Source organism: Amycolatopsis sp. NPDC004747, from assembly GCF_053601335.1.
The window spans coordinates 1-56,724 of sequence record NZ_JBSGBQ010000030.1; the positions used below are offsets into that span (position 1 = coordinate 1).

Genomic DNA, 56,724 nt, shown 5'->3' on the forward strand with positions numbered 1-56,724 from the left:
TTCGACTTGCATGTGTTAAGCACGCCGCCAGCGTTCGTCCTGAGCCAGGATCAAACTCTCCAACAATGTCTTCGAATTCAATCGAGGCAAATGTAATGCTCTCAAAGGAAACCCCGACGAGGGGTTTCATATAAGCTCTACTGGCTTAGTTCACTAGCACACTGTTGAGTTCTCAAGCAACACACCCCGAACGACACCGTACCGTAGCGGCCCAGCGTCACCCGAAGCGGGTTATTCCTAGCAGTTTTTGGTGGAGCACCCACTCAATCGCTATCCGCGAGAGCTTGGTTCGTGTCTCCGTGTCGGCCGGGTTTCCCTGGCGACGAAGAGAACATTACACGCCCGGAAACGGCCCGAAACAGGGGGGTCGGTTAACAAGATCAGCGCAGGTCAGACCCCATGACGAAGCCCGTCTGAAGCCCAGTCTGCCCCCAACCGGCCCCGAGCGCCACCGAAAGAACATTGCTCCGACTACATTGCACCGTATTGCTCCGAGTCAAAGCTCCGCCTAGCGTCGGCCGCATGAACCTCGCGTACGACGACTCCGGCAGCGGCCGGCCCGTCCTGCTGGTCCACGGCCACCCCTTCGACCGCTCGATGTGGCGGCCCCAGGCCGCGCACCTCTCGCAGAGCGGCTATCGGGTCGTCACCCCCGACCTCCGCGGCTACGGGCAGTCGAAGACCCACGACACGACGACCGGCCTCGACGTCTTCGCGAACGACCTCGTCGAGCTGGCCGACCACCTGGAGCTGCCGAGCTTCGTCCTCGGCGGCCTCTCCATGGGCGGCCAGATCGTCATGCAGCTGGTGCAGGACCACCCCGGCCGCGTCCAAGCCCTCCTCCTCGCCGACACCTTCGCCGGGCTGGACACCCCGCAGGCGAAACAAGCCCGGTACGACACCGCGGACCGCATCACCGCAGAAGGCATGGCGCACTACGCCGAGGAGCTCCTCCCCAAGATGATCTCGAAGCAGACCCGCGCGACCAGGCCGGACGTCGAGACCCACGTCCGCACGATGATGCGCAACGCCCCGCAGGAGGGCGCCGCGGCCGCGCTCCGGGGACGCGCCGAGCGCCCGGACTACACGCACACCCTCCGCGAGGTGGGCGTTCCCACCCTGGTCGTCGTCGGCAGCGAAGACGAGTTCACCCCGATCGGCGACGCCGAGCTGATCCACCGGGGAATCACCGGTTCCACCCTGGTGGTGATCGACGGCGCGGGCCACCTGCCTAACCTGGAGCGCGAGACCGAGTTCAACGAGGCCCTCAGCACCTTCCTGACCAGCAGCGGAGCGACGCCATGACCCAGCAGACCGTGTTCGTGACCGGCGCGAGCGCCGGCTTCGGTGACGCCATCGCGCGCCGGTTCGCCGCCGAAGGCGCCCGCGTCATCGCCGTCGCCCGCAGCGCCGGCAAGCTCGAGAAGCTGGCCGGCGAGCTCGGCGACGCCGTCCTCCCGGTGACCCTCGACGTCAGCGACCCCGAAGCCGTGCGAGACACGATCGCCGCCCTCCCGGAGGAGTGGCAGCAGGTCGACGTCCTGGTCAACAACGCCGGCCTGGCCAAGGGCCTCGAGCCCGCGCACCAGGCGCACCTGGAGGACTGGGACGAGATGATCGCGACCAACGTCCGCGGCCTCGCGCACGTGACCCGCGCGCTGCTGCCGGGCATGGTCGAGCGCGGCCGCGGCCACGTGATCAACATCGGCTCGATCGCCGGCACCTACCCCTACCCCGGTGGCAACGTCTACGGCGCGACCAAGGCGTTCGTCCACCAGTTCAGCCTCAACCTGCGCAGCGACCTGCACGGCACCGGCGTGCGCGTCACCAACATCGAACCCGGCATGGTCGGCGGCACGGACTTCTCGAAGGTCCGCTTCGACGGCGACCAGGCCAAGGCCGACAAGGTCTACGAGGGCACCACGCCGCTGACCGCCGACGACGTCGCCGAGTCCGTCCTCTGGGCCGCGAACCAGCCGAAGCACGTGAACATCAACGTCATCGAGCTGATGCCGGTGGTGCAGAGCTTCTCGGCCCTGCAGATCTACCGCGAGGGCTGAAACAGGGAGAACAACGCCTGCCGATCGGCGTCCAACCCGGTCAGCAGGCGCTTCGCCCGCGGCCGCCCGCCGGTCGACGGGTAGGTCAGGACCAGCTCGCCGATGCCCGCGAGCTGGTCCAGCAGCTCCCGCACGGACAGGTTCATTCCCGCCCGGTCCGCCTCGCGCCGCATCAGGTGGGTCACCGTCGCGGCCAGGACCGAGACCAGGCCGTGCGCGGCGATCCGCTGCCGCGTCCACTCCCAGCGCGGGGTCGGGCCGGTGACGGCGGGCCCGGTCAGCCAGCGGAACGTCGATTCGAGGTGGGTGCGGGCCCGGTAGGCGGTGACGACGTCGCCGACCGGCCAGTCCCGGTCGGTCACCAGCACCTGCTTGCCGAAGAACTCCTCGTCCAGCCGGGCCAGTGCGGCGGCGTCGATCCGCCGTTCCACCCGGATCTCGCCGGGCCGGTTGCCGCTCAGCACGGCGGTGAGCACGCGCTCGATGCGCCGCCCGCGGGTCACCCGGCCGATCTCGGCGTGGACCTGGGCCCGGTCGCCGCGGTGGGTGCCGGCCGCCAGTGCCTCCGCGAGACCGTCGAGCTCGCGGGTCGCGGTGGCCAGCTCGTCGGCGAACGCGCGGGACTGCGCCGCGTGCAGCGTCGCCGAGTGGGTCAGGATCACCCGCCGCCGGACGCCGTCGACCACCGCGTGCGTGTCGAGCGCGGTGAGCCCGGCGAACCGTTCGGGGTCGACGCGCCGTCGTGCGGACGCGGGCTGGGTCAGCAGCTCCGGGTGGTCGGTCAGCGGCAGCGACCCGACGAACCCGCTGCGTGAGCCCAGGTCCAGCTGGGCGGCCTGGCCGGAGTGGAACACGAGCGTCGCGGGCCCCAGCCCCGCGGTGACCGAAGCGAACGTGGGCGCGGTGCCGTCGTCGCGCCGGTACAGCCGCGACGCCAGCGGGATGGCGCCGTCGCGGGTCACCCGCAGGCCCGCGCCGGCGAGCACGCCCTGGCAGGCCGACGGCAGCGTGCAGTCGGCCGGGGCGAAGGCGGCGAACTGCGGGACGTCGACGGCGAGCGCCGCGTGGTCGTCGAGCACCTCCAGCACGGCGGCGGCGACGGCCTCCTCGATACCCGCGATGCGTTCCGGCGTCAGCCGTTCCAGCGCCCGCCACAGGCCATCCACTGTGGACAGCCGGGGCCGGACGAGGTCCGCGGCCGCGCTCTCCGCCCACCACGACCCGATCGGTGTCTCCGGCGCGGTCGCGCGGTGCAGCACCGCGGCGGCGAGGATCGGTCCCAGTGGCGGCTTCGCGCGCACGACGTCGTCGACCCGCGCGACGAAGTCCAGCCGGGCCAGCGTCGCCCACACCGCGGCGACGTCGCCGTACTGCCGGTAGGACGCCGAGGCGGGCTCGCCGCCCGGGACGGCGCGGGCGATCTCGTCGGCCGTGCCGAGGTAACGCTGGGTGACCACCCGCGGCTTGCCGTCCACCCTGGCGGACTCCGCCAGGTAGTAGTACGTCCGTCCGCCGATCTTCTTGCCGACCACCGATGCCACCCTTTAGGTAATACACGGCGAGCAGCTGATCGACAACCACGTGAACCGGCTGACCTGCGACGACGATCACCCGTGCCGGGAAGCCGAGGCGGGTGCGGAACACACACTGGCTGGTCCCGCGAGGACGGTCCTAGCGTGGGCGGAATGGGAGCCGAACCCGACGCCACCACCCCGACCGCCTCCGCGATGCGCCGCGCGCTCGCCCGGGCGCGTGACGGGAAGACACTCGACGTAGCCGAAGCGAGCGTCCTGCTGCACGCCCGCGGTGACGACCTCACCAAGCTGTCCGAGTACGCCTCGCGCATCCGCGACGCGGGCCTGGCCGAAGCCGGGCGCGCCGGCGTCATCACCTACAGCCGCAAGGTGTTCATCCCGCTCACCCGGCTGTGCCGCGACCGGTGCGGCTACTGCACGTTCGTCACCGTGCCCGGCCGGCTCGAATCGCCGTTCCTGTCCCCGGACGAGGTCCTCGACATCGCCCGCAAGGGTGCCGAGATGGGCTGCAAGGAGGCCCTCTTCACGCTGGGCGACCGGCCCGAGGACCGCTGGAAGGCCGCCCGCGAGTGGCTGGACGCGCACGGCTACGACGACACGCTCTCCTACGTCCGGGCGATGGCGATCCGGGTCCTGGAGGAGACCGGCCTGCTCCCGCACCTCAACCCCGGCGTGCTGACCTGGCAGGACTTCCAGCGGCTCAAGCCGGTCGCGCCGTCGATGGGCATGATGCTGGAGACCACCGCGACCCGGCTGTGGAGCGAGAAGGGCGGCCCGCACTACGGCTCGCCGGACAAGGATCCGGCGGTCCGGCTCCGGGTGCTCGAGGACGCCGGGCGCAGCAGCGTCCCGTTCACCACCGGTGTCCTCATCGGCATCGGCGAGACGTTCGAAGAGCGCGCGGACGCGCTGTTCGAGATCCGCAAGGTCGCCAAGACCTACGGCGGCATCCAGGAAGTCATCGTGCAGAACTTCCGGGCCAAGCCGGACACGAAGATGCGCGCGACCCCGGACGCCGACCTCGAAGAGCTGGCCGCGAACATCGCCGTCGCGCGGCTGGTGCTCGGCCCGAAGATGCGCATCCAGGCGCCGCCGAACCTGATCGGCAACCAGTACGACCTGATGATCCGCGCCGGCATCGACGACTGGGGCGGCGTGTCGCCGCTGACCCCGGACCACGTCAACCCCGAACGCGCGTGGCCGCAGATCGACGAGCTCGCCCGCCGCACCGAGAAGGCCGGGTTCGAGCTCAAGGAGCGGCTGACGATCTACCCGGAGTACGTCAAGGCGGGTGAGCCGTGGCTGGACCCGCGGATCACGCGGCACGTCGCCGCGCTCGTCGACTACGACACCGGCATGGCGCGCGAGGGCGCGATGCCGGTCGGCATCCCGTGGCAGGAGCCGGACGGCGGCTGGCAGGAGTCCGGCCGCACCGACCTGCACACCGAGATCGACACCAGCGGCCGCACCGAGGACCGGCGCAGCGACTTCGACTCCGTGTACGGGGACTGGAAGGAGATCGGCGACCGGATCAAGACCGGGCCGCAGCGCTTCGACACGGACATCCTGGAAGCGCTGCGCAGCGCGGAAAAGGACCCCGCGGGCCTGTCCGACGACGCCGCGCTGGCGCTGCTGCACGCCGACGGCAAGGAGCTGGACGCGTTCACGCGGCTCGCCGACGACCTGCGTCGCGAGACGGTCGGTGACGACATCACGTTCGTCGTCACGCGGAACATCAACTTCACCAACGTCTGCTACACGGGTTGCCGCTTCTGCGCCTTCGCGCAGCGTCGGACCGACGCCGACGCGTACACGCTCTCCCTGGAGCAGGTCGGCGACCGCGTCGACGAGGCGTGGGCCGCGGGCGCGACCGAGATCTGCATGCAGGGCGGCATCCACCCGGACCTGCCGGGCACCGCGTACTTCGACCTCGCGGCCGAGGTCAAGCGCCGTCAGCCGGAGATCCACCTGCACTCCTACAGCCCGATGGAGGTCGTGAACGGCGCTTCGCGGACCAACCTCTCGCTGAAGGACTGGCTGATCAAGGCCAAGGAGGCCGGGGTGGACTCGCTGCCGGGCACGGCGGCGGAGATCCTCGACGACGACGTCCGCTGGGTGCTCACCAAGGGCAAGCTGCCGACGTCGGAGTGGATCAAGGTGGTCACCACCGCGCACGAGGTCGGCCTGCCGACGACGTCGACGATGATGTACGGCCACGTCGACACGCCCGCGCACTGGGTCGCGCACTTGAAGCTGCTGGCCCGCCTGCAGCGCGAAGGCCTGGAGAAGCACGGCCGGCGCGGGTTCAGCGAGTTCGTGCTGCTGCCGTTCATCCACCAGAGCGCGCCGATCTACCTGGCCGGCCTGGCCCGCCCGGGCACGACGCTGCGGGAGAACCGCGCGGTGCACGCCCTGTCCCGGCTGCTGCTGCACGGCATGATCGACAACATCCAGAGCTCCTGGGTGAAGCTCGGCGAAGAGGGCAGCCGCGCGGTGCTGCAGGGCGGCGTCAACGACATCGGCGGCACGCTGATGGAGGAGACGATCAGCCGGATGGCGGGCGCGTCGAACGGGTCGTACAAGACGATCAGCGACATGCGGGCGATGGTCGAGCCGCTGGGCCGCCCGCTGGTCCAGCGCACGACCGGGTACGGACGGCCGAGCGCCGAGCGGCTCGCCGCGGCGGAGGCGTCGGACGGCGTCGCGACCGCCGTGCGCAAGCCGCTCTTGCCGTTGCTGACTCCGTAAAGGCGGTTCGGGTTCCGGGTGGCGGAGCCCCGGGCCGGTAGCGGGCGCCTTGCGAGGCGCCCGCTACCCTTCCGCCGCATGGGGGTTTCTCGCTTCGCACCACTGCTCGTCGTAGCGCTTCTCGCGGGTTGCGGCACTCCGCCGCCACCACCCGCTCCGACACCCGCTCCGCCGCCGAGCCCGACCTACGGGCCGCCGCCGTCGAGCGGGCTGTCCCTTTCGGTCGGTCCGGTGGAAGCCGGCCTCGGCCACCGCGCGAGCGTCCTGACCCTGACCAACCGGGACACCGCGCCGCGCAAGGTCACCGGCTACCCCGAGCTGAAGATCCTGGCGGGCGACGGTTCGCCGCTCGAGATCGAGGTCCTGCACGAGACGTCCTACTTCGCACCCGATCCGGGCCCGCAGGACCTCACGCTCCAGCCGGGTGAGAAGGCGTTGTCGGTGCTCGCCTGGTCGGCGACCGTCACCAGCGGCGACAAGCACACCGGCGCCGCGATCGCCGTCGTCCCGATCCCCGGCGAAGCCGTGCAGAAGCAGCCGCTGGAGACCGACCTCGGCACCACCGACACCGTGAAGCTCAGCGCCTGGGCCAGCAGAATCGGTAGTTGACGACCGTGTGTCACCGCTCACAAACCCACGGTTGACCAGCGGGCTTCTGTGCTACCTCTGTTCCTTCACCCGCCGGAAGGGACCTCGACGATGAGCACCTCCGTAGCGCCACTGGAAATGGTCGACACCGACCGCTACCCGCTCACCGACTCCGGCAGCCCGGCCAGGCGGGCGGTCGTCGACCGCACCCGCGCGGAGCTGGCCGGCGACGGCTGCAGCGTGCTCCCCGACTTCATCCGCCCCGAGCTGCACGCCGTGCTGCGCGAAGAGTGCGCCGCGCTCGAACCGCACGCCTACACGAAGGTCGAGCAGGTCAACGCGTACAACACCGCGATCGGCGAGCCCCTGCCCGAAGACCACCCGGGGCGGACGATCATGGAACGCGGCAACGCCTTCGTCGCGCGCGACCGCATCCCGGCGTCGTCGATCATCAGCCGGCTCTACACGAGCCCGTCGTTCCAGCGGTTCGTCGCCGACTGCTTCGGGCTGCCGGAGCTGCACGAGCTCGCCGACCCGCTGTCCGGGCTGACGCTCAACGTGATCGCGCCCGGCCGCGCGCACCCGTGGCACTTCGACACGAACACCCACACCGTCAGCATGCTGACGCAGTCCGCCGAGGACGGCGGGACCTTCGAGTTCTGCCCGGGGATCCGGTCCGCCGCGGACGAGAACTTCGCCGCCGTGCGCTCGGTGCTGGCCGGCGACACCCGGCTGGTGCGGCGCCTGGACCTGCGGCCCGGTGATCTCCAGCTGTTCAAAGGACGCTTCGCGCTGCACCGGGTCAGTACCGTGGCGGGCGCGATCTCCCGGCACTCGGCGATCTTCGCCTACAGCGAGCGCCCGGGCGTCATCGGCAGCGCGGAACGGACCCGGCAGCTGTTCGGCCGCGTCCTGCCCGCCCACCTCGCGGAGCGGACCGCCCGCGGCGACCAACTGCTCGACTAGAGGAGCCTGGCCCGTGCCCTTCGACTCGACCGGCAAGATCTCGTTCGACCACATCTACACCGCACCCGACCCGCGCCCCTTCTTCGGCACGCTCAAGCGCGTCGGCTACCACATCCCGCAGCTGGCGAAGCCGTACTTCGCGAAGCTGGTCGCGGCGCACCCCGCCGAGCGGCCGACCGTGCTCGACGTCGGCTGTTCGTACGGCGTCAACGCGGCCCTGCAGCGCTGCGAAACGACGATGGACGACCTCTACGCCCACTACACCGACCCGGCCGTGCGCGCGCTGGACCACGCGGCGCTGATCGAGGCGGACCGCAGGCGCGTCCGCACCGGCACCCCGCGGTTCTACGGCCTCGACAGCTCGGCCCCCGCGCTCGAGTACGCGCTTTCCGCCGGCTTCCTCGACGAAGCGATCCACGCCGACCTCGAACGCGACGACCCGGACAGCACGCAGCAGAAGCTGCTGGACGACGTCGACCTCGTCGTCTCGACCGGCTGCGTCGGGTACGTCACCGAGAAGACCCTCAACCGGGTCGCGCGCGGCGGACGGCCGTGGATGGCGCACTTCGTGCTGCGGATGTTCTCCTACGAGCCGATCGCCGAGAGCCTGGCCGAGCTCGGGTACGAGACCACGGGTGTCGGCGGGGTGTTCCGGCAGCGGCAGTTCGCCTCCGGCGAAGAGCAGGCGCAGATCCTCGACACGCTGAGCGCGGCCGGGATCGACCCGACGGGCCTGGAGTCCGACGGGTGGCTCTACGCGCAGCTGTATGTTTCCCGTCCTGAAGGCTCGGCCCCACTCGCATTCCCAGACGGAGAAGGATGACCGTGAGCAGTCCGGAATGGTCCACCCGCACCTTCGGCAACGAGGACCGGCTCCCCCGCGTCCCCGTCCCCACGCTGGAGGACAGCCGCCGCCGCTTGCTCGAGTGGTGCGCCCCGCTGCTGACGCCGGAGGAACTGGCGGAGACCGAAGCGGCGCTCGCCGAGTTCGTGGCGGGCCCGGGGCCGGAACTGCAGGCCCGGCTCGAGGAGTACGACCGCTCGCCGGGGGTGCGCAGCTGGCTCGACACGTTCTGGCCGTACCGCTACCTCGGCCGCCGCGACCGGATCGCGCTCAACGCCAACTTCTTCTTCCTGTTCCAGGACTCCCCGCTCGGCCAGGTGGAGCGCGCGGCGGAGCTGACCGCGGCCGCCGTGGACTACAAGCTGAAGCTCGACGACGAGCTCGTGCCGCCGGTGCTCCTGCGCGGCACGCCGCAGTCGATGGTGCAGCACAAGTACCTCTTCTCGGCGACGCGGATCCCGGGCCCGCTGCTGGACACCGCGCGCACGCGGTTCCCGTCGCCCGAGCGGCACATCGTCGTGTTCTCGAAGGGCACGCCGTTCCGGCTGGACGTGCTCGCCGAAGACGGCCGGCCGCACTCGGCGGCGCAGCTGGCCGACGCGCTGCGCGCGATCCTCAAGGACGACCACGTCACCGAGGTCCCGGCCGGGTCCCTCACCACGAAGGCGCGCGCGGAGTGGGCGGCTTCGCGGGCCGCGCTCCTCGATGCGGGCAACGCGGCCGCGTTGGAGACGATCGAGACCGCGCTGTTCTGCCTGTGCCTGGACGACTTCACGCCGTCGGACGCCCTCGAAGCGGGCGACCGGCTGCTGTACGGCCACAACCGCTGGTACGACAAGGCCGTGTCGCTGGTCGTCTTCGAAGACGGCACCGCGGGGATCAACGTCGAGCACTGCGAACTCGACGGCACGACGATCCTCGGCTTCACCGACGCGCTGCTGAGCGGTTCACGCGAGGAGCGCGAACCGGCCGACGGGGTTCCCGGCCACGAGGTCGTCGAGTTCGCGCTCACCGACGCACTCCGCGAAGACGCGCGCGCCGCCCGGGACGCCTTCCAGGCGTACGCGGACGCGACGGCGACGCAGACCGTGTCGTTCGACTTCGGCGCCAACCGCGCGAAGGAGCTGGGGATGTCCCCGGACGCCTTCGCGCAGATGGCTTACCAGCTGGCCCACCGCCGGGCGAAGGGCCTGACCGGCGCGACGTACGAGTCGATCGCGACGCGGCAGTTCCAAAACGGCCGGACCGAGGCCATGCGGGTCGTCACGCCCGAGGTCGTGCGCTTCGCCGACGTCCTGACTTCCGACGCCTCCGCGGAGGAAAAGCGCGAAGCGTTCCGTGCGGCGGCGGCGAAGCACGTCGCCCGCGCGAAGGAGTGCCAGGCCGGGGACGCGCCGGAGCAGCACCTGTGGGAGCTGCAGCTGATCGGGAAACGCCGTGGCGACACCGAAACGCCGGCGCTGTTCACCTCGCCGGGCTGGCTGAAGCTGCGCGACGACTACCTGAGCACCAGCTCGGCGCCGTCGGTCAACATCCAGTACTTCGGCTTCGGCTCGACCAGCCCGCAGTGCATCGGCATCGCGTACGTGCTGCTGCCCGACCGGTGGAACATCTACCTGAGCACCCCGAAGCACGTCTCGGCGGAGATGTACCGCTTCGCCGACGAACTCGCCGTCGCGGTGCGGGAGCTGCAGGAGCTACTGGCCGAGTAGCCGGCGCAACCAGGTCCGCCGGGCGGCCCGGGCCGCCCGGCTGATCTTCGCCTCCGGCACGAGGGAGTCGAAGCCGTGGAACCCGCCGGGCCACACGTGCAGCTCGGCGTCTCCGCCCGCCTCCCAGATCCGGCGCGCGTAGGTGACGACCTCGTCGCGGAACGTCTCGACCGCCCCGACGTCCAGGAACGTGGGCGGCAGGCCGGAAAGGTCCTCGGCGCGGGCCGGGGCCGCGTAGGCCGGGACGTCGGCGGTGCCGCGGCGGTCGCCGAGGTAGGCCGTCCAGCCGATGAGGTTCGCCGTCCGGTCCCAGAGGCCGTGGCCGTCGAGGTCGACCGCCGACGGCGTGTCGCCGCGGTCGTCGAGCATCGGGCAGGCGAGCAGCAGGCCGGCCAGTGCGGGGCCGCCGCGGTCGCGGACCAGCAGCGCCAGCGCCGCGGCCAGCCCACCGCCCGCGCTGACCCCGCCGAGCACGAGCGGGCCGGGGCAGTTTCCGGCCGTCCACTCCAGACCGGCGTGGCAGTCCTCGAGCGCCGCCGGGTACGGGTGCTCGGGTGCGAGCCGGTAGCCCGGGGAGACGACCGTCAGGTTCGGCTCGCCCGACCAGGCCAGCGCGTTCCGCGCGTCCTGGCCGAGGTGGCTGCTCGCGATCAGGCCACCGCCGTGCACGTAGTACAGGACGCCCACGCTTTCGGCCGGGCGCAGGACGAGCAGCGGGACCTCGCCCGCCCGCTCCTCGGAAACCCGGTACGCCGGGTACGCGGCGGCCAGCCGTTCGAGAGTCCAGTTGTCCGCGGCGTTGAGCTCCCGGCGTCCCGGGATTTCGGCCAAGCGCGACAGCGACGGGCGAAGTGCGCGGATCGCCTCGATGACCGGGGCCAGCTCGGGGTCGAACCGCGGCGGGGTCATGCCGTCGGGTCCGAGACGACGAGCACCAGCGAACCCTCGAAGGCCGGCTGCTCGCGCAGCTTGCCGTACCGGCGTTCCCAGGTGCCGTCGTCGAGGTCGTGCTGCAGCTCCGCGGCGAAGCGGTGGTGCACGCGGTCGTCGACGAAGCTCCACGCCGAGCACGACAGCCGCGCGCCCGGGTCCAGCAGGCGTTCCGGGCGGGCGTAGTAGGCCTCGTTGAAGCCGTCGGTGCAGTCGATCGGGATGGGCACGGGGACGACCGACGTGTGGCCGCCGAGCCCGTCGGCGATGTCGTCGACCGACGGGTAGCGCCGGGCCTCGGTCTCGATCACCTCGGGTGCGTAGTCGAGCAGCCAGAAGCGGCGCAGCAGCTCCGGGTCGCAGGTCAGGATGGCGATCGGGCCGCGCGTGACGCGGCGCATCTCCTTGAGGCCGGTCCACAGGTCGTTCCACTGGTGCACGCTGAACGTGCTCATCGCGCCCTCGAACGCCCGGTCCGGAAACGGGAGCTTCTCGGCGACGGCGTCGACCGCGGGCGGCAGGCCCGCCGGGCGTTGCGCGCGCATCGACGCCGACGGCTCGACCGCCGTCACTTCGCGGTCTTCGGGTTCGTACGCGCCGGCGCCCGCGCCGACGTTCAGCACGGTCCGCGCATCGCCCAGCGCGTCGAGGATGTACTGGCCGATCCGCGGATCCGGCTTGCGGTAGTCGGTGTAGACCCCGCCGATCGCGCCGTAATCGGCGTCCCCGGCGCTCCCGTCCGCACGTCGCTGGCTCATGGCTGAAAACTATCAGCGCGGGCCACCGGTGAGGGCGTTGCTCCGCGGGGCGTAAGCGAACGTCGGGCATGCGGCCCAGTCGTCAACTACTGTCGCAAACTTGCGTAAGTTCGTTCGACTATTGCGATTTCTTGTCCGGGATTCGTATGATCCGGATCACAGAGGTCCCCACCAGCTGCGGAAAGGCCAGTGCCGCCCATGTCTCCCAGCTCTGTCTTCAGCGCGCCCAAGTTCCGGTTAGGCGCCCTCGCCGCCGCGGTGATCGCCGCCGCCGGCATCACCATCGCCGCGGTGCCGGCCGGCGCGGTCGCCGCCGTCCGCGGCGCGACCGTTCCCTTCCTGGAGCAGGAAGCGGAAAACGCCGCGACGAACGGCTCGGTCATCGGGCCGAACCGCGCCGCGGGCACCCTCGCCGGCGAAGCCTCGGGCCGGACGGCGGTGACGCTCTCCGGCCAGGGCCAGTACGTCGAATTCACCCTCACCGCACCGGCGAACTCGATCGACTTCCGGTACAGCGTCCCGGATTCCGTCAACGGCACGATCTCGCTGTACGTCGGCGGCGCACACAACCGGGACGTCGCCGTGACGTCGAAGTGGGCCTGGTACTACGGCTCGTACCCGTTCACCAACAACCCGGCCGACGGGCACGCCCACCACTTCTACGACGAGACCCGCGCCCTGCTCGGCGCGTCCTACCCGGCCGGGACGAAGATCAAGCTGCAGGTCGACGCGGGCGACGTCACGCCGGTCACCGTCGACCTGGCCGACTTCGAGCAGGTCGGCGCGGCCGCGAACCGCCCGGCGAACTCGGTGTCCGTCACCGATTACGGCGCCACCGCGGGTGACACGAGCGACGACGCCTCGGCGTTCGACTCCGCCGTGGCCGCGGCGAAAAGCCAGGGCAAGGAGGTCTGGATCCCGGCCGGGACCTTCACCCTCGGCCACCACATCACGGTCGACCAGGTGACGATCCGCGGCGCCGGACCGTGGTACTCGGTGCTGACCGGCCCGCGCGCCGGCATCTTCGGCAAGGGCGAACCGGCGAGCTGCGGCACGCCGACGTACCCCGGGAACCCGGCCGTGCCCGGGGTGAGCAGCGCGGTGAAGCTCTACGACTTCGCGATCATCGGCCAGGTCGACGCCCGGGTCGACTGCGACCAGTCGAACGCCATCGGCGGCGCGCTGGGCGGCGGCTCGGTCGTGCAGAACCTGTGGCTGCAGCACACGAAGGTCGGGCTGTGGCTCGACGGGCCGTTCGACGGGCTCACCGTGTCCGGCAACCGGATCCTCGACCAGACCGCCGACGGGCTGAACCTGCACCAGGGCATCAGCAACACGCTGGTGACGAACAACTTCCTGCGCAACACCGGCGACGACGGCCTGGCGATGTGGTCCGAGCACGACGCCGACCACCACAACACGTTCTCCTTCAACACCGTGCTGCTGCCGATCCTCGCCAACAACATCGCGGTCTACGGCGGGCACGACAACACCGTGTCCGACAACGTCGTGGCCGACAACCAGGACCAGGGCGGCGGCCTGCACATCGCGAACCGGTTCAGCGCGGTGCCGCTGTCGGGCACCACGACCGTCGCGCGCAACACCGCGATCCGCACCGGCGTGCTCGACTCGAACTGGCAGTTCGGCGTCGGCGCGCTGTGGTTCGACGGCCGCGACTCGGCCATCACCGGCCGGGTCGACGTCACGGACAACGACCTGCTGGACAACAACTACGAGGCGATCCAGTTCATCGACGGCGCCACCACGGACGTGCACTTCGACGGCGTCCGGATCAGCGGCGCCGGCACGTTCGCGTGGCAGCTGCAGGCGAAGCCGTCGGGGTCGGTGAAGAACGTCGTCGCGACCGGGGTCGGCCGCGCGGGCGTCTACAACTGCATGGGCCCGGACGCGATGAGCGGCCTGGCCGACCAGGGTGGCAACTCCGGCTGGACGACGACGTACTGCGGCTCGTGGCCGTCGCCCGTGTACGGCTCCGACAACGGCGGCACGACGACCACCCCGCCGCCGACCACCACGCCCACCCAGCCGGCGGGGAACCTCGCGCTGCACAAGAGCGTCTCCGCGTCCGGTTCGCAGGGCGGTTTCCCGCCGGGCAACGCCGTCGACGGCGACGCCAACTCCTATTGGGAGAGCACGAACAACGCCTTCCCGCAGTCGCTGACCGTCGACTTCGGCAGCACGGTGACCGTCTCCCGGCTGGCGCTGAAGCTGCCGCCGTCCTCGGCGTGGGGCACCCGCACGCAGACGATCTCGGTCGACGGCATCAAGGCGGCGACCGGCTACACGTTCGCCCCGGCGTCCGGCAACACCGCGACGGTGACCTTCGCGGCGACGGCGGTGCGCACCCTGCGGCTGACCTTCACCGGCAACACCGGCTGGCCCGCGGGTCAGCTGTCCGAACTCGAAGCCTATTCCTCCTGACCAGAAAGGTGACGACGATGTCCCGCATTCCGGCGTTACTCGCCGCCGCGCTCGCCGCGTCCGGCCTGGCGGTGCTGTCCGGCAGCACCCCAGCGGCGGCCGCGTCCGGCGGCGCGAGCGTGCCGTTCCGGACCGTCGAGGCCGAGTGCTCGGCGACCAACGGCTCGGCCGTCGGCCCCGACTACACCCAGGCTTCGATCGCCTCGGAAGCATCCGGACGGCAGGCCGTGCGGATCACGACCGGCCAGTACGTCGAGTTCACGCTGCCCGCCGCGGCCAACTCGATCAACGTCCACTACAACCTGCCGGACGGGTCCTCGGGCCGGCTTTCGGTGTACGTCAACGGGACCAAGCTCGGCAGCGGGCTCTCGGTGACCTCCCGTTATTCCTATGTGGACACCAGCTGGATCCCGGGCGCGAAGACGCACCACTTCTTCGACGACGCCCGGCTGTTGTTCGGGCAGAACGCTTCGGCCGGCGCGAAGGTCCGGGTCGCGGCCGACTCCGGCGACGTCGGCCAGGCGACCATCGACCTCGCCGACTTCGAGCAGGTCGGCGGCGCGGGCACGAAACCGGCGAACGCGCTGTCGGTGACCGACTACGGCGCCACCGCCAACGACGCCTCCGATGACTCGCAGGCGTTCCGCAACGCGCTGTCGGCCGCGCGCTCGCAGGGGCGTGAGGTGTGGGTGCCGTCCGGGCGGTTCGAGATCGGGTCGGCACTGCAGATCGACCAGACGACCGTCCGCGGCGCGGGCCAGTGGTACACCGTGTTGCACGGCAACAACATCTTCAACAACGGCAGCGCGTCCGGCAACATCAAGCTGTACGACTTCGCCGTCTTCGGCGACGTGACCGAGCGCAACGACGGCAGCCCGGACAACGCCTTCCACGGCGTCCTCGGCACCGGCTCGGTCGTGTCCGGGCTGTGGATCCAGGACACCAAGTGCGGGCTGTGGCTGATGAACGACGCGTCCTCGAACCTCACCATCGAGAACAACCGCATCCTCGACACGCAGGCCGACGGGGTCAACTTCGACGGCGCCGTCACGAACTCGACGCTGCGCAACAACTACCTGCGCAACAACGGCGACGACGGGCTCGCGCTGTGGTCCAACGGCCAAGCCGATTCGGGCAACTCGCTGGTCAACAACACCGTCGTACAGCCGAACCTGGCCAACGGCATCGCGCTGTACGGCGGTTCGAACAACACGGTGAGCGGCAACCTCGTCCAGGACACCAACGCCCTCGGTGGCGGCTACCTGGTGGCGAACCGGTTCAACTCGGTGCCGCTGTCGGGCACGGTGACGCTGTCGAACAACACCGCGCTGCGGGCCGGCGCGCTCGACCCGAACTGGCAGTTCGGCGTGGGCGCGCTGTGGTTCGACGCGCGTGACCAGGCGATCACCGGCGTGACCATCCGCGTCACCGGGTTCACCGCGATCCAGAGCCCGTACGAAGCCATCCAGTTCATCGACGGCAACGGCGCGGGCAAGCCGATCCAGGGCATCACCATCGACGGCGTCTCCGTGCAGGGCGTGGGCACGTTCGTGGCGCAGTCGCAGACGCAGGGGTCGGTGTCGATCAGCAACCTGACCGCGTCCGGTGTCGGCGTGACCGGGACGTACAACTGCCCCTACCCGACGTCGATCCCGAAGATGACCTTCGGCGGGTCGGGCAACAGCGGCTGGACCGGCACCTGGAGCGACTGCTCGACGTGGCCCGCGCCGAACTCGGGGCCGCCGCAGCCGCCGCAATCCGGCACCAACCTGGCCCGCGGCAAGGCGATCAGCGCGTCCGGGTCCCAGGGCGGCTTCCCGCCGTCGAACGCGAACGACGGTGACGCCGGCTCCTACTGGGAGAGCGCGAACAACGCGTTCCCGCAGACGCTGACGGTGGACCTGGGCACGGCGGCGTCGATCAACAAGGTGACGCTGCACCTGCCGCCGTCCTCGGCCTGGGGCGCACGCACCCAGACGGTGACGATCTCCGGCAGCACCGACGGCGGCTCGTACACGACGCTGGTGGGTTCGCGTGGGTACACCTTCGACCCGGCGTCCGGGAACACGGCGTCGGTGTCCTTCGCGACGACGTCCCAGCGGTTCGTGCGGCTGACGTTCACCGGCAACACGGGCTGGCCCGCCGGCCAGGTGTCCGAGTTCGAGGTGGCGGCCGCCTAGTTCGACCGGCCCAGTGTGACGAAACCGCACGGCGGCTCGACGGTTCCGCACGGAAACCGCCGGGCCGCCGTGCGCTGCATTAGCATCCCGGAGAGATCATCCCGGGGAGGACCAGTGCCGCGTCTGCTGCTCGTCGAAGACGACGAAGCGCTGGCCGAAGCCCTTTCGCTGGCGTTGCGCGCGCTGGGCCACGACGTCGTGCACGCCCCCACCGGCGAGCACGCGCTGACCTCGCTGGGCGACGCCGAGTTCGTCCTCCTCGACGTCATGCTGCCCGGCATCGACGGCTTCGAGGTCTGCCGCCGCATCCGCGCCCGCAGCCGGCTGCCGATCGTGCTGCTGACCGCGCGCGGCGACCCGATCGACGTCGTCGCCGGGCTGGAATGCGGCGCCGACGACTACGTGGTCAAGCCGGCCGAGCCGCGTGTGCTCGACGCGCGGATCAAGGCGATCGGCCGCCGCGCGCAGCCGGCCGTGCCGGAAGCCGGCCTGCTGCGCGTGGGCGAGCTGGAGATCGACGCGGCCGCGATGAGCGTCACCCGCGGCGGCGAGGAACTGGCGCTGACCGCCACGGAGATCCGGCTGCTCGTCGAGTTCGCCGAGCACCCGAACCAGGTGCTGAGCCGTCAGGTGCTGCTCAGGCGGGTCTGGGACTACGGCTACGTCGGCGACTCGCGGATCGTCGACGCGGCGGTCGCGCGGCTGCGGGCGAAGGTGGAGGACGACCCGGCGAACCCGGTGCTGCTCCGTACGGTCCGCGGCCTCGGCTACCGCCTGGTGACGAAGTGAGGCTCCCGGCCGTCAGCCTGCGGACGCGGATCGTGGCGGCGATCGTCGGCGTGACGACGACGGCGACGGCGGTCGTGGCCTTTTTCGCGTACCAGGTGCAGTCCGAGGACGTGGTGCAGGCGTTCACCATCTCCGCCCAGTCACGCATGACCAGCGACAACATCGACCTGCAGAAGAAGCTCGATGCGGCCCGGCCCGAGGACCGGGTCGGTCTCATCGTGGCCGACCTCAGGTTCCTGCCCGTCGGCTGGCTGCTCGTGGCCCAGCCACCCGGCAAGCCGTTCACCACGATCGCCCGCGCACCCCTGGAAGTCGGCGGGCACCGGGTCGAGTTCGTCGGCCCGCCCCCGATGGTCGCCACGGAAACCCCGGAGGAGCTGCTGAGGCCGGTCGAAGCCGAAGTACTCCCCCGCCCGTCCGGCGGGATCGACCAGAAGACCGCGGTCACCACGAACCCGGAAACCGGCCGCCCGGTGCTGGTCGTGAGCCGCAACTTCGGCCACTCCGACTACCTGCTGATCGAGTTCTTCGATCTCGGCGTGCTCGAAACCGACCTCGGCGCGCTGCGCCGCAACCTGGGGTTGATCGCGCTCGGGGTGAGCGTGTTCGGGGTCGGCGTGGCGTTCCTGATCGGGCGCCGGATCCGCCGTCCGATCAAGGCCTTGTCCGCGGCCGCCGACGAGCTGGGTGCGGGGCGGCTCGACACCCGCGTGCCGGTCAAGGGCCGGGACGAGGTCGCCGCACTGGCCGCCTCCTTCAACACCATGGCCGCCCGGCTCGGCGAGTCCATCGAGGAGCTGCACGCGAAGGACCGCCAGCAACGGCGGTTCGTCGCCGACGTCGCCCACGACCTGCGGACGCCGCTCGCCTCGATGATCGCCACCGTCGACAGCCTCGACCACGCCGAGCCCGCCACCCGCACCCGCGCCACCGAAATCCTGGGCACCCAGGCGCGGCGGCTGGCGAAGCTCGTCGAAGACCTCCTCGAGATCGCCCGCTTCGACGCCGGGAAGGCCGACCTGCGGGTGGCGCCCGTCGACCTCGCCGACCTGGTCGCGGACGCCGCCGAGGTCACCGGCGTCGCGGCCGCGGTGACCGCGAGCGGGGACGTCACGGTCGTCGCCGACCCGCGGCGGGTGCACACCGTGGTGGCGAACCTGCTGAGCAACGCCGACCGGCACGGCGCCGCGCCGGTCACGGTCACCGTCGACGGCACCGGCGAAGACGTCGTCGTACGCGTCGCTGACGCCGGTCCCGGGGTGCCGGACGACCTGCTGCCGATCCTGTTCGACCGGTTCGCCCGCGGCGACCACGCGCGTCAAGCGACCGAGGGCAGCGGGCTCGGGCTGGCGATCGCCCGGGAGAACGTGCTGGCGCACGGTGGATCGCTCGCGGTGCACAACGACGGCGGTGCCGTGTTCACCGTGCGGTGGCCCCGGGGCTGATCGGCGAGCGCGGTGACCGCCCGCCAGTTCAGTTCGCGCGGGTGCTGCCCGTCGAAGTACGGCAGCGGCAGGTACGCGAGCAGCACCGCGGCGGCGACCAGCGGGAGCGGGCGGAGGTCCCTCGCCGGGCTCAGCCACAGGACCACGGCGAAGCCGGTGACCAGCAGGAAGCCCCAACGCGCCCAATCCCAGCCCGCGAAGGCGAGCAGCGCCGGAGCCGCGACCGCCGCGGCGGCGAACACGTCACGGCGTTGGGTCAGGACGCCGAGCACCACGACGAGCAGGATCGGGGCCACGAGCAGCAGGACCTCGGTGATCGAATACAGCTGCCAGCTTTCGCTCTGGGTGCGTTCGAACAACGCCAGCGCGTCGGCCCGCGGGGTGAAGTCCGCGCCGGCCAGCGCGGCCCGCAGCCGGGGGACCGCGCCGGGGCTCGACGCCGGGAGCGCGAGCACCGCGAGTTCCGCGGCCACCGGCGTCGCGAGCAGCATCGCCGTGATCCGCACCGAGAACCGCCGCACCAGCACGAGCGCGAAGACCGGGAGGACGGTGAGCGCCGCGATCTCGTGCGTGAACACGGCGGCCGTCAGCAGCCCGGAGGCCACCGCGGGCCGGCGCGGCAGCTGCCACAACGCGGCGAACAGCAGCAGGTACAGCACCTGGTCGAAGTAGCCGACCTCGTGGAAGAGGAACCCGCCGGACGGCAGCAGCAGCCAGCCGGCGACCAGGAGCTTCCGGGCCGGGTGCCGGGCGCGCGCGAACGCGACGGCCACCACCCCGAGCACCGCGGCCAGGACGGCGAACGCGGCGGCCGCGAAGACCCAGTACGCGTACCCGGTCGCGAGCGCGAGCGGGTGGAGCAGGGTGCCGACGAGGAACCGGCGGTGGAAGCCGTCGGTCAGCGAGACGGCCTCGAGCGTCACCGCCCAGTCGCCCGGCATGCGGAACCCGCGGTAGGCGGCGAGCAGGAGCGCGAGCGCGCCGAGCGCGGTCAGGCCGCGGGACGTGGTGCGATCGAGGGTGCTGGTCACGAGGGCCAAGCTAGGAACGGGATGTGCGCGCTCCATGACCGTTGATCACCAGTTCGGAGCGGTTTCGCACGTCGTACTTTTGCACTCGGTTGCTGTAAAGTTTCGGCCATGACGCGTCGTCTTGCCGAAGTCGCCCGCCAGGTGGGGGTCAGCGAAGCCACGGTCAGCCGGGTGCTCAACGGCCGGTCCGGGGTGTCCGCGAGCACCCGGGCCGCCGTGCTCACCGCGCTGGACGTGATGGGCTACGAGCGGCCCACCCAGCTGCGGGGCGAGCGGGCCCGCCTGGTCGGGCTGGTGCTGCCGGAGCTGCAGAACCCGATCTTCCCGGCGCTGGCCGAGATCATGGGCAACGCACTGGCCCAGCAGGGGTTCACGCCGGTGCTCTGCACGCGGACGGCGGGCGGGGTGTCGGAGGCGGAGTACGTCGAGCTGCTCCTGCAGCAGCAGGTGTCGGGCGTGGTGTTCGCCGGCGGCCTGTACGCGCAGGCGGACGCGGTCCACACGCACTACCACCACCTGGTCGAGCGCCGGCTCCCGACGGTGCTGATCAACGCGGCGGTCGACCACCTCGGGCTGCCCCAGGTGTCGTGCGACGACGCGGTGGCCGTCGAGCAGGTGGTGGGGCACCTGAGCTCGCTCGGGCACGAGAAGATCGGTCTGGTCCTCGGGCCGTCCGACCACGTGCCGTCGCAGCGCAAGCTCGAGGCGTTCCGTTCGTATGCGGCGAAACTGGGGTTGCCGGTCCTGGACGAGCTGGTCGAGCACGGGATGTTCTCGATCGAGGGCGGCCATGCGGCGGCGGCCCGGCTGTACCCGCGCGGGGCGACGGCGGTCCTGTGCGCGAGCGACCTGCTGGCCTTGGGCGCGGTCCGGGCGGCCCGGCGGCAGGGGCTGTCGGTGCCGGAGGACATCTCGGTGGTCGGCTACGACGACTCGGCGCTGATGAACTGCACGGACCCGCCACTGACGACCACCCGCCAGCCGATCGAGGCGATGGGCCGGGCAGTGGTGGAGCTGCTGGTCAAGCGCATCAACGGCGGCGAGGTGGCGGCGGAGGAGCTGCTGTTCGCGCCGGAGCTGGTGGTTCGGGGGTCGACGGCCCGCCGCACCGCCTGACCCACAACCCGAGAGGCGCGACGGCTTGCGAGCCGTCGCGCTTTTTCGTGCGCCCGCCCGGACGACACGCGTCCCCCAGTGGACGACACGCGTACCCAGGCGGACGACACACCGGCCGCCGCCGCGGCAGCCGTGTCGTCCATCCCGGTACGCGTGTCGTCCCGCCAAGTACGCGTGTCGTCCGTTCGCGCACGCGGGTCGCTGCTTGTTCGTAAGTTGCAAAGTCTCGTCGGCTTATTGCGCCGATCCGGTCTCCCACTTTAGAGTGACCGCAATCACGTGACAGCCGTCGCGACCCGAGAAGAGGGCTTGAGATGAGCAGCACCTGGTCCCGAACCGTTTCCCGCCGAACGTTGTGCCTGCTCGCCGCGGGCGGACTCGCCCTGGGCCTGGCCGCCTGCGGGGACGGTGACGCCGGCTCCCAAGCCGGTGGCAAGGTCAAGATCACCGTCACCGGCCAGCCGCCGACCAGCCAGCCGTTCGAGCGCAGCGTGTTCGACGCCGACGTCAAGGAGTTCGAGGCGTCCCACCCGAACATCCAGATCGAGCCCCACGAGGGGTTCATGGACCCGAAGACGTTCTCCGCGAAGCTCGCCGGCGGGCAGCTCGAAGACGTCTACTACGTCTACTTCACCGATCCCGCCCAGATCATCGCCCGGCACCAGGCCGCCGACATCACCGAAGCCGCGAAGAGCGTTCCGCACGTCAACGACATCAAGCCGGAACTGCTCGACAACTTCCGCGACTCCAGCGGCAAGCTCTACGGCCTCCCGACCATGAACTACACCATGGGCCTGCTCTACAGCCGCCCGCTGTTCCAGAAGGCCGGGCTCGACCCGGACAAGCCGCCGCAGACCTGGGACGAGGTCCGCGAAGCCGCGAAGAAGATCTCCGCGCTCGGCAACGGTGTCGTCGGGTACGCCGACTACAGCAAGAACAACCAGGGTGGCTGGCACCTCACCGGCTGGCTCTACTCGATGGGCGGCGACATCGCCCGCAAGGACGGCGACAAGTGGGTCGCCGACTTCGCCAACGAGAAGGGCAAGCAGGCCCTCCAGTACCTGCACGACATGCGCTGGACCGACAACTCCATGGGCGCCAAGCAGCTCCTCGAAGCCCAGGACGTCCAGCGCATGATGGGCGCCGGCCAGCTCGGCATGTACATGGCCGCCCCGGACAACGTTCCGGTGCTCGTCAAGCAGTTCAACGGCAAGTACGAGGACTACGGCATCGCGGGCATGCCCGGCGGCCAGGGCACCCTGCTCGGCGGCGAGGGCTACATGATCAACCCGAAGGCGTCGCCCGAAAAGGTGAAGGCCGGCCTCGAGTGGATCCAGTGGAAGTACCTCAACCCGGACCGCTTCGAGAAGCACATCCAGCAGTACGTCGACGGCAAGCAGCCGGTCGGCCTGCCCGCCGAGCCGACGCCGGACGTCTGGACCGGCGCCGTCCGCGAGCAGCAGCTGGCCCTGAAGGCCAAGTACGCCAACGTCCCCGCCCAGAACTTCAAGTCCTATGTGGACACCACGAGCCGGATCAAGGGCAGCATCGAGCCGCCGAACGCGCAGCAGATCTACGCCGCGCTCGACAGCGTCATGCAGGCCGTGCTGACCGACCAGAACGCCGACATCGACCAGCAGCTGAGCTCCGCCGCGTCGAAGGTCAACAGTGTCCTCGCCCAGGTCAAGTAGCCTGCTCGCCTGGCCCGCGGCGAAACCGTCGCGGGCCGGGCGCCCGGCCGCCGCACAGGCGAACCGGACCCGGCTGAAGCGCAAGCTCAAGGAGAACGTCACCGCGTACGGCCTGCTCAGCGCCGCGCTCGTGGTGTTCGCCCTGTTCTCCTGGTACCCGATCGTGCGCGGGGTACTGCTGAGCTTCCAGCAGGTCGACTTCGTCAACGCGCCCACCTGGGTCGGCTTCGGCAACTTCACGAGGCTGTTCGAAGATCCGCTCTTCGGCGTCGCCTGGCGCAACACGCTGCTGTTCACCGGGCTCGCGCTGGTCTTCGGCTTCGCTGTCCCGTTCCTCACCGCGGTGCTGCTGAACGAGCTCCGCCACGCCAAGGCGTTCTTCCGGCTCGCCGTCTACCTGCCGGTGATGCTGCCGCCCGTGGTCACCGCGCTGATGTGGAAGTGGTTCTACGACCCGGGTCCCGGCCTGTTCAACTCCGCGCTCGGCGCGGTCGGCCTGCCCGGCGGTCAGTGGCTCGACTCGAGCGGCACCGCGATGCTGTCCCTGGTCTTCGTCTCGACGTGGGCCAACATGGGCAGCACCACGCTCATCTACCTCGCCGCGCTCGGCACCATCCCCGGCGAGCTGTACGAAGCCGCGGAGCTCGACGGCGCCGGGCTGTGGAAACGCCTGCGGCACGTGACGTTCCCGCAGACGCGGTTCGTCCTGCTGGTGCTGCTCCTGCTGCAGATCGTCGCCACCATGCAGGTGTTCACCGAGCCGTACGTGATGACCGGCGGCGGCCCGGACGACTCGACGGTGACCGTGCTCCTGCTGCTCTACCGCTACGCCTTCGTCTACAACGACTTCGGCTCGGCGAGCGCGATGAGCCTGCTGCTGTTCGTGGCGCTCGGCGTGTTCTCGGCGTGGTACGTCCGGCTGACGCGGAAGGCGGACCAGTCATGAGGACCCTCGTCTCCCCCGGCGCGCTGCGCAGCCCGCGCGGCAAGGTGGTCTACGGCGTCGTCTTCGCCTGCACCCTGCTGGTCTTCGTCCTGGCCTTCATGTTCCCGCTCTACTGGGTCGTCACCGGCGCGATGAAGTCACCGCAGGAACTGGCGCAGACGCCGGCGACGCTCGTCCCGCACGAGTGGCACCCGGAAACGTTCGCCGACGCCTGGAACCAGCTCAGCCTGGGCAAGTACTTCCTCAACACGCTCGTCGTCGCCGGCGGCGCGTGGCTGGCGCAGCTGGCCATCGATGTCCCGGCCGCGTTCGCGCTGTCGAAGCTGCGCCCGAAGTTCGGCAACGTCGTGCTCGGGCTGATGCTGGCCACGCTGATGCTGCCCGCCACCGCGTTGCTCGTCCCGACGTACGTGACGGTGACGGACCTGCCGCTGCTGCACCTGAACCTGATCAACTCGCCGGCCGCGGTCTGGCTGCCGGCGGCGGCGAACGCGTTCAACATCTACCTGCTGAAGCGGTTCTTCGACCAGATCCCGGACGAGCTCATCGAAGCCGCGCGCCTCGACGGCGCCGGGCCGGTGCGCACGCTGTGGCGGATCATCCTGCCGATCTCGCGGCCGATCCTGGCCGTGGTGTCGATCCTCGCGGTGGTCACCGCGTGGAAGGACTTCATCTGGCCGCTGCTGGTGTTCCCGGACACCGAAAAGCAGACGCTCTCGGTGATGCTGCAGCGGGTGGCGATCGACATGCCGCTCAACGTGCTCGTCGCCGGGATGGTGCTGGCCAGCCTGCCGATGGTGGCGCTGTTCCTGGCGTTCCAGCGGCAGATCCTCGCCGGCCTGACCGCCGGCAGCCTCAAGGGCTGAGTTTTCCCGAACACGACCAGGAGGGGCACTTTCGTGACCGACAAGACCGGCTGGTGGCGGAGCGCGGCGATCTACCAGGTGTACATCCGCAGCTTCGCGGACGGCAACGGCGACGGCGTCGGCGACCTGGCCGGCGTCCGCGCCCGGCTGGACCACCTGGCCGACCTGGGCATCGACGCGATCTGGTTCACGCCGTGGTACCCGTCGCCGATGGACGACGGCGGCTACGACGTCGCCGACTTCCGCGACATCGAGCCGCTGTTCGGCACCCTCGCCGAGGCGGAGGACCTGATCGCCGAGGCCCACACGAGGGGCATCCGGGTGATCATCGACATCGTGCCCAACCACTGCTCGGACGAGCACCGCTGGTTCCAGGCCGCCCTCGAAGCGGGCCCGGGGTCGCCGGAGCGGCAGCGGTTCTGGTTCCGGCCCGGCCGCGGCCCGGACGGCAGCGAGCCGCCGAACAACTGGAAGTCGCGCTTCGGCGGATCGGCGTGGACCCGCGTCCCGGACGGCGAGTGGTACCTGCACCTCTACAGCTCGCGCCAGCCGGACTTCAACTGGGACAACCCGGAGATCCGCACGGAGTTCGAGGACGTGCTGCGCTTCTGGTTCGACCGCGGCGTCGACGGCTTCCGCATCGACGTCGCCGACGGCCTGGTCAAGGACCCGCACCTGCCCGACGTCGACGACGGCGACGAGACGCCGTTCTCCGACCAGGAAGGCCTGCACGAGATCTACCGGTCGTGGCGCAAGATCGCCGACAGCTACGGCGGCGAGCGCGTGCTGGTCGGCGAGATGTGGCTGCCGGACATGTCACGGGCCGCGCGCTACCTGCGCCGCGACGAGCTGCACTCGGCGTTCAACTTCGACTTCCTGGTCTGCCCGTGGGACAGCGAGCGCTTCCGGGACGTCATCACCCGCACGCTGCGGGCGCACGACGAGGTCGGCGCGCCCGCGGCGTGGGTGCTGTCGAACCACGACGTCACCCGGCACGTGACGCGCTACGGCCGCGCGGGCGACACGGGGTTCAGCTTCGCGAACCGCCTGCACGAGCTGCCGGTGGACCGCGAGCTGGGCACCCGCCGGGCGCGCGCGGCGGCGTTGCTGACCCTGGCCCTGCCCGGCGGGCTGTACGTCTACCAGGGCGAAGAGCTGGGGTTGTGGGAGGTCCTGGACATCCCGGACGAGCTGCGCCAGGACCCGGTCTTCGCCCGGACCCACGGCACCGACCCGGGCCGCGACGGCTGCCGGGTCCCGCTCCCGTGGTCCGGGACCGAGCCGCCGTTCGGGTTCGGCGACGGAGGCGCTTGGCTGCCGCAGCCGGCTTCCTGGCGCGAGTACACGGCCGAGGCGGAAGCGGCGGATCCGGCGTCGATGCTGTCGCTGTACCGCAACGGCCTGCGGATCCGCCGGTCGCTCCCCGCGGGGACCCTGGAGTGGCTTTCGCTGGGCGAAGGCGTGCTGGCGTTCCGGATCGGGACCGGGTTCACGTTCGCGCTGAACTTCTCGGCCGCCCCGGTCCCGCTCCCGGACGGCGAAGTCCTCCTGGCGAGCGGCGAGGTCACGGACACCCTGCCGACGGACACGGCGGTCTGGCTGCGGCACTGATACCCACCGGAAGCCGCCACCGGGCCGGACCGCGGCGGCTTCCGGTGGCTCACCCGAGGCGCTCGGACAGCTCGAACATGTTGCCCCACGGGTCGCGGAAGAAGGCGAGCCGGGCGCTGATGTCGGCGATCTCGAACGGCGGGTTGACGATCTCGACGCCGCGTTTGCGCAGCTCGGCCAGGGTCTCGTCGACATCGGCCACCGACAGGCAGACGTGGTTGTAGCCGTTGACGGCCAGGCTCGCGTCGACGTCGCCGAACCGTGGCTGGGCCGCGGCGCCCGGGCCGCCGAGGATCTCCAGGTGGAAGTCGTCCTGGGCGGGCGGCAGCACGTAGGCCAGTGTCAGGTCGCCGTACGGCCAGACCTGCAGGACGCGCCAGCCCATCGTGTCGACCCAGAACGCGCGGGCCGCCTCGAAGTCGGGGTAGCGGATCCCGGTGTGGTGCCCTCGCATGGAGGCGAACGGCGACTCGGAGTCCTGCGGCGGGGTGGCGGGCAAAGGCATGTTTTCTCCGGAGAACGCGGTGATCGGACGCCTTCCATTACGGCCGGTCCCGGCCGCCGGGTGAAGGCCGGTGGTGGCCCTGCCAGTACCACCCGGACCGTGCCCGTGGCGGTCTCGCGGGGCGATAATCCGATCATGACGACCGGTGCCGAACTGCGCGGCTTCCTCACTTCGCGGCGGGCGGCGCTGTCCCCCGGGGACGTGGGCCTGCCCGGCCCGTCCGCGAGCCGGCGCGTGCCGGGGCTGCGCCGCGAAGAGGTCGCCGGGCTCGCCGGGGTCAGCGTCCACTACTACGTCAAGCTCGAGCAGGGCCGCGCCGGGAACGTCTCCGGCCAGGTGCTAACCGCGATCGCGCGGGCCCTGCGGCTCGACGACGTCGAGACCCGCTACCTCCGCTCGCTGCTGCAGCCCGGCCGCGACGCCGTGCCCGCTCCGCCGCGCGCCCGGCCCGCGTTGCGGTCGATGATCGGTGCCTTGACCGTGCCGGCCGTGATCCACGGCCCGCACCTGGAGGTGCTCGCGATCAACCACGCCGGCAAGGCGCTGCTGGACGACTTCGAGGCGATGCCGATGGCGGACCGCAACACGGCGAAGTGGATGTTCCTCGCCCCGCGGGCCCGGGTGGTCTACCGCGACTGGGCGCGGATCGCCGCCGACGTCGTCGCCGTCCTGCGGTCCGGCCCCGCCGACGACGCGCTGGCCCGGCTCAGCGGCGAACTCCGCACGCGGTCGGCGGAGTTCGCCGCGCTGTGGGCGGAGCACCGGGTGGCCGAGCACCAGCACGGCGTCAAGCGGTTCTTCCACGAGGCCGTCGGCGAGCTGACGCTCAACTGGCAGACCCTGCACCTGCCGGACAGCCAGGGGCAGAGCGTCATCGTCTACAGCGCGGACACCGGGTCGCCGTCGGAGGAGAAGCTCCGCCTGCTGGCCGGCCGGACGGCGGCTACTTCGTGAGCTGCAGGACGTCCACGCCGCGGGTGTTGTCCGCGACGTAGACGTACTTCCCGTGCCAGTACGGCGCCCACGCGCTCGCGTCGGCCGGGCGGTAGTAGGCGATCTGGCGCGGGTTCGTCGGGTCGCTGACGTCGAGGAACCGGGTGCCCTGCGCGTAGAACGACTGCACCAGGACCTTGCCGCGGACGTCGAAGTAGTGCGCGGAGCAGTCGTCCGAGGCGGGGTCGCTGCCCTCCTGGCCGTTGACGCTCCACGTGCCCACGCTCTCCAGGCGGAAGGGCTTCTCCGGCGTCGAGCGCCAGCCTTCACCGTGGTAGGAGCCCTTCAGCGACGAGATCGTCAGCACGCCGTCGCCCGCGCAACCGTCGACGAAGTTCTCCTCCGTCGCGTAGATCAGGTCCTGGCCGCGCCACGCGCCGTCACCGATGCGGTGACCGGCCGGGTGGAAGCTGTTGTGCATGAACCGCGACGGCGCCGCCGTCTCGGCGATGCCGCCGCCGGCGTACGGGATCGGCTCGTGCGCCGTCGCGCGGCGGACCTTGTTCGTCAGCGGGTCGCGGTGCACGCCGTTCGTCCAGTAGCCGCGGACCCCGCCGCGGCCGGACACCCAGGCCACGCCGTCCGCGTCGACCTGCACGTCGTGCACGTAGTCGGTCTTGCCGTCGTTGCGGGCCAGCTCGATGGGCTGCGGGTCGACCTTCGGGTGCTTCGGGTCGCGGATGTCGGTGACCCAGATCGGGCGCCCGCCCCAGTCGGCCGGCTGGTTGTCGGCCTTCGCCGGGCCGCCGGTCCACAGGTAGCGGCAGCCGTCGACGCAGCTGGTCGTGTGGCCGGCAGGCACCTGGACGTAGCTGAGGATCGCCGGGGCCTCGGGCTTCGAGACGTCGACGACGTAGATGCCGGACTCGCCGGTGTGCGTGGTGCCGCCGTACGCCCGCGGGTCGCGCGAGAGGAACACCAGCTTGCGGTCCTGGTCGACCTCGGTGTCCTCGGTTTCCCACAGCCCCGGCAGGCTGACCTGCCCGACCAGCTTCGGCGCGGCCGGGTTCTTCGTCAGGTCGTACACCTTGAGCCCGAACTCGCCCGACACGACCATGACATCGCGGCGGCCGTAGTCGAGGAAGTTGATCGAGATGGCGCCGGCGGCGTCGGGCACGCTGCCGACCGCCTTGACGTTCTTGATCGCCCCGGGGTCACCCGCCGTGCGGGCGGCCGGGGTCGCGGGCTTGTCGTCCTCACCGCAGGCCGCGGCCGGGAGCCCGGTCGCGACCAGCGTGGCGCTGACGGTGACGGCGGCGAAGCACGACCGCAACCAGATGCGCACGCGAAACCTCCCAGAACGCCGGCGAGCGTGACCCACCGAACGGTACGACGGAGATCAACCGGACACAAGCGCCTTTCGTTGCCTTCCGACTGATAAGACTTTGCCCATGCGCCTGCTCGTCCTGCTCCTCGCCGCCGCTCTCGCCGTCACGGGGTGCTCCGGGGCCGATCCCGCGCGGCCCGGGGTGCTGACCGTCGGCATCCGGGAGCCCGCGACGCTGCTGCCCGCCGACCTCGACGACCAGGCGGGCCGGCTGGTGACCGGTGCGCTGTGGACCCCGCTCGCCGACTACGACGCGGCGTCCGGCAAGGTCACGCCCCGCGCGGCGGCGTCGATCGAGAGCGCCGACCGGGTGCACTGGACGGTCAAGCTGCGGCCGTCGGCGTTCCACGACGGCACCCCGGTCACCGCGCAGTCCTATGTGGACACCTGGCGGGTGGTGGCGGAGTCGCACTGGGTCTCGTCCCCGGTGCTGACGAAGCTCCTGCGCGCCCGCGAGATCAAGGCGGCCGCCCCGGACACGATCGCGCTGACCCTCGACCGGCCGTCCGGCCAGGTCCCCGCCCTGCTGGCCGCGCCGGGCCTGGTCCCGCTGCCGGCGTCGGTGCTCGCCTCCCGCGACTGGAACGGCTTCGCGAAGGCGCCGGTCGGCAACGGCCCGTACCGGCTCGACGGTGGCTGGCAGCCGGGCTCGGGCGGCACGCTCAAACGCGTCGGCACCACCGGCAAGGCCGAGGAGATCGAGCTGCGGGTCGGCGAGCCGGCCGCCCAGTACGCCGCGGTCAAGGCGGGCACGCTCGACCTGGCGACCGAGGTGCCCGGTGCGCAGCACGAGGCGATGCACGGTGACTTCGCCGACCGCCACGCGACGTGGGCCCTGCCCGAGGCGGGCTACCTGGCGTTCCCGGTGGCGGATCCCCGCTTCGCCGACGCGACGGTCCGCCACGGCTTCGCCCTCGGCGTCGACCGCGCGGCGTTGGAGGCCGGCCCGCTCGCGTACCAGGTCGACCCGGCCAAGGCCCTGCTGCCGCCCGCGGACGCGCCGGGTGCGCGTTCGGGCACCTGCCGCCCGTGCAGCTTCGACGCGGCGGCGGGCAAGGCCCTGCTGAAGCAGGCGGCCTTCCCCGGCGGCGCCACTGTCTACTTCGGACCCGGCGCGGAGGCGTGGACCCGCACCCTGGTGGTCGGGTTGCACAAGGCACTGGACGTTTCCGTGACGGCACAGGCCGTCCCGCGCACGGACCGGCTCGACGGACCGTCCACTCTGGACGCCAAGCTGGTCACCGGGAGCCCGTACGAGCTGCTGTCGCTCTTGGCGGCGGAGTCGGGTTACGCGGACGACGTCTTCCGCCAGAACCTGGAACTGGCCGACGCGGCGGCCACCCCGGAGGAGGCGGGCGAGCTCTACCGGCTGGCGGAGAACCAGCTGCTGCGCGACCTGCCGGTGGCACCGCTGTGGTCGGGCCACGGCCACGCGATCTGGGCCCCACGGGTCCACGACGTGACGGCGACGCCGTTCACCGGACCGGTGCTCGCGGGGATCGGCGTCTCGTGAGCTGGGACCCCGCACCTCTGCCCGAAGTGGCCGGGCTGTTCTCGCGCGTGGGCGTGCCGTGGTGGATCGCCGGCGGGTACGCGATCGAGCTGGCGGTGGGCCGCAAGTTCCGCGAGCACGCCGACATCGACGTCCTGTTCCTCCGGCGCGACCAGCTCGCGATCCAGGAGGCGCTGCCGTCGTGGGAGTGGTGGGCGGCGGACCCGCCGGGCACGCTGCGCCCCTGGGCCCGCGGCGATGTCCTCGGCGACGAGGTCGACGACGTGTGGTGCCGCCCGTCGGCATCCGCACCGTGGCGGATCCAGATCATGCTCGACAAGGCCGAGGGCGACGCGTGGGTCTCGCGCCGGAACCCCGCGGTGCGCCGGAAAATCGCATTGCTCGGCCGGCTCTCGGCCGACGGCATCCCGTACCTCGCACCGGAGGTGCAGCTGTTCGCCAAGGCGCAGGACACCCGCCCCAAGGACGAGCGGGATTTCGCGGCGGCCCTGCCGGTGCTCGACCCAGCTCAGCGGAAGTGGCTGGCGGAGGCGCTGGAAACGACCTACGTCCGGCACCCCTGGATCGGCCGCCTCTAGCGTCACGCGCCAACGGCCGGCCGCCGCTCGGACCAAGCGGGTCGCCGAAACGAACCTCGACCGTCTTCACACCGTGGCGTGCGCCACGAGTGTCTCGATGAACGCCCTGGTCAGCGGGTCCGCGGCCCCGCGGGTGTAAGCCGTCAGCGTGCGGCGGATCGGCTCGCTCGGCCGCAGCACCCGGCCGTCGAACCGGGCAGGCAGGACGTTCGCCGGGACCAAGGCCGGCCCCAAGCCCGCGGCCGCGAGGATCGGCGCCGCCGCCGTCTGCTCCGTGCGGACCGCCGCCCGGGGGCGGAAGCCCGCCGCCGCGCAGGCCGCGTCGACCAGGTCGGCCAGGCCGTTGCCGGTGGCGTAGTGCACCCACGCGCAATCCGCCAGCGTCGCCAGGTCGACGACGCCGGTTTCGTCGCCTTCCGTGGCGCCGTCCGCCGGCAGCACCACGACGAACTCCTCCACGCCCAGCTCCCGCACCGGGCCCGCCCAGCCGCCCGGGTGCGGGCCGAGCGCGAGGTCGGCCTCGCCGGCGGCCATCGCCTCGCGCAGCTCGTCGGCGTGCCGGAACTCGATCAGCCGGACGTCGACCTCGGGCCGGTCGCGCCGCCACACCCGCAACGCCGGCGGCAGCACGCCGAGGCTGACCGAGTACACCGTCGCAACCTGCAGCTCGCCCGCCGTCGTCCCGGACGCGAGCCGGGCCGCGCAGCGCGCGCGTTCGGCGTCGGCCAGTGCCGCCCGCGCGTGCGGCAGCATCGCCCGGCCCATCGGGGTGAGCCGGACCGCGCGGGGCAGCCGTTCCAGCAGCGGGCCGCCGAGGCTGCGCTCGAGGGCGCGCATCTGGTGCGACAACGCCGGCTGCGTCACGTGCAGCTGCTCGGCGGCACGGGTGAACGAGCCGGTGTCGACCACCGTGACCAGGTACTCGAGCTGCCGCAGGCTTGTCATTACCTCAGCTTATCGACAAGGTGACAAGCAAGCCTTGGACTTATCTTCGGGACCCGCCCAGCCTGAGAAGCATGGAACGCAAGACAGCCTTGGTCGCCGGGGCGAACGGCATCATCGGCAGGAACCTCGTCGAACACCTGCGGTCCGACGGCGGCTGGGACGTCGTCGGCCTCTCCCGCCGCGGCGGCCCGGGGTCGATCGCCGTCGACCTGCTCGACCCGGCGGACACACGCGCGAAGCTCGCCCCGCTGACCTCGGCGACCCACCTCTTCTACGCCGCCTACCAGGACAAACCGACCTGGGCCGAGCTGGTCCCGCCCAACCTGGCGATGCTGACGAACCTCGTCGACGCGGCCGAGGCGGCGGCGCCGGGCCTGGAGCACGTCAGCCTGATGCAGGGCTACAAGGTGTACGGCGCGCACCTCGGCCCGTTCAAGACGCCGGCGCGCGAAACCGACGCCGGCCACATGCCACCGGAGTTCAACGTCGACCAGCAGCAGTTCCTCGAACGGCGGGCGGGCACCTGGACGTGGTCGGCGATCCGGCCGTCCGTGGTCGGGGGCACGGCGCTGGGCAATCCGATGAACCTCGCGCTGGTGATCGCCGGGTACGCGGCCATCTCGAAGGAACTCGGGCTGCCGCTGCGCTTCCCCGGCAAGCCGGGCGCCTACGACAGCCTCCTGGAGATGACCGACGCCGGGCTGCTGGCGTCGGCGACGGTCTGGGCGACGGGACACGAAGGCGCCTTCAACATCGCGAACGGCGACCTGTTCCGCTGGCGCGAACTCTGGCCGGAGCTGGCCGCCTACTTCGGCCTCGACGTCGCGCCACCGCTGCGGATGTCGCTGGCGGACGTCATGGCGGACAAGGGTCCACTGTGGACATCAATGCGGGAGAAGTACGGCCTGACGGCGTCCTACGCGGACGTTTCGGCCTCGTGGGCGTTCGGCGACTTCGTGTTCGGCTGGGACTACGACGTGTTCGCGGACACGTCGAAGGCACGCCGGGCGGGGTTCCACGAGTACGTCGGAACGGAGCAGATGTTCTTCCGCCTGTTCGACGAGTTCCGGAAGGCCCGGGTCATCCCCTAGCGCGGTCCGTAACCGTCCATGCCGGCACACACCCCCTGGCCGTGCCGGCATGGACACCCCCCAGGCGTCGTCCAGCCTACGGACGACGGGCGCTCGCCCTCTATCCGTTATCCGCCGAAGGGTCCGCGCGTACCGGCTTGCCGGACCGGCGCGGAGCCGGCGCGGCGGTACGGGACGGCAGCTGCCCGTACGCCTCGTGGTAGTAGGCGGCGAACCGGCTCAGATGCGTGAAGCCCCAGCGGGTGGCGACCTCGGCGACCGTTCCGGACGCGGAACCGTCCGCGATGCGCAGCAGGTCCTGGTGCACCCGGTCCAGCCGGACCCGCCGCAGGTAGGCCGCCGGGGTGGTGCCGAAGTCGATGCGGAAGCGGTCCTGGAGGGTGCGGGGGCTGACCCGCGCCGCCGCGGCCATGTCCGCGACCGACACCGGCTCGCCCGCATGTTCCTCGCAGTACGCCATGGCCCGCCGCACGGCACGCGGCAGCGCCGGATGGGCGTACGCGGGCAGGGCGGCGCAGTGGTCGTGCGGCTGGAGGTCCACCAGGCCGTGCACGAGGACCTGCTCGAAGTGCGCGGCGGCCAGCGGCGACCGGGCCGCCAGCGGCGACGCGCTGAACCGTGCGAAGGCCCGCGCGGTGTCCAGCCACGCGGCCATCGCCGGGTCGCCGTCCGCGAGGCCGGGGTCGAACCGCAGGGCGGCGGCGGGCGGTTCACCGGTCTGCGCGGCGACCGCGTTGTCCACCACCGCCTGCGGCAGGAACAGGATGAGGGTGTCCGAGCGGGCCGAGAGGGACATGCCCAGCGTCATCCCGGGCCCGGCGATCGAGCAGGGCGACGTGACTTCGCGGCCCGCCACCCGGACCGAGCCGGCCCCGGCGAGCGGCAGGTGGACGTTGTAGAAGTCGGGCAGTTCGCCGGCCGCGACATCGACCGGGCGGCCCCAGCCCAGCTCGTACAGCGCCAGTCCCTGCCGGTGCAGGCGGCGGAACCGGCCGGGCGCGGGATCCCCGCGGCCGACGCGCAGGCCGTGGGGCGAGAACTCCTCGGTCACCACCTCGTCGAGTGCCTCGACGTCGGTCCCTTCGAACAGCATCTGCATCGCGTTTCCCCCCGGAAATGCGGCTAGCCGCGGCCGATGAAGGGCATCGTCGTCGCGGTGATGGTGAGGAACTGGACGTTGGCGTCGAGCGGCAGGCCCGCCATGTACCGCACGGCGTCGGCCACGTGCCGGACGTCGAACGTCGGCTCGGCGAGGACCCGGCCGTCGGCCTGGGGGATGCCGGCGGCCATCCGTTCGGTCATCTCGGTGGCGGCGTTGCCGATGTCGATCTGCCCGCAGGCGACGTCCCAGGCCCGCCCGTCCAGTGAGATCGACCGCGTCAATCCGGTGACAGCGTGCTTCGTCGCGGTGTAGGCGACGCTCGCGGGCCGGGGCGCGTGGGCGGAGATCGAGCCGTTGTTGACGATCCGGCCGCCGCGCGGGTCCTGCTCCTTCATCAGCCGCACGGCTTGGCGCGCGCACAGGAACATCCCGGTGAGGTTGACGTCGACGGTCCGCTTCCAGTCTTCGACGGACAGCTCGGCGACGGTCCCGCCCGCGGCGATCCCGGCGTTGTTGAAGAGGAGGTCGAGCCGCCCCCAGCGGTCGCGCACGGCCGCGAAGAGCGCCTCGACGGCTTGCTCGTCGGAGACGTCGGTGGGCACGGCGAGTGCGTTCTCGAAGCCGGCGGCGGTTTCGCCGAGGGCTTCGGGCCGCCGCCCGGCCAGCGCGACCTGGTAGCCGTCTTCGAGCAGGGCCCGCGCCACCGCCCGCCCGATGCCCGACCCCGCTCCGGTGACCACCGCCGTCTTCGCCATCCCGCCTCCTAGACTTCGCCCATGGGACTTCGCGAGGGATTCCGGGCCGGGCTCGCCCGGCAACTGGGCCACCCTAGCGGCCTGCGGGGCCGGATCGTGGGCACGATGCTCAACCGCCGCAACCGCGATCCGGTCACCGCGGCCGTCGCGGCACTCGGGCTCGAGGCCGGGGAAACGGCGCTCGACATCGGGTTCGGGGGCGGCCTGGGCCTCGCGCTGCTGCTGCGGAGCGCCCGCACCGTCCACGGTGCCGAGATCTCCACGACGATGCTCGAGCGGGCCCGCCGCACCTTCCGGCGCGAGATCGCGGAAAACCGGCTGCACCTGCACGAGGGATCGATCACCGCGCTGCCGCTCGCAGCCGGCTCGGTCGACGCGGCCGTCACCACGAACACCGTCTACTTCGTCGACGACCTCGACGGCGCGTTCGCCGAAGTGGCGCGGGTGCTGAAACCGGGCGGCAGGTTCGTGCTCGGCATCGGCGACCCGGAGCTCATGAGCCGGGCACCGCTGTTCACCGAACACGGCTTCCGGATCCGCCCGCTGGCCGACGTCGAGGCCGCGCTCGCCCGTGCCGGGCTCCAGGTGCGCCGCCACGAGCGGCTCAGCTCCGGTGAACTCGTCTTCCACCTGCTGGTCACCGGCCCGGAATGACGCAACGGGGGCCCGGCGCACGCCGGACCCCCGTTGCGGGAACCGTCCTTACTTCGCCGCCACGCCGAGCGCGGCCAAGGCCGGACCGGCCATGATCACGCCGCTGCCGGTCACCGTGTCGAAGCCCGGCGCGCCCAGGTCGATCGACGAGGAGACCAGGGCCGTGCGGATTTCGGCCGGGGTGGCCGTCGGCTTGCCCGAGAGCAGCAGGGCCGCGATGGCCGCCGCGTGCGGGGCCGCCGCCGACGTCCCGAAGAAGGGCTGGAAGCCCGTCACCGACGTCGCGACGCCGTCGGCCGCGGTGATGTCCGGCTTGTTGCGGACCGTGCCGCCGGTCGAGGACACGTTGCCCGGGGTGATCGCGGTGCCGTCGGCGTTGTAGAACAGGCGGCGCTTGCCGTCGGAGGAGAACCGCTCCCACTTGCTCGACGCCGTGTACTGGCCGGGGTACGGGCCGGCCGGGTTGGCCGGGTCACCGGTCTCCAGCGGGCGGGTGAAGGCGCCCGCCGCGGGCGCGGCCGCCACGCTGAAGGCGTTGACCGCGGCCGAGTGGCCGTTCGTGACGCCGTTGGTGCTGAACGCCTTGAGCGAGCCCGAAGCCACGAACCGGCCGCGGATCACGTTCAGCGCGATGAACCGGTCGGCGCCGCTGTACTTGACGACCGCCACCTTGTAGCCCGAGCCGCTGGTGGGCACGGAAGCGATTTCGTACGGGTTCTGCGAGCCGGACTGCGCGTTTTCGCTGGAGGCCACGACACTGCCCGAGGAGTTCAGGATGAACAGGTCGTAGTCGTTGGCGGACTTGCCCCACGGGTCGGACCAGAACAGCGTCACCGGGCGGCCGAGCGAGCCCGCGGAAAGCGCGTCGAAGTTCTGCGTGGTGCTGCTCGGGTCGAAGTCGTGCGGGGTGCCGGTGACGCCGCTGATCCTCGACGACGAGGCCCGGAAGTCGCCCTCGTAGTAGCCGCTGGTGCCGTCGGTCGCGTTGCCCGAGTTGCCGGCCGAGGAGAAGTAGAGCGCGCCGGCCGCGGTCACGTCGTTGACCGCCTGCGCGACCTGCGTGTCCTGGAACGGCGACTCGTCGAAGTAGGAGACGTCGTCGACGATGATCTGGCAGTTGCCGGTGCTGCGCAGCGCGCGGATGTTCGCCGCGAAGCTGGCCTCGCTGGTGAACGCGGTCGCGAAGCCGAGGGCCGCGTCCGGCGCGAGGTCGTGGATGATCTCGAGCATCGCGGTGCCCTCGTCGCCGCTGCCCTTCTGGCCGGACAGGACGTCCACCGCGGGCAGCTCGCCGGCGGCCTGCGACTTCGACAGGGAGTCGACGCCGTCGGAGAGCACGCAGACCTTCACGCCGGAGCCGCTGACGCCGTAGGTGGTGCGGGCGGTGTCGGCGCCGTGCGCCTTGTCCCCTTCGGACACCTGCGTGGCGGCGGCGGCCCGCTTGGCCAGCGCCTGGCGGAAGTCGCGGTTGCCGGGCTCGCTCCAGGTGGTGGCCTGCGCGGCCGGCTTCACCTCGGTGACGTCGGCCCGGCCGGCGATCGCGTCCAGCGCGGACAGCGGCAGGTCGGCGCGGACGGCACCGTCCGGCGCGGCGTAGCGGACGGTGCCGCCCGCCGCCTTGACGGCGTTCGCGACGGCTTTGCCCTGCGCGGCGATGTCGACCGAAACGGTGCCGGCGTTGCTGACGCCGACGCCTGAGCGGTATTCGGGCAGCTTCGCGGCCAGCGACCGGTCGGCCCGCAACCGCTTCTCGACGACCAGCTGGCTCGATTGCTTGCGCTCGGCGGGGCTCAGGCTCTTCTTGATGCTCTGCAGCGCGTTGATGCCCGCTTCGGTGCGCGCGGCCGCAGCGTCCACGGTGGACGGCTGCGCCGCCGAGATCCCCGTGGTCAGCAGCAGCGCGCCGACCGTCAGCGGAACCGCCTGCGCGGCGACCCGGCTGAATCTCACCATCGATGTCTCCCTGTGGTACTCGGCCACTCGACCGAATGACACCCGACTGGGTGTAATGGGGAGAATCTAAGGAGTGACCGGCCCGGATTCCAGCGACCAAAGTCGGGAACACCCGCCGGTCCACATGCTGGAACGAGCCCCGGCCGCTCAGGAAAACGTGAGAACTATTTCCCGGGCACGCGCGGCCAGCCGAGCTTCAGGTGCGGAGGCCGGCCACGAGAGCCGGCGGAAACCGCCGGGCCGGCGCAAAGCGATTAAGTGTCCATTTTAGACAGACGCGCGATCGCTCTCGCGCGCGTCGCGGCCATCCGGCCTTCGTCGCCGCCGGCACGATCCCGGCGAAACCCGAAGGCGCGCCGGGACCGGCTTCGGCGTCCCTACATGTTGATCATGTGACCGGCGAGGCCGTGGATCGCTTCCTTCACCGCTTCGCCCAGCGTCGGGTGGGCGTGGACGTTGCGCGCCACCTCGTGCACGGTCAGGTCCCACTGCTGGGCCAGCGTCAGCTCCGGCAGCAGCTCCGTCACGTCCGGGCCGATCAGGTGCCCGCCGATCAGTTCGCCGTACTTCGCGTCGCTGATCAGCTTCACGAAGCCGGCCGCGTCGCCGAGGCCGTGGGCCTTGCCGTTGGCCGTGAACGGGAACTTCGCCACCTGGACGTCGAACCCCTTCTCGCGCGCCTGCTCCTCCGTCCAGCCGAAGCTGGCGATCTGGGGCTGGCAGTACGTGGCGCGCGGGATCATCGGGAAGTCGAGTTCCATCGTCTCGGCGCCCGCGATCGTCTCGGCCGCCACCACGCCCATCGACTCCGACGCGTGCGCCAGCATCAGCTTCGCCGTGACGTCGCCGATCGCGAAGATGTGCTCGACGTTCGTGCGGCCGCGGCCGTCCACGGCGATCGCGCCGCGCTCGGTCAGCGCCACGCCCGTCTTCTCCAGGCCGTAGCCTTCGACGCGCGGCTGGAAGCCGATCGCCTGCAGCACCTTGTCGGCCTCGAGGACCTGCTGCCCGTTCTTCTCCGAGGACACGGTCACCCGCACGGAGGAGCCCGAGTCGTCGATCGACTCGACGCGCGTCGAGGTCAGGACCTTGATGCCGAGCTTGCGGTACCGGCGCGCCAGCTCGGCCGACACCTCGGCGTCTTCCAGCGGCACCATCCGGTCGAGGAACTCGACGATCGTGACGTCGACGCCGTAGTTGTGCAGCACGTACGCGAACTCGACGCCGATCGCGCCCGCGCCGGCGATCACGATGCTCGACGGCAGCTCGCTCGAGAGGATCTGCTCTTCGTAGGTGACGACCCGCTCGCTGCGCGAAGTCCCCGGCAGCAGCCGCGTGGTGGCGCCGGTGGCGATGACGCAGTGGCCGAAAGTGATGCGCTCGCCGTTGACCTCGAGGGTGTGGTCGTCGACGAACGTGCCGTGCCCGTCGAACTCGGTGATCTTGTTCTTCTTCATCAGGAAGTGCACGCCCTTGACGCGCCCCTCGGCGACCTTCCGGCTCCGCTCGTACGCGGCCGTGTAGTCGACCTTGATCGGGCTGTCGGAGGAGATGCCGAACGCCTTCGCCTCCTGCGTGACGACGTGCGCCAGCTCGGCGTTGCGCAGCAGCGCCTTCGACGGGATGCACCCGACGTTCAGGCAGACACCGCCCCAGTACTTCTCCTCGACCACCGCGGCGCTCAGCCCCAGCTGGGACGCGCGGATCGCCGCGACGTAGCCGCCCACCCCGGCCCCCAGCACGACGACATCAAAGTGTTGTGCACTCATGCCTCGAAACTACCCTTCCGGGCAGGGGCCGGCGGGGTGACCCGGGCCTCACGCGCCGGCCCACGCAACCACCGCGACCAGCGGCCCGCCCAGCCACCTCGGGCAGCGGGGGCGCCATCTGTGGCCGGCCGCGAGGAGGCATCCCTGCCGAGCCATCCACGCCCGGCAACCGCAGCGCGCGGCACGCCGGGGCACCTCAGGCCGCCGCAAGCGCCTCAAGCCACCAAACACCGCCCCCGGCGGCGGCGCGGCAACCAAGGCTGCCCAGCCTCAAGCCGCCGAACACCACCCCAGCGGCGGCGCGGCAACCAAGGCCGCCCCAGCCTCAAGCCACCGCACACCACCCCAGCGGCGGCGCGGCAACCAAGGCCGCCCCAGCCTCAAGCCACCGAACACCACCCCAGCGGCGGCACCACCGCCAAGTCCGCCCCCTCAAGCAGCGATCAGCCCCCGCAGTGCCGCCACCACCTCCTCCGGCCGTTCCTCCGGCAGGAAGTGCCCGCAGTCCAGCACGTGCGTCCGCAGGTCCGGCGCCCACGAACCCCACACCGCCGCCGGGTCGAACGGCAGCCGGCCACCAGGTCGCTGCCACAGCGCCGCCACCGGCATCGGCAGCCTCCTCCCCGCCGCGCGGTCGGCCGCGTCGTGCTCCGCGTCCACCGTTGCGCTCGCGCGGTAGTCCGCGCACACCGCCGCGATCGCCTCCGGGGTCGAAGCCGCCGCCAGGTACTCCTGGCGGACCGGTGGCGGGATCGCCGCCGGGTCGCGGGACCACGTGTCCAGGAAGTGCCCGAAGAACTCCGCCGGCGCCGCGCCGAGCAGCCGCTCCGGCAGCGGCGGCGGGTGCGCGAGCAGGAACAGGTGGAACGCGAACACCCCGTCGGTGCCCGTCAGCGACTCCCACAGGTCCACGGCCGGGATCACGTCGAGCACCGCCAGGTGGCTGACCGCCGCGGGGTGGTCGAGCGCCGCCCGGAACGCCACCAGTGCGCCCCGGTCGTGGCCCGCCAGCGCGAACCGCTCGTGCCCCAGCCCCCGGACCAGCTCGACGACCTCCGCCGCCATCCGCCGCTTCGAGTAGTCACCCGGTGGCTTGTCGCTGCCGCCGTAGCCGCGCAGGTCGGGGCAGATCACCCGGTGCTCGCGCGCCAGCCGCACCGCCACCTCCCGCCAGGCGAGGTGCGTCTGCGGAAACCCGTGCAGCAGCACCACCGGCGGCCCGGCGCCGCCTTGCGCGACGCCGAGGTGCCCGCCGCCGGCGGGGATCCGCTCGTAGGAGAACCCGGAGATCGTCATACCGGCAGGCTCTCACCCACCACCGACAATTTCCGGGGCCGCGGGTGGCGGCGCCCCCACCTCGGGGCGAAGCCCCGGACGCCACTGACATTTTTCCGGGGCCGCGGGTGGCGAAGCCCGGACGCCACCGACGGTTTCAGGCGGCTGCCGGCCGCTTCTCGCCGCGGATCGACTCCAGCAGGGCGGTCACCTCGCCCATGATCCGCGCCGTCGCCTCCTCCAGCACCTCCCGCGTCAGCTCGCGCCCCACGAGGTCCGAAAGGTCGACCGGCGGCCCGGCGACCAGCTCGACGGTCTTGCGCGGCAGCACGCGCGGGACCTTCGCCGTCGGCGGCAGCAGGTGGTGGGTCCCCCAGTTGGCCACCGGGATCACCGGCGCCCCGGTCTCCAGCGCGGCCCGCACCACGCCGGTCTTGCCGCGCATCGGCCAGCCGTCCGGGTCGTTCGAGAACGTGCCCTCCGGGAAGATCGCCACGCATTCGCCCGCCCGCACGGACGCCACCAGGTCGCGGTAGGCCTCCGCGGCCGTCGCCGCGCCGCGGTACACCGGGATGTGGCGCCCCGAGCGCATCACACGACCGACCACCGGCAGCTTCCACAGAGACGCCTTCGCCAGGTAGCGCGGCACGCGGCCGGCGGCGAGGCAGAACGCCGTGAGCGTCGTGGGGTCGGCGAACGACAGGTGGTTCGACGCCACCAGCACGCCACCGGTCTTCGGGATGTGGTGGGAGCCCCGGACGCGGAACCGGGCGGTCTGGACGAGGAACTGCCACACCACCTCGATGGCGAAGCTGTACCAGGCACCACGGCCGGCGCGGGCGAAGCGCCGGCCGTAGGCGAACATCTGGCGTCGGGTGAGCAGCTCACCTTCGGTGTCCAGGGCGGTCCAGCGGTCCATGACTGTCATTCGTAGCCCACGACCGGCCGGATCGGCCCGTGCCCGCGCCGAACGCGGCGCAGATCACAGCAAGAAAACTCAGAGCCGCTCGAGCACCACGACGGGGATCTCGCGGTCGGTCTTCTCGGCGTAGGAGTTGTAGTCCGGCCAGACGGCGGCGAGCTTCTCCCACAGCTTCGCGCGCTCCTCGCCGGAGGTCGTGCGCGCGCGGGCCTTGAACTTGTCCGCCTTGATCTGCACGCCGACCTCGGGGTGCTCGACGAGGTTGAGGTACCAGCCGGGGTGGTTCGGCGCGCCGCCCTTGGAGGCCACGATCACCGCGTTCCCGTCGACTTCCTGGTAGATCAGGGCGAACTTGCGCTCCTGCCCGGTCTTGCGCCCGGTGGTGGTCAAGACCAGTGTCGGGACGCCTTCCTTCCACTCGTGGCCGACCTCGCCATCGGTCTCCTCGTAGCGGCGGACGTGCTCGTCACCGAACAGCATGCGGGTTCCTTTCGCGTCGATCGGCAGTGGCGGGCTCACCACTTGAAGGTTCTCCTTGTTTCCAACAAACCCGCGCCGCGCGATCTTCCCGCCCGTTTTCACTCGTTCGGGGGAGGTCCCCCGAGCAGCGGCTTCTCCCGGCACACCCCCCTCCCAGTAGATTGCACCGACCGAGCACGCCGAGACACTCGAGACCGATCTTGGAGGAGCCAGCCATGAAGGCCCGGCCGCACGTGACACTCGAAGACGTGGCACGCAGCGCGAACGTCTCGCTCGCGACGGCGTCGCGGGTGCTCAACGGCACCGCGTCCGTCCGCGCCGACCTGCGGGAGCGGGTGTCCGCCGCCGCGGCCGAACTGGCCTACGCCCCCAACGCGCACGCACAGGCCCTCGCCGGCGGCACGCACCGCACGGTCGGCGTGATCTGCCACGACGTCAGCGACCCGTACTTCGCCGCCATCGCGGGCGGGGTGATGCGGGTGGCCACCGACAACGGGCTGCTCGTCATGCTCGCCGGCACCTTCCGCGACCCGGACCGCGAAGTCGCCTACGTCTCGACCCTGCGCGCGCAGCGGGCCGCGGCGATCCTGCTGATCGGCTCGGCGTTCGAGGACCGGGCGTGGGAACGCGCGATGGCCGCCGAGCTGGAGCCCTACCGCCGCGGCGGCGGTCAGGTCGCGGCGGTCAGCCGCCACCGCGGGCTCAAGATCGACACCGTGCAGCCGGACAACAAGGGCGGCGCCGCCGCGCTGGCCAAGGAACTCGTCGGCCTCGGCCACAAGCGGTTCGCCGTGCTGGCCGGGCCGCGGCGGCTGAGCACCGTGATCGACCGGCTGGCCGGCTTCTCCGGCGAGCTGGCCGAGCACGGCATCGAACTGCGCGAAGAAGACGTCGTCGAGGCCGCGTTCAGCCGCGACGGCGGCTACGAGGCGACCAAGCGGCTGCTCGCCGGCCGCAGGCGCAAGCTGCCGACCTGCCTGTTCGCCGTCACCGACGTGATGGCGATCGGGGCGATGACGGCGTTGCGCGAGGAAGGCCTGTCCGTACCCGGCGACATCTCGGTGGCCGGCTTCGACGACATCCCGGTGGTCCGCGACCTGGCCCCGGCGCTGACCACGGTGCGGCTGCCGCTGGAGGAACTCGGCGAACGCGCGATGGACCTGGCGATCAAGGGCTCCGCGGGTGCCCGGCCGCGGACGGTCCGGCTGTCCGGCGAAGTCGTCCTCCGCGAAAGCACCGGACGCCCCAAACGCTGAGGCCCACCGGGCCTTGCCGCAGGCGCGGCACAGGCCCTACCGTGGGTTGAGAAAGCGCTTTCTGAACCTTCCGGAGGTCCTCGATGCTCGTGCTCCCGGCACCCGGCGGCGAGCTGCTGAACTGGTCCCCGTCCGGGCCGCGGCCACCGGCACCCCCGAAGACATCGCCGTCTTCGCGCATCGCCTACGCCGCCGCCCACGTCGTCGCGGACGCGCTGGCCGACGAGCCCTACGCCGTGGACTGGGACACGACGCTGGCCTTCCGCGAGCACCTCTGGTCGTCCGGGCTCGGCGTCGCCGAGGCGATGGACACCGCGCAGCGCGGCATGGGCCTGGACTGGGCGACGACGCGGGAGCTGGTGACCCGCACCGGCGCGGTCGCCGCCGGGCGGCGCTGGTGCGCCGGCGTCGGGACCGACCAGCTGCCGCCGGGCCCGGCCACCGTGGCGTCCATTGTGGACGCGTGGCGCGAGCAGCTCGACCTGGTCGGCGGCGCGGGCGCGGTCCCGGTCGTGATGGCCAGCCGGGCGCTGGCCGCCGCGGCCGAGCGCCCCGATGACTACCACGCGGCGTACGGGAAGCTGCTGTCTGAAGCGGGTGGCCCGGTCCTGCTGCACTGGCTGGGCGAGCAGTTCGACCCGGCGCTGGCCGGGTACTGGGGCCACGAAGACGTCCGCGCCGCCGCCCGCGAACTGGCGGCGCTGTGCACCGAACACGCGGGCACGATCGCCGGGGTGAAGGTTTCGGTGCTCGACGCCGAGGTCGAGGTCGAGTTCCGCCGGGCGCTCCCGGACGGCGTCGCCTGCTACACCGGCGACGACTTCAACTACCCGGAGCTGATCGCCGGCGACGCCGACGGCCACAGCGAGGCCCTGCTCGGCATCTTCGACCCGCTCGCCCCGGTCGCGGCCGCGGCCCTGGCCCACCTCGACGACGGCGACCCGGCCGGGTTCCGCGCCCTGCTCGACCCGACCGTGGCCCTGTCCCGCGAGATCTTCCGCGCGCCGACCCGGCACTACAAGACCGGCGTGGTGTTCCTGGCCCACCTCAACGGCCACCAGGACCACTTCCGGATGATCGCCGGGCAGGAGTCCGCGCGCACGATCACCCACCTGGCGACGTTGCTGCGGCTGGCCGACGAAGCCGGCGTGCTGGCCGACCCCGACCTGGCCGAGGCCCGGATGCGGCCGCTGCTGCAGGTCGCGGGGGTCGCGTGATGGACCCCCGGCTGAGCCTCAACCAGATCACCACGAAGTCCTGGTCGCTGCCCGAGGCCGTGGCCGGCTGCGCCGAGGCGGGCGTCGGCTGGATCGGGCTGTGGCGCGACAAGGTCGCCGAGACCGGCGTCGACGCGGCCGCGCGGCTGCTCAAGGAGCACGGTGTCCGGGTTTCGTCGTTGTGCCGCGGTGGGTTCTTCACCGGCGTGACGCCGGAAGGGTCCCCTGTGGACGGTGTGGCGCAGACCCGGGAGGCGATCGACGAAGCCGCCGCGCTCGGCGCCGGCGTGCTCGTGCTGGTCGTGGGCGGGATCGCGGGCAACGACCTCGCCGCGTCCCGGCAGCGGGTCGCCGACGCCGTCGGCGAGCTCGCGCCGTACGCCGGCGAGCGCGGGGTCCGGCTCGGCCTGGAGCCGCTGCACCCGATGCAGTGCGCGGAGCGGTCGGTGCTGTCCACTGTGGAGCAGGCGCTGGCGATCGCGCGGGAGCACCCCGCCGAGCAGGTCGGCGTGATCGTCGACGAGTTCCACGTCTGGTGGGACCCGCGGATCGAGGAGTCGATCGCCGCGGCCGCCGGCCGGATCGCCGGGTTCCACGTCTGCGACGTCCTGGTGCCGCTCCCGGACCCGCTGCTGGGCCGTGCCCTGCCCGGCGACGGGCCGATCGACCACCGCCGGCTGCGCGCGGCCGTCGAGGCCGCGGGCTACACCGGCCCGATCGAGGTCGAGGTGTTCAACGCCGAGCTGTGGGCCCGGCCGGGCGGGGACGTGCTCGCGGAGACCGTTGCGGCGTTCGAGCGACACGTGGCCTGAATCCGTCCACCTGGCGGTACGCTGGTTCCATCAAGCGGACGGGGGCGCTCGATGACGGCGGACGACGACGGCGGGGTCCGCAGCGTGCTGCGCGCGTTCGACCTGCTCGCCCTCTTCACCGAACACCGCCGGACCTGGGCGGTCAAGGACCTCACCGCGGCCAGCGGCCTGGCGAAGACCACGGTGCTGCGGCTGGTCGCCACCTGCGAGCAGCGCGGGCTGCTGTGGACGCGGCCGGACGGGCGGATCACCGTCGGGCCGGGCATGCTGCGGTGGGCGCAGCTGGCGAACACGGCGTGGCAGCTGCCGGAGCCGGTCCGGGAGGTGCTGCGCGAGCTGGCCCGCGACTGCGGCGAAACGGTGAACCTCTACGTGCGCAGCACCGCCGTGCTGGTCTGCGTGGCCCAGCAGGAGGGGGCGCGGACCATCCGGCACGTGGGCCGGGTTGGCGACGAGCTGCCGCTGCGGTGCGGGGCCGCCGGCCAGGTCCTCGCCGAGGCGGCCGGGGACACCGCGGTCAGCCACGGCGAGCCGGAGGCGGGCGCGTCGAGCATCGCCGCCGCGGTGCGCGACGACGAGGGCCGGGTGCTGGCCGCGCTGGCGATCACCGGACCGACCAGCCGGTTCGGACCGGCGGAAAGCACTGTGCTAACCGAAGCGGTGGCCGGGGCGGCCCGGCGGATATCGCGGATCGGGCTCGGTACGCGGACGGAATAGCCCACAATCCGCCGGTTTCCGCGGCAACGTTGGTTAGGCTGCCCGGCATGCCGAACCTGCTGGTGGTGGAAGACGACGCGGCGATCGGCAGCGTGCTCGAATCGACCCTGCGGCTGCACGGTCACCAGGTGTGCTGGCGCCGTGACGGGCGGACCGCCCTGCAGTCCGCCGAATCCGGCGATTTCGACCTCGTGCTGCTCGACCTCGGCCTGCCCGACCTGGACGGCGTCGAGGTCTGCCGCCGCCTGCGGGCCGCGCTGCCCGCCACCGTGCTCGTCATCCTGACCGCGCGCCAGGAGGAGATGGACGTCGTCGTCGGTCTCGACGCCGGCGCCGACGACTACCTCACCAAGCCGATCCGGCTGGGCGAGCTGCTGGCCAGGGTGCGGGCGCACCTGCGGCGCGGCGCGCCGGCCGGGGCCCGGCCCCCGGTGACCATCGGCGGGCTGACCGTCGACATCGCCGGCCGCCGCGCCACCCTCGGCGGCCGCGAGGTGGTGCTGCGCGCCAAGGAGTTCGACCTGCTGGCCCGGCTCGCCGAGCAGCCCGGCGTCGCGGTCAGCCGGGAGACGCTGATGTCCGAGGTCTGGGACGCGCACTGGTACGGCTCGACGAAGACGCTGGACGTGCACATCGCGGCGGTGCGCCGCAAGCTCTCGGCCGCCGCCGGGCCCGACGACGAGGTGCCGCGGATCGCCACCCTGCGCGGGCACGGCTACCGCCTGGAGGACCCCGCCCGGTCCGCGGCCGAAGGGTAGCCGTGCGCCGCCGGATCACCTCGCTGACGGTGCTGGCCGCGCTCGTCGCCACCCTGCTGTTCGCGCTGCCGCTGGGCTTCGCGGTGTGGCAGTACTACCACGACGACGTGAAGGGCGACTTGGAGCGGGCCGCGGACACGGTCGCGCTCGCCGTGTCGGGGGACCTGAACGCCGGGCGGGTGCCGGCCGTGCCGCTGCTCGACGAAGAGGACGGCGAGGGCGAGGTCGGGGTCTACGCCCCGGACGGGCGGCTGCTCGCCGGGCACGGGCCCGCCGTGGGCGGCCCGGTCGAGCGGCAGGCGGCGATGGCCAAGGAGGACGTTGTCATCGGCCGAGAAGGCGACGAGATAGCGCTCGCGGTGCCGGTGCTCAGCGGCCCCCGGGTGACCGGCGTGGTCCGCGCCGCGCTGCCGGAGTCCGGGCTGGGGCTGCGGATCGTGCTGACCTGGCTCGGCATGGCCGGGCTCGCGGTCGCGACGACCGGGGTGAGCTGGCTGCTGGCCCGGCGGTTCACCAAGCGGCTCGTCCGGCCCCTGGAGGAGCTCGCCGCCGCGGCCGAGCAGCTCGGCGACGGCGACTTCACGGCCCGGTCCCCGCGCGCGGGCATCCCGGAGATCGACCAGGTCGGCGAGACGCTGGACGCCACGGCGGCCCGGATCGGCTCGACGCTGGAGCGCGAACGGGCGTTCTCCGCGGAGGCGTCGCACCAGCTGCGCACGCCGCTGACCGGGCTGCGCCTGCAGCTCGAAGCCGCGCTGGAGGCCCCGTCGGCGGACCCGTACGCGGCCATCCGCGCCGGCATCGCGTCCGCCGACCGGCTGGAGCGCACCATCGAAGACCTCCTGGCGCTCGGCCGGGAACGCCGGGCCCCGCGGGCCGAACTGGACCTCGGCGCGCTCCTCGAGGAGATCCGGCAGGCCGGCGAAGCCCTGCTCGGGCCGCAGGGACGTGCCGTGCGGATCCGCCTGGAGGACCCGCCCCCGGCGCACGTGGCGGCCGCGGCGGTCCGGCAGGTCCTGGGCGTGCTGCTGGACAACGCGGCGACGCACGGCCGCGGCACGGTCACGGTCCTGGCCCGCGACGCCGGTGACGCGCTCGCCATCGACGTCGCCGACGAAGGCCCGGACCTCGGCGAAACGGACCCGTTCGCGACGACGCCCACCGGCCACGGCATCGGCCTCCGGCTGGCCCGCGGCCTCGCCGAAGCCGAAGGCGGCCGCCTCCGGCTCAGCCGTCCCGACCCACCCACGTTCACCCTCCTCCTCCCCGCCGCCCCACCGTGACCGGCTCCGGCCGGGTGGTCTGCCGCGGCTCGTCGTGAGTGGCAAGGAGGGTCAGAACCCTCTTCACCACTCACGACCGCTACATCGGGAAGGTGGCCCGGAAGGTCTTCGAGAGGGGTTCGAGGTCGGCGATGAGGCTGTCGAGTTCGGTGGGGGTCAGTGCGGTGTAGGGCGCTTCGGCGAGCTGGTCGGTCAGGGCCTCGACGCGGTCCTTCGTGGCTTGGCCGTCGGCGGTGAGCCAGCCGTCGGAGCCGACCAAGCCGCGGGCGCGCATGCCGTCGACGACCGCCGCCAGCTGCGCGGCCGGGAGGTGCCAGACCCGGCCGAACTGCTCCGCCGGCGTGCCCACGGACAGGGCGTGGAGCACGTGGGCCTCCGTCCCGCCCACCCCCTCGGTCACCAGGGCGATGACGTGGCCGTCGCCGCGGTGCTCCCGCAACAGGGTGGCCGCGTGCCACAGCCGGGCCACCGGCTCTTCCGGGACCGGCAGCGCACGCAGGGCGGCGAACAGCGCGCGTCCCTCCACCGGGGCACTGGTCGCCGCCTTCAGCAGCAGGTCGGCGGCGCGGGCGACGGCGGGATCGTCAGCGAGGGCGCCGAGGATCCGGCGCATTCCCGCAACGCAGCCCCGTTCTCGGGCGGCCAGCGCCGCCTCGGGCGTGGTGAGGTCCCAGACACCCGGGAGGTGGCGGGCCACCTCGCCGGGGGCGAAGTTGTAGAAGATCGCGTGGACGACCTCCGCCGGCACCCCACGGCCCAGCGGCGCGGCCCGGCCGGCGAAGTAGGCGTCCCAGACGTTGCGCAGGCCGAGTGCCAGCAGGGCCTCGTCCGACTCGTCGGCGAAGTAGGGCACCAGGCCGATCGGCTCGACCAGGTCGTACATGCGGCGGGCGACGGGCATTTCTTCCCCCTGCGGGTCTCCGCGGCGCCCTGGCGGCGGCCGCTCTCACCCTTGCCACGAACAGCTCACCCCGGATCCGACAACCCTGTCGCGAGGAAAATCCGATGCGGAACGAATCGCCACGATCAAACGTCGATGTGCAATGAATCACCTGTGATTCATCTGTACGCGCAACGTCCTCCTGTTTTGAGCTCCGGAAACGACCGTTACCGTCGTCGGTATGACTCTGCGAGCCGCGACGGTGCGGCGGAAACCGGTCGCCGACCTGGTCGCCGAAGGTGATCATGGCACGTTGAAGCGGTCACTCGGCCTCGGGCAGCTCACCATGCTCAGCATCGGGGCGACGCTGGGCAGCGGCATCTTCGTCGTGCTCGGCGAGGCCGTCCCGGTGGCCGGCCCGGCGGTGGTGCTCTCGTTCGTGCTCGCCGGCGTCACGGCGTTGTTCTCGGCCCTCTCCTACGCCGAGCTGGCCGGGATGATCCCGCTGTCCGGTTCGTCCTACTCCTACACCTACGCAACGCTCGGCGAGCTCGTCGCCTGGGTCTGCGGGTGGTGCCTGGTGCTCGAATACGGCGTCTCGGTCGCCTCCGTCGCCGTCGGCTGGGGCCAGTACCTCAACGAGCTCCTGCGGCTGGCCTTCGGCTTCGCCATCCCGGACGCGCTGAGCCGGCCGCCCGGCTCCGGCGGGGTCGTCAACGTGCCCGCCATCCTCGTCGTCGTCCTCGCGATGGTCCTGCTGCTCTCCGGCGCCAAGGAGAGCGCGCGGGCCAATGCCGTCATGGTCGTGGTCAAGATCGGCACGCTGGTGCTGTTCTGCGCGATCGCGTTCAGCGCGGTGCAGGCGAAGAACTTCACGCCGTTCCTGCCGCTGGGGCTGGCCGGGCTGAGCGCCGGCGGCGCCAAGCTGTTCTTCTCCTACATCGGCTTCGACGCGGCTTCGACCGCCGGCGAAGAGGCGAAGAACCCGCAGCGCGACCTGCCGCGGGCGATCCTGCTCTCCCTCGGCATCGTGACCGTGCTGTACTGCCTGGTCGCCGTGGCCGCCGTCGGCGCCCTGCCGTGGCAGCGGTTCGACGGCCAGGAAGCCGCGCTCTCGCACGTGCTCGACGTCGTCTCGGACAACCCGTTCTGGGCCGGGCTGCTGGCCGTCGGCGCGATCGTGGCGATCTCCAGCGTGGTGCTGACCGTCCTCTACGGACAGACCCGCATCCTGTTCGCGATGTCCCGCGACGGCCTGGTCCCGGCCGCCCTGTCCAAAGTGGACGCGAAGACCGGCTCGCCGCGGACCAACACCCTGGTCGTCTCGGCCTTCGTCGCCGTACTGGCCGCCTTCATCCCGCTCGGCAAGCTGGCCGACGCCACCAGCATCGGCACGCTGTTCGCGTTCGGCCTGGTCAACGTCGCCGTGCTGATCCTGCGCCGCCGCCAGCCCGACCGCCCGCGGACGTTCCGCGTCCCGCTTTCGCCGGTCACGCCGGTCCTGGGCGTGCTCTGCTGCGGCTACATGATGTTCAGCCTCGACGGCGCCACCTGGCTGGTCTTCGGCGCCTGGATGGTGCTCGGCCTGCTGATCTACTTCGGTTACGGGATCCGGAAGTCGAGGCTGGCATGAGGGTCGCGATCCACCAGGGCCCGCTGGACGACCTCGGCGAAACCGACGCCGACCTGGTCGTCACCGCGGAGATGAGCACCACGGGCTACCACATCGGCGCGCGCACGCACGAGCTCGCCGAGCCCGCCGACGGGCCCACCGCGGCCCGGATGTCCGCGCGGGCCCGGCAACTGGGCACCGCGCTGGCCTACGGCTACCCGGAGACCGACGGCGAGCACGTCTACAACAGCGTCCAGCTCGTCGACGCGACCGGGCGGCGGCTCGCCAACTACCGCAAGACGCACCTCTTCGGCGACCTCGACAAGGCGTGGTTCACCCCCGGCGACGAGCCGGTGGTGCAGGCCGACCTCGGCGGCCTCCGGATCGGGCTGCTCATCTGCTACGACGTCGAGTTCCCGGAGCTGGTCCGCGCGCACGCGTTGGCCGGCACCGAGCTGCTGGTCGTGCCGACCGCACTGATGAGCCCGTACGAGCTGGTCGCCGACACGCTGGTGCCCGCGCGGGCCTACGAAAGCCAGCTGTTCGTCGCCTACGCGAACCGCTGCGACACCGAGCGGGAGCTGACCTACTGCGGGCGGTCCTGCGTCGTGGCCCCGACCGGCGAGGTGCTCGCCCGCGCCGGCGCCGGGCCCGAGGTGATCGCCGCCGACGTCACGCGGGAGGCGCTGGCCGCCTCCCGCCTGGAAAACACCCACCTGGCCGACCGACGGCCCGAACTGTACCGGGGAAACACCGCATGACCTCCGCCGTCCCGACCGCGATCCACCACGACGAACCGGCGGGCCGCCCGATCACGATGTTCGGCCCCGACTTCCCGTTCGCCTACGACGACCACCTCGCCCACCCCGCCGGCCTGGGCACGCTGCCCGCCGAGCGGCACGGCACCGAGGTCGCCGTGATCGGCGGCGGCCTCTCCGGCATCGTCACCGCGTACGAGCTGATGAAGCTCGGCCTGCGGCCGGTGGTGTACGAGATCGCCGAAATCGGCGGCCGGCTGCGGACCGTGCGGTTCCCCGGCTGCCCGGACGACGTCGTCGCCGAGATGGGCGCGATGCGCTTCCCGCCCGCGTCGACCGCGCTGTTCCACTACATCGACAAGGTGGGGCTCGAAACCACGCCGTTCCCGAACCCGCTCGCGCCGGGGACGCCGAGCACCGTCGTCGACCTCAAGGGAGAGAGCCACTACGCGCGCACACCCGAGGACCTGCCCGCCGTCTTCCGCGAGGTCGCCTCGGCCTGGGACCGGACGCTGGCCGAGCACGCCTCCTTCGCCGAGATGCAGACGGCGATCCGCGACCGCGACGCGAAGACGATCAAGCGGCTGTGGAACGAGCTCGTCCCGAAACTGGACAACCAGACGTTCTACGGCTTCCTCTGCGACTCCCCGGCGTTCGCCTCCTTCCGCCACCGCGAGATCTTCGGCCAGGTCGGCTTCGGCACCGGCGGCTGGGACACCGATTTCCCGAACTCCATCCTGGAGATCCTGCGCGTGGTCTACACCGGAGCCGACGACGAGCACCGCAGCATCGTCGGCGGCAGCAGGCAGCTGCCGTTGCGGCTGTGGGAGCACGCCCCCGAAGACATCGCTTTCTGGCCGGCCGGCACCAGCCTGAGCACCCTGCACGGCGGTCGGCCGGAGCCCGGTGTCGCGCGGCTGCACCGCACGGCGCCCGGCAACATCACCGTGACCGACGCGCGCGGCCGCATCCGGACGTATCCGGCGGCCGTGTTCACCGCGCAGAGCTGGATGCTGCTGTCGAACATCGAGTGCGACGAAGCGCTCTTCCCGATCGACCACTGGACGGCGATCGAGCGCACGCACTACATGGCGTCGTCGAAGGTGTTCGTGCCGGTCGACCGGCCGTTCTGGCTGGACCGCGACCCGGCCACCGGCCGCGACGCGATGAGCATGACGCTCACCGACCGGATGCCCCGCGGCACGTACCTGCTCGGCGACGACCCCGCGAAGCCCGCGGTGATCTGCCTGTCCTACACGTGGGCCGACGACTCGCTGAAGTGGCTGCCGCTGTCCGTCGGCGAACGCGTCGAAGTCATGCTGCAGTCGCTGCGCGAGATCTACCCCGGCGTCGACGTCCGGCGGCACCTCATCGGCGACCCGGTGACCGTGTCGTGGGAGGCCGAACCGCACTTCATGGGCGCGTTCAAGGCGAACCTGCCCGGCCACTACCGCTACCAGCAGCGGCTGTTCACGCACTTCGTGCAGGACGAGCTGCCGGCGCGGTACCGCGGCCTGTTCCTGGCCGGCGACGACATCTCGTGGACGGCGGGCTGGGCCGAGGGCGCGGTGCAGACGGCGCTGAACGCGGTGTGGGGCGTCCTGCACCACTTCGGCGGGGTAACCGATCCGGCGAATCCGGGCCCGGGTGACGGCTTCGCGGACCTCGCGCCGATCACTCTCCCGGACTGACCGTGCCCCGATCGTGGGAGCACGTCCGACAACGCGCGCGACTGGCCTGCTCCGCGCAACGGCGCGTGCGACGATGGGCGGATGAACACCGAGCCGGCGCCGAGATGGCGAAGACTGGAACCGGACGAACGGAAGGAACAGATCTACGCTTGTGCGGCGCGGCTGTTCGGTGAGCGTCCCTATTCCGCAGTGTCCACTTCGGACATAGCCGCGGCGGCCGGGGTGGCCCGCGGGCTGATCAACCACTACTTCGGCACGAAACGCGAACTGTACCTGGAAATCATCCGCCGCGCGCTGACCGTGCCGCGGCTGGCCGTCGAGATCCTCCCCGACGGGCCGCTCGAACTGCGGGCCGACGTCGCCATCGAGTGGTTCCTCGACATGGTCACCAGCCAGGAGCGGATGTGGCTGGCCGCGATCGCGCCCGAAGGCATCGGCCGCGACCTCGAGGTGGAGCGCATCCTCGAAGAAGCCGACCGCGAATCCGCCGACCGCGTGCTCGAGGCCGTGGGGCTGTCACGCGAGAGCGACCACGGGCCGGAGCTCAACGCGCTGGTGCGCGCGTTCGGCGGGATGGTGAAGTCGGCGGGCCGGGAGTGGCTCGTGCGCCGGTCGCTGACGCGGGAGCAGGTGCACCTGCTGCTGTCGAAATCGCTGGTGACCCTCGTCGGCGAGATCTTCCCGGCCATCCAGGCGAAGCCGCCGCGCACCGGCCCGCCCACGCCCCGGCAGGGCGAATCCGGGTAGACCGAAGCCCCCGGCGCCACGAGGGGGAGGAGGGCGCCAGGGGCTCCGGGTCAGTGGGCGAACCACCGACGCACGCCCACGGTACGCCGACGCACTGTCAAGTTGCTGTCAACCCGAGATGTCCTGTTTGCGAAGTTCGGCCAAGCGGTGGGCGAGGCCGTCGAGACACCGCCGGACCGCGTAGTCGTAGAGCTGCGCGTAATAGCCCGACGCGAGGTCCGGGTCGCCCATCAGGTCGTGCATCGCCGCGCCCAGCTCGGCCATCCCCGGCAGGTCGGACCGCTCGCGGTAGGTCGCGTACTCCTCGGTGTTGTCGAGCCGCAGCGCGAGCGCGCCGTCGCGGTCGTCTTCCATCGCGACGAACTGGCACGCGGTCATCAGCAGCAGGTTGTAGGCCAGCACGCTTTCGCGGCCGAACCCGGCGGTCAGCAGCACCCCGACACCCGCGTCGATCGTGCGCGTGGCCGCTTCGACGGACGGGCCGAACAGCGCCAGCCGCCGCGCGCAGCCCGGGTAGGTCCGCAGCACCGCGCGCAGGCCGGCCAGCAGCTCGGTGAACCACTCCTGCCACGGCAGCTGCTCGTCCGGCAGCTCCAGCAGCCCGACGACCCGGTCGACGACGGCGTTCACCACCGCGTCCCGGTCGCCGACGTGGTGGTAGATCACCGCCGGGTAGGCCTCCACCGAGCGGGCGAGCTCCCGCAGCGTCCAGTTGTCCAGGCCGCGCTGGGCGGTGAGGGCGGTGGCCGCGCTGACGATGCAGTCGGCCGTCAGCGCCGGCAGCCCCGCCGCGGCCCGCGACCGGGGGCGCTGTCCCGTGCCCGAGGATGAGGTCGGCATGGGGGGTAACGGTAACGGCACCGGCGGGCCCGGTGCCAGCTCCGCACGGGTACGGCAGGATCGGGGCATGGCACGCGCACAGGCCAACGGTCTCGAGCTGGAGTACGACACCTTCGGCGATCCGGCGGCCCCGCCGCTGGTCCTCGTGATGGGCCTCGGCGCCCAGATGATCACCTGGGAGGACGGTTTCTGCGAGCTGCTCGCCGGCCGCGGGCTCTTCGTCGTGCGGTACGACAACCGGGACGTCGGGCTCTCGACGTGGCTCGACCACCTGCCGCCGCCGGATCTGGCCGCGCTGGCGGCCGGCGACCTGTCGAGCGCGCCGTACACGCTCTCGGACCTGGCCGACGACGCCGTCGGGCTGTTCGACGCGCTGGGTATCGCCCGGGCCCACGTGGTGGGGGCGTCGATGGGCGGGATGATCGTGCAGCAGCTGGCCATCGACCACCCGGACCGGCTGCTGTCGATCACGTCCATCATGTCGACCACCGGGAACCCCGCGGTCGGGCAGGCCGAGCCGTGGGCGCTGGCGCTGCTGACCCGGCCGCCGGCGTCGACGCGGGAGCAGGCGCTGGCGGACAGCGTCGAGGGCTACCGGAAGCTCGGCTCCCCCGGCTACCCGGACGACGAGGCGTTCCTGCTGGCCAAGGCGGCGTTGCACTACGACCGCGCCCGCCACCCGGTGGGCACGCTGCGCCACGCGGCGGCGGTGGTGGCGTCGGGCGACCGCACGGCCCGCCTGCGCGGCGTGCGGCTGCCGGCCCTGGTCGTCCACGGCGACGCGGACCCGCTGATCAACGTGAGCGGCGGCGAGGCGACGGCGGAGGCGATCCCGGGTGCGGAGCTGGTCGTGATCCCCGGCATGGGGCACAACCTGCCGCGCGCGGTCTGGCCCACGCTCGCCGACGCGGTGGAGGGCGTCGTAAAGAGAGCGTAAAGATCCCGGGGCACGGCGTAGGGAAGGTGTCCTGGCTCACGCCGTCTCCCGGTCCTTGGGCTGGGCTGGGCGGATGACAGACGGCTTCGGATTCCCGTTCGGATGCGTGGCGGCGGTCGCCGCGGTGATCGTGGCCGACCTCCTCGGAGCGACGAGTCATCCCTGGTACGCGCTGGTCACCTCGGGCGCGGTCGTCCTGGCTTTCGCCCACCGGAGTTCCTTCGCGGCGGCGACGGGGGTGGCGGTGGTCGCCTGGGCCCTGCACACGGGCTTCGTCCTCGGCCGCTTCGGGGAGCTCACCTTCGACCGCGCCTCCGGCCTCGCTGCGCTCGTCCTCGCCTCGGCCCTGGTCGCCGGGCTCGTCGCCCGCGCCGTGTCGTCCCTCCAGTCACGCGTGTCGTCCGCCCAGGCACGCGTGTCGTCCATCCCGGTACGCGAGTCGTCCGTCCGGGTACGCGAGTTCGCCGGTCGAGTCCTCCGGGTTCCGTGAACCGCCCCTCCAAGTACGCCGGCCGACCGTCCCGGTACGCAAGTTCGCCGGCCGGGCCACGGCCGGGTCCCCGTGCGGGGAGGGTCGGCCGGCGTGATCGGGGGCGCATCTCACGTGTTTGGGGGCGCATCTCCCGTGATTGGGCGCGTATCTCGCGTGATTCGAGGGGCATCTCGCGTGATTGGGCGGGCATCTCGCGTGATTGAAGGGACGACACGCGTACCTGGAGGGACGACACGCGTACCTGGGAGGACGACACGGTGGTGTCAGGGGTGGGCGGCGCGGCGGGCGGCCGAGGCCGCGATTATGCGGGGCAGGCCGGCCGGGCTGAGGGGGTCGATGCCCGTCAGGTCGCGGATGCGGCGGAGGCGGTAGTCGACCGTGTTGGGGTGGACGTGGAGCCGGGCCGCGGTGCGGCGGCGGTTCGTTTCCAGGGCCAGGTACGTGTCGAGGGTCTCGACGAGCTCGGGGTGCGCGTCCAGCGGGTCCAACGCCGCCGCCAGGCGGTCGCGGGCCGCTCCCGGGCGGGTCAGCTGGTACTCGACCAGGACGTCGTCGAGGCGGTACAGCCCCGGCTCCCGGCCGAACCAGCGCAGCACGTCCAGC

At 71.8% G+C, this 56,724-nt stretch carries 49 protein-coding genes and 1 rRNA gene (1 of these 50 only partly in view); 33 read left to right on the plus strand and 17 right to left on the minus strand.

The genetic code is table 11. From position 1 onward, the window contains the following. Positions 1–66: ribosomal RNA gene (locus ACWEGE_RS35895) — 16S ribosomal RNA — on the minus strand; the annotation flags it as partial. 456 nt (positions 67–522) lie between these two features. On the opposite strand from ACWEGE_RS35895, the gene ACWEGE_RS35900 reads away from it, so the two are divergent. Both ACWEGE_RS35900 and ACWEGE_RS35905 read left to right on the plus strand, forming a co-directional pair. Then, on the plus strand, positions 523–1,305 hold the full coding sequence (locus tag ACWEGE_RS35900; RefSeq protein ID WP_449664930.1) for an alpha/beta fold hydrolase: 783 nt from the start codon (positions 523–525) through the stop codon (positions 1,303–1,305). Continuing rightward, positions 1,302–2,060 carry an SDR family oxidoreductase gene (locus ACWEGE_RS35905; RefSeq protein WP_449664931.1) on the plus strand — a complete coding sequence of 253 codons (759 nt, stop codon included), beginning with the start codon at positions 1,302–1,304 and terminating at the stop codon, positions 2,058–2,060. The genes ACWEGE_RS35900 and ACWEGE_RS35905 overlap by 4 nt, the downstream gene beginning before the upstream one ends. Here the strand turns inward: ACWEGE_RS35905 and ACWEGE_RS35910 are convergent. After that, positions 2,045–3,592, minus strand: a complete 1,548-nt coding sequence (locus ACWEGE_RS35910; protein ID WP_449664932.1) for an IS1634 family transposase — start codon at positions 3,590–3,592, stop codon at positions 2,045–2,047. The two genes, ACWEGE_RS35905 and ACWEGE_RS35910, sit on opposite strands and share 16 nt — an antisense overlap. Positions 3,593–3,745: 153 nt before the next feature. On the opposite strand from ACWEGE_RS35910, the gene ACWEGE_RS35915 reads away from it, so the two are divergent. The 5 genes from ACWEGE_RS35915 (at position 3,746) to ACWEGE_RS35935 (ending at position 10,453) form a co-directional block, all read left to right on the plus strand. Then, positions 3,746–6,343, plus strand: coding sequence for a bifunctional FO biosynthesis protein CofGH (locus ACWEGE_RS35915; RefSeq protein ID WP_449664933.1), 2,598 nt, complete (start codon positions 3,746–3,748; stop codon positions 6,341–6,343). A gap of 210 nt (positions 6,344–6,553) precedes the next feature. After that, positions 6,554–6,952 (plus strand): DUF4232 domain-containing protein, encoded by a 399-nt coding sequence (locus ACWEGE_RS35920; RefSeq protein ID WP_449665027.1) that lies wholly within the window; start codon positions 6,554–6,556, stop codon positions 6,950–6,952. A 90-nt stretch (positions 6,953–7,042) separates the two neighbouring features. Further along, entirely contained in the window at positions 7,043–7,897 is an 855-nt protein-coding gene (locus ACWEGE_RS35925) for a HalD/BesD family halogenase (RefSeq protein WP_449664934.1), read from the plus strand. A 13-nt stretch (positions 7,898–7,910) separates the two neighbouring features. Beyond that, entirely contained in the window at positions 7,911–8,720 is an 810-nt protein-coding gene (locus tag ACWEGE_RS35930) for a class I SAM-dependent methyltransferase (protein ID WP_449664935.1), read from the plus strand. After that, the gene (locus ACWEGE_RS35935; protein ID WP_449664936.1) at positions 8,717–10,453 is read left to right on the plus strand and encodes a choline/carnitine O-acyltransferase; all 1,737 of its coding nucleotides are present in this window, start codon (positions 8,717–8,719) and stop codon (positions 10,451–10,453) included. Before ACWEGE_RS35930 ends, ACWEGE_RS35935 begins: the two co-directional genes overlap by 4 nt. Here ACWEGE_RS35935 and ACWEGE_RS35940 read toward each other — a convergent pair. Beyond that, positions 10,439–11,362 (minus strand): alpha/beta hydrolase fold domain-containing protein, encoded by a 924-nt coding sequence (locus ACWEGE_RS35940; RefSeq protein WP_449664937.1) that lies wholly within the window; start codon positions 11,360–11,362, stop codon positions 10,439–10,441. The two genes, ACWEGE_RS35935 and ACWEGE_RS35940, sit on opposite strands and share 15 nt — an antisense overlap. Continuing rightward, a complete protein-coding gene (locus ACWEGE_RS35945; RefSeq protein ID WP_449664938.1) occupies positions 11,359–12,141 on the minus strand; it encodes a class I SAM-dependent methyltransferase in 783 nt (260 codons plus the stop codon). The genes ACWEGE_RS35940 and ACWEGE_RS35945 overlap by 4 nt, the downstream gene beginning before the upstream one ends. 198 nt (positions 12,142–12,339) lie before the next feature. On the opposite strand from ACWEGE_RS35945, the gene ACWEGE_RS35950 reads away from it, so the two are divergent. From ACWEGE_RS35950 to ACWEGE_RS35990, 9 genes are all read left to right on the plus strand, one after another. After that, positions 12,340–14,583, plus strand: a complete 2,244-nt coding sequence (locus ACWEGE_RS35950) for a discoidin domain-containing protein (protein ID WP_449664939.1) — start codon at positions 12,340–12,342, stop codon at positions 14,581–14,583. A gap of 17 nt (positions 14,584–14,600) precedes the next feature. Beyond that, on the plus strand, positions 14,601–16,763 hold the full coding sequence (locus ACWEGE_RS35955; RefSeq protein WP_449664940.1) for a discoidin domain-containing protein: 2,163 nt from the start codon (positions 14,601–14,603) through the stop codon (positions 16,761–16,763). Positions 16,764–16,877: 114 nt separating this feature from the next. Continuing rightward, positions 16,878–17,552: a winged helix-turn-helix domain-containing protein gene (locus ACWEGE_RS35960; protein ID WP_449664941.1), complete on the plus strand. Its 675-nt coding sequence runs from the start codon at positions 16,878–16,880 to the stop codon at positions 17,550–17,552. Further along, the gene (locus ACWEGE_RS35965; RefSeq protein WP_449664942.1) at positions 17,549–18,997 is read left to right on the plus strand and encodes a sensor histidine kinase; all 1,449 of its coding nucleotides are present in this window, start codon (positions 17,549–17,551) and stop codon (positions 18,995–18,997) included. Before ACWEGE_RS35960 ends, ACWEGE_RS35965 begins: the two co-directional genes overlap by 4 nt. Positions 18,998–20,136: 1,139 nt before the next feature. Beyond that, positions 20,137–21,144, plus strand: coding sequence for a LacI family DNA-binding transcriptional regulator (locus tag ACWEGE_RS35970; RefSeq protein ID WP_310971345.1), 1,008 nt, complete (start codon positions 20,137–20,139; stop codon positions 21,142–21,144). Positions 21,145–21,458: 314 nt separating this feature from the next. Then, positions 21,459–22,835, plus strand: coding sequence for an ABC transporter substrate-binding protein (locus tag ACWEGE_RS35975; protein WP_449664943.1), 1,377 nt, complete (start codon positions 21,459–21,461; stop codon positions 22,833–22,835). Further along, complete coding sequence (locus ACWEGE_RS35980) at positions 22,813–23,781, plus strand: carbohydrate ABC transporter permease (RefSeq protein WP_449664944.1); 969 nt, start codon at positions 22,813–22,815, stop codon at positions 23,779–23,781. Before ACWEGE_RS35975 ends, ACWEGE_RS35980 begins: the two co-directional genes overlap by 23 nt. Next, positions 23,778–24,647, plus strand: coding sequence for a carbohydrate ABC transporter permease (locus ACWEGE_RS35985; RefSeq protein WP_449664945.1), 870 nt, complete (start codon positions 23,778–23,780; stop codon positions 24,645–24,647). The genes ACWEGE_RS35980 and ACWEGE_RS35985 overlap by 4 nt, the downstream gene beginning before the upstream one ends. Positions 24,648–24,680: 33 nt before the next feature. Continuing rightward, positions 24,681–26,258, plus strand: a complete 1,578-nt coding sequence (locus ACWEGE_RS35990) for a glycoside hydrolase family 13 protein (protein ID WP_449664946.1) — start codon at positions 24,681–24,683, stop codon at positions 26,256–26,258. 49 nt (positions 26,259–26,307) lie between these two features. Here the strand turns inward: ACWEGE_RS35990 and ACWEGE_RS35995 are convergent, their stop codons facing one another. Continuing rightward, positions 26,308–26,763 (minus strand): VOC family protein, encoded by a 456-nt coding sequence (locus ACWEGE_RS35995; protein WP_449664947.1) that lies wholly within the window; start codon positions 26,761–26,763, stop codon positions 26,308–26,310. 135 nt (positions 26,764–26,898) lie between these two features. Between ACWEGE_RS35995 and ACWEGE_RS36000 the strand changes: the two genes are divergently transcribed. Then, positions 26,899–27,717: a helix-turn-helix transcriptional regulator gene (locus tag ACWEGE_RS36000; protein ID WP_449664948.1), complete on the plus strand. Its 819-nt coding sequence runs from the start codon at positions 26,899–26,901 to the stop codon at positions 27,715–27,717. On the opposite strand, the gene ACWEGE_RS36005 is transcribed toward ACWEGE_RS36000, so the two are convergent. Beyond that, positions 27,707–29,041 (minus strand): LVIVD repeat-containing protein, encoded by a 1,335-nt coding sequence (locus tag ACWEGE_RS36005; protein ID WP_449664949.1) that lies wholly within the window; start codon positions 29,039–29,041, stop codon positions 27,707–27,709. The two genes, ACWEGE_RS36000 and ACWEGE_RS36005, sit on opposite strands and share 11 nt — an antisense overlap. Positions 29,042–29,147: 106 nt before the next feature. On the opposite strand from ACWEGE_RS36005, the gene ACWEGE_RS36010 reads away from it, so the two are divergent. Both ACWEGE_RS36010 and ACWEGE_RS36015 read left to right on the plus strand, forming a co-directional pair. After that, positions 29,148–30,596 (plus strand): peptide ABC transporter substrate-binding protein, encoded by a 1,449-nt coding sequence (locus ACWEGE_RS36010; RefSeq protein WP_449664950.1) that lies wholly within the window; start codon positions 29,148–29,150, stop codon positions 30,594–30,596. Beyond that, a complete protein-coding gene (locus tag ACWEGE_RS36015; RefSeq protein WP_449664951.1) occupies positions 30,593–31,174 on the plus strand; it encodes a nucleotidyltransferase domain-containing protein in 582 nt (193 codons plus the stop codon). The genes ACWEGE_RS36010 and ACWEGE_RS36015 overlap by 4 nt, the downstream gene beginning before the upstream one ends. A 66-nt stretch (positions 31,175–31,240) precedes the next feature. On the opposite strand, the gene ACWEGE_RS36020 is transcribed toward ACWEGE_RS36015, so the two are convergent. After that, complete coding sequence (locus ACWEGE_RS36020; protein ID WP_449664952.1) at positions 31,241–32,119, minus strand: LysR family transcriptional regulator; 879 nt, start codon at positions 32,117–32,119, stop codon at positions 31,241–31,243. 71 nt (positions 32,120–32,190) lie between these two features. Between ACWEGE_RS36020 and ACWEGE_RS36025 the strand changes: the two genes are divergently transcribed. Then, a complete protein-coding gene (locus ACWEGE_RS36025) occupies positions 32,191–33,210 on the plus strand; it encodes an SDR family oxidoreductase (protein ID WP_449664953.1) in 1,020 nt (339 codons plus the stop codon). Positions 33,211–33,310: 100 nt separating this feature from the next. Here the strand turns inward: ACWEGE_RS36025 and ACWEGE_RS36030 are convergent, their stop codons facing one another. Together ACWEGE_RS36030 and ACWEGE_RS36035 are read right to left on the minus strand one after the other, a co-directional pair. Next, complete coding sequence (locus ACWEGE_RS36030) at positions 33,311–34,309, minus strand: AraC family transcriptional regulator (RefSeq protein ID WP_449664954.1); 999 nt, start codon at positions 34,307–34,309, stop codon at positions 33,311–33,313. A 23-nt stretch (positions 34,310–34,332) separates the two neighbouring features. Next, positions 34,333–35,067 (minus strand): SDR family oxidoreductase, encoded by a 735-nt coding sequence (locus ACWEGE_RS36035; RefSeq protein WP_449664955.1) that lies wholly within the window; start codon positions 35,065–35,067, stop codon positions 34,333–34,335. Between the two features lie 21 nt (positions 35,068–35,088). Between ACWEGE_RS36035 and ACWEGE_RS36040 the strand changes: the two genes are divergently transcribed. Then, positions 35,089–35,721 carry a class I SAM-dependent methyltransferase gene (locus ACWEGE_RS36040; protein WP_449664956.1) on the plus strand — a complete coding sequence of 211 codons (633 nt, stop codon included), beginning with the start codon at positions 35,089–35,091 and terminating at the stop codon, positions 35,719–35,721. Between the two features lie 48 nt (positions 35,722–35,769). Here the strand turns inward: ACWEGE_RS36040 and ACWEGE_RS36045 are convergent, their stop codons facing one another. The 5 genes from ACWEGE_RS36045 to ACWEGE_RS36065 form a co-directional block, all read right to left on the minus strand. Then, complete coding sequence (locus tag ACWEGE_RS36045; RefSeq protein ID WP_449664957.1) at positions 35,770–37,674, minus strand: S8 family peptidase; 1,905 nt, start codon at positions 37,672–37,674, stop codon at positions 35,770–35,772. Positions 37,675–38,051: 377 nt separating this feature from the next. Next, on the minus strand, positions 38,052–39,443 hold the full coding sequence (lpdA, locus tag ACWEGE_RS36050; RefSeq protein WP_449664958.1) for a dihydrolipoyl dehydrogenase: 1,392 nt from the start codon (positions 39,441–39,443) through the stop codon (positions 38,052–38,054). Positions 39,444–39,875: 432 nt separating this feature from the next. After that, positions 39,876–40,739, minus strand: a complete 864-nt coding sequence (locus tag ACWEGE_RS36055; RefSeq protein ID WP_449664959.1) for an alpha/beta fold hydrolase — start codon at positions 40,737–40,739, stop codon at positions 39,876–39,878. A gap of 136 nt (positions 40,740–40,875) precedes the next feature. Beyond that, positions 40,876–41,637 carry a lysophospholipid acyltransferase family protein gene (locus ACWEGE_RS36060; protein WP_449664960.1) on the minus strand — a complete coding sequence of 254 codons (762 nt, stop codon included), beginning with the start codon at positions 41,635–41,637 and terminating at the stop codon, positions 40,876–40,878. 78 nt (positions 41,638–41,715) lie between these two features. Beyond that, positions 41,716–42,120: a nitroreductase family deazaflavin-dependent oxidoreductase gene (locus ACWEGE_RS36065; protein ID WP_449664961.1), complete on the minus strand. Its 405-nt coding sequence runs from the start codon at positions 42,118–42,120 to the stop codon at positions 41,716–41,718. Between the two features lie 215 nt (positions 42,121–42,335). Between ACWEGE_RS36065 and ACWEGE_RS36070 the strand changes: the two genes are divergently transcribed. The 6 genes from ACWEGE_RS36070 to ACWEGE_RS36095 all read left to right on the plus strand — a co-directional run bounded on the left by ACWEGE_RS36070 (position 42,336) and on the right by ACWEGE_RS36095 (position 48,163). Then, the gene (locus tag ACWEGE_RS36070; RefSeq protein WP_449664962.1) at positions 42,336–43,376 is read left to right on the plus strand and encodes a LacI family DNA-binding transcriptional regulator; all 1,041 of its coding nucleotides are present in this window, start codon (positions 42,336–42,338) and stop codon (positions 43,374–43,376) included. 83 nt (positions 43,377–43,459) lie between these two features. Continuing rightward, positions 43,460–44,593 (plus strand): DUF993 family protein, encoded by a 1,134-nt coding sequence (locus ACWEGE_RS36075; RefSeq protein ID WP_449664963.1) that lies wholly within the window; start codon positions 43,460–43,462, stop codon positions 44,591–44,593. Continuing rightward, complete coding sequence (locus ACWEGE_RS36080; RefSeq protein ID WP_449664964.1) at positions 44,593–45,405, plus strand: sugar phosphate isomerase/epimerase family protein; 813 nt, start codon at positions 44,593–44,595, stop codon at positions 45,403–45,405. The genes ACWEGE_RS36075 and ACWEGE_RS36080 overlap by 1 nt, the downstream gene beginning before the upstream one ends. A gap of 51 nt (positions 45,406–45,456) precedes the next feature. After that, positions 45,457–46,122, plus strand: a complete 666-nt coding sequence (locus ACWEGE_RS36085) for an IclR family transcriptional regulator (protein WP_449664965.1) — start codon at positions 45,457–45,459, stop codon at positions 46,120–46,122. Between the two features lie 47 nt (positions 46,123–46,169). Further along, positions 46,170–46,880, plus strand: a complete 711-nt coding sequence (locus ACWEGE_RS36090) for a response regulator transcription factor (protein WP_449664966.1) — start codon at positions 46,170–46,172, stop codon at positions 46,878–46,880. Positions 46,881–46,882: 2 nt separating this feature from the next. Next, positions 46,883–48,163: a sensor histidine kinase gene (locus tag ACWEGE_RS36095; protein WP_449664967.1), complete on the plus strand. Its 1,281-nt coding sequence runs from the start codon at positions 46,883–46,885 to the stop codon at positions 48,161–48,163. Positions 48,164–48,242: 79 nt separating this feature from the next. Here ACWEGE_RS36095 and ACWEGE_RS36100 read toward each other — a convergent pair whose 3' ends face one another. Beyond that, the gene (locus tag ACWEGE_RS36100; RefSeq protein ID WP_449664968.1) at positions 48,243–49,064 is read right to left on the minus strand and encodes an SCO6745 family protein; all 822 of its coding nucleotides are present in this window, start codon (positions 49,062–49,064) and stop codon (positions 48,243–48,245) included. Positions 49,065–49,284: 220 nt separating this feature from the next. On the opposite strand from ACWEGE_RS36100, the gene ACWEGE_RS36105 reads away from it, so the two are divergent. The 4 genes from ACWEGE_RS36105 to ACWEGE_RS36120 all read left to right on the plus strand — a co-directional run bounded on the left by ACWEGE_RS36105 (position 49,285) and on the right by ACWEGE_RS36120 (position 53,851). Beyond that, a complete protein-coding gene (locus tag ACWEGE_RS36105) occupies positions 49,285–50,676 on the plus strand; it encodes an amino acid permease (RefSeq protein WP_449664969.1) in 1,392 nt (463 codons plus the stop codon). Beyond that, positions 50,673–51,416 (plus strand): carbon-nitrogen hydrolase family protein, encoded by a 744-nt coding sequence (locus ACWEGE_RS36110; RefSeq protein ID WP_449664970.1) that lies wholly within the window; start codon positions 50,673–50,675, stop codon positions 51,414–51,416. The genes ACWEGE_RS36105 and ACWEGE_RS36110 overlap by 4 nt, the downstream gene beginning before the upstream one ends. Beyond that, entirely contained in the window at positions 51,413–53,104 is a 1,692-nt protein-coding gene (locus tag ACWEGE_RS36115) for a flavin monoamine oxidase family protein (protein WP_449664971.1), read from the plus strand. Before ACWEGE_RS36110 ends, ACWEGE_RS36115 begins: the two co-directional genes overlap by 4 nt. 81 nt (positions 53,105–53,185) lie before the next feature. Beyond that, a complete protein-coding gene (locus ACWEGE_RS36120) occupies positions 53,186–53,851 on the plus strand; it encodes a TetR/AcrR family transcriptional regulator (RefSeq protein WP_449664972.1) in 666 nt (221 codons plus the stop codon). 108 nt (positions 53,852–53,959) lie between these two features. On the opposite strand, the gene ACWEGE_RS36125 is transcribed toward ACWEGE_RS36120, so the two are convergent. Further along, on the minus strand, positions 53,960–54,691 hold the full coding sequence (locus tag ACWEGE_RS36125) for a TetR/AcrR family transcriptional regulator (RefSeq protein ID WP_449664973.1): 732 nt from the start codon (positions 54,689–54,691) through the stop codon (positions 53,960–53,962). A gap of 67 nt (positions 54,692–54,758) precedes the next feature. Between ACWEGE_RS36125 and ACWEGE_RS36130 the strand changes: the two genes are divergently transcribed. After that, positions 54,759–55,628 (plus strand): alpha/beta fold hydrolase, encoded by an 870-nt coding sequence (locus ACWEGE_RS36130; protein ID WP_449664974.1) that lies wholly within the window; start codon positions 54,759–54,761, stop codon positions 55,626–55,628. A 73-nt stretch (positions 55,629–55,701) separates the two neighbouring features. Then, entirely contained in the window at positions 55,702–56,118 is a 417-nt protein-coding gene (locus ACWEGE_RS36135) for a hypothetical protein (protein WP_449664975.1), read from the plus strand. Positions 56,119–56,384: 266 nt separating this feature from the next. Here the strand turns inward: ACWEGE_RS36135 and ACWEGE_RS36140 are convergent, their stop codons facing one another. Beyond that, positions 56,385–56,724 carry the final stretch of a PucR family transcriptional regulator gene (locus ACWEGE_RS36140; protein WP_449664976.1) on the minus strand. The gene runs 884 nt beyond the window's last position, so 340 of the gene's 1,224 nt are visible here — the last part of the coding sequence; its start codon lies off the right edge, out of view; its stop codon occupies positions 56,385–56,387.

Excerpts from the sequence above, each read along its gene's own strand:
- ACWEGE_RS36090 (WP_449664966.1), top strand. The coding sequence starts at position 46,170 with ATGCCGAACCTGCTGGTGGTGGAAGACGACGCGGCGATCGGCAGCGTG.
- ACWEGE_RS35975 (WP_449664943.1), top strand. The coding sequence starts at position 21,459 with ATGAGCAGCACCTGGTCCCGAACCGTTTCCCGCCGAACGTTGTGCCTG.
- ACWEGE_RS36085 (WP_449664965.1), top strand. The coding sequence starts at position 45,457 with ATGACGGCGGACGACGACGGCGGGGTCCGCAGCGTGCTGCGCGCGTTC.
- ACWEGE_RS36065 (WP_449664961.1), bottom strand. The coding sequence starts at position 42,120 with ATGCTGTTCGGTGACGAGCACGTCCGCCGCTACGAGGAGACCGATGGC.
- ACWEGE_RS35950 (WP_449664939.1), top strand. The coding sequence starts at position 12,340 with ATGTCTCCCAGCTCTGTCTTCAGCGCGCCCAAGTTCCGGTTAGGCGCC.
- ACWEGE_RS36020 (WP_449664952.1), bottom strand. The coding sequence starts at position 32,119 with ATGACAAGCCTGCGGCAGCTCGAGTACCTGGTCACGGTGGTCGACACC.
- ACWEGE_RS36045 (WP_449664957.1), bottom strand. The coding sequence starts at position 37,674 with ATGGTGAGATTCAGCCGGGTCGCCGCGCAGGCGGTTCCGCTGACGGTC.
- ACWEGE_RS36075 (WP_449664963.1), top strand. The coding sequence starts at position 43,460 with ATGCTCGTGCTCCCGGCACCCGGCGGCGAGCTGCTGAACTGGTCCCCG.
- ACWEGE_RS35985 (WP_449664945.1), top strand. The coding sequence starts at position 23,778 with ATGAGGACCCTCGTCTCCCCCGGCGCGCTGCGCAGCCCGCGCGGCAAG.
- ACWEGE_RS35905 (WP_449664931.1), top strand. The coding sequence starts at position 1,302 with ATGACCCAGCAGACCGTGTTCGTGACCGGCGCGAGCGCCGGCTTCGGT.
- ACWEGE_RS35915 (WP_449664933.1), top strand. The coding sequence starts at position 3,746 with ATGGGAGCCGAACCCGACGCCACCACCCCGACCGCCTCCGCGATGCGC.
- ACWEGE_RS36130 (WP_449664974.1), top strand. The coding sequence starts at position 54,759 with ATGGCACGCGCACAGGCCAACGGTCTCGAGCTGGAGTACGACACCTTC.
- ACWEGE_RS36060 (WP_449664960.1), bottom strand. The coding sequence starts at position 41,637 with ATGGACCGCTGGACCGCCCTGGACACCGAAGGTGAGCTGCTCACCCGA.
- ACWEGE_RS36110 (WP_449664970.1), top strand. The coding sequence starts at position 50,673 with ATGAGGGTCGCGATCCACCAGGGCCCGCTGGACGACCTCGGCGAAACC.
- ACWEGE_RS35970 (WP_310971345.1), top strand. The coding sequence starts at position 20,137 with ATGACGCGTCGTCTTGCCGAAGTCGCCCGCCAGGTGGGGGTCAGCGAA.
- ACWEGE_RS36105 (WP_449664969.1), top strand. The coding sequence starts at position 49,285 with ATGACTCTGCGAGCCGCGACGGTGCGGCGGAAACCGGTCGCCGACCTG.
- ACWEGE_RS36125 (WP_449664973.1), bottom strand. The coding sequence starts at position 54,691 with ATGCCGACCTCATCCTCGGGCACGGGACAGCGCCCCCGGTCGCGGGCC.
- ACWEGE_RS35955 (WP_449664940.1), top strand. The coding sequence starts at position 14,601 with ATGTCCCGCATTCCGGCGTTACTCGCCGCCGCGCTCGCCGCGTCCGGC.
- ACWEGE_RS36030 (WP_449664954.1), bottom strand. The coding sequence starts at position 34,309 with ATGCAGATGCTGTTCGAAGGGACCGACGTCGAGGCACTCGACGAGGTG.
- ACWEGE_RS36040 (WP_449664956.1), top strand. The coding sequence starts at position 35,089 with ATGGGACTTCGCGAGGGATTCCGGGCCGGGCTCGCCCGGCAACTGGGC.
- ACWEGE_RS35935 (WP_449664936.1), top strand. The coding sequence starts at position 8,717 with ATGACCGTGAGCAGTCCGGAATGGTCCACCCGCACCTTCGGCAACGAG.
- ACWEGE_RS35945 (WP_449664938.1), bottom strand. The coding sequence starts at position 12,141 with ATGAGCCAGCGACGTGCGGACGGGAGCGCCGGGGACGCCGATTACGGC.
- ACWEGE_RS36010 (WP_449664950.1), top strand. The coding sequence starts at position 29,148 with ATGCGCCTGCTCGTCCTGCTCCTCGCCGCCGCTCTCGCCGTCACGGGG.
- ACWEGE_RS36100 (WP_449664968.1), bottom strand. The coding sequence starts at position 49,064 with ATGCCCGTCGCCCGCCGCATGTACGACCTGGTCGAGCCGATCGGCCTG.
- ACWEGE_RS35995 (WP_449664947.1), bottom strand. The coding sequence starts at position 26,763 with ATGCCTTTGCCCGCCACCCCGCCGCAGGACTCCGAGTCGCCGTTCGCC.
- ACWEGE_RS36080 (WP_449664964.1), top strand. The coding sequence starts at position 44,593 with ATGGACCCCCGGCTGAGCCTCAACCAGATCACCACGAAGTCCTGGTCG.
- ACWEGE_RS36025 (WP_449664953.1), top strand. The coding sequence starts at position 32,191 with ATGGAACGCAAGACAGCCTTGGTCGCCGGGGCGAACGGCATCATCGGC.
- ACWEGE_RS35925 (WP_449664934.1), top strand. The coding sequence starts at position 7,043 with ATGAGCACCTCCGTAGCGCCACTGGAAATGGTCGACACCGACCGCTAC.
- ACWEGE_RS36135 (WP_449664975.1), top strand. The coding sequence starts at position 55,702 with ATGACAGACGGCTTCGGATTCCCGTTCGGATGCGTGGCGGCGGTCGCC.
- lpdA (WP_449664958.1), bottom strand. The coding sequence starts at position 39,443 with ATGAGTGCACAACACTTTGATGTCGTCGTGCTGGGGGCCGGGGTGGGC.
- ACWEGE_RS36120 (WP_449664972.1), top strand. The coding sequence starts at position 53,186 with ATGAACACCGAGCCGGCGCCGAGATGGCGAAGACTGGAACCGGACGAA.
- ACWEGE_RS35900 (WP_449664930.1), top strand. The coding sequence starts at position 523 with ATGAACCTCGCGTACGACGACTCCGGCAGCGGCCGGCCCGTCCTGCTG.
- ACWEGE_RS36070 (WP_449664962.1), top strand. The coding sequence starts at position 42,336 with ATGAAGGCCCGGCCGCACGTGACACTCGAAGACGTGGCACGCAGCGCG.
- ACWEGE_RS36115 (WP_449664971.1), top strand. The coding sequence starts at position 51,413 with ATGACCTCCGCCGTCCCGACCGCGATCCACCACGACGAACCGGCGGGC.
- ACWEGE_RS36035 (WP_449664955.1), bottom strand. The coding sequence starts at position 35,067 with ATGGCGAAGACGGCGGTGGTCACCGGAGCGGGGTCGGGCATCGGGCGG.
- ACWEGE_RS35940 (WP_449664937.1), bottom strand. The coding sequence starts at position 11,362 with ATGACCCCGCCGCGGTTCGACCCCGAGCTGGCCCCGGTCATCGAGGCG.
- ACWEGE_RS36000 (WP_449664948.1), top strand. The coding sequence starts at position 26,899 with ATGACGACCGGTGCCGAACTGCGCGGCTTCCTCACTTCGCGGCGGGCG.
- ACWEGE_RS36055 (WP_449664959.1), bottom strand. The coding sequence starts at position 40,739 with ATGACGATCTCCGGGTTCTCCTACGAGCGGATCCCCGCCGGCGGCGGG.